37 protein-coding genes are annotated in these 40,391 nt (G+C 72.3%); 21 read left to right on the top strand and 16 right to left on the bottom strand.

The window, feature by feature from the left end; translation table 11 throughout:
• The first annotated feature begins 718 nt into the window (after nt 1-718).
• The 3 genes from AB0E02_RS12645 (at nt 719) to AB0E02_RS12635 (ending at nt 4,108) form a co-directional block, all read left to right on the top strand.
• Entirely contained in the window at nt 719-2,938 is a 2,220-nt protein-coding gene (locus AB0E02_RS12645) for an NADP-dependent isocitrate dehydrogenase (protein WP_362138114.1), read from the top strand.
• Between the two features lie 114 nt (nt 2,939-3,052).
• Entirely contained in the window at nt 3,053-3,595 is a 543-nt protein-coding gene (locus AB0E02_RS12640; protein WP_362138112.1) for an HAD domain-containing protein, read from the top strand.
• A 114-nt stretch (nt 3,596-3,709) separates the two neighbouring features.
• On the top strand, nt 3,710-4,108 hold the full coding sequence (locus AB0E02_RS12635) for a VOC family protein (RefSeq protein ID WP_362138110.1): 399 nt from the start codon (nt 3,710-3,712) through the stop codon (nt 4,106-4,108).
• A 22-nt stretch (nt 4,109-4,130) separates the two neighbouring features.
• Here the strand turns inward: AB0E02_RS12635 and AB0E02_RS12630 are convergent, their stop codons facing one another.
• The 4 genes from AB0E02_RS12630 to AB0E02_RS12615 form a co-directional block, all read right to left on the bottom strand.
• A complete protein-coding gene (locus AB0E02_RS12630; RefSeq protein ID WP_362138107.1) occupies nt 4,131-4,829 on the bottom strand; it encodes an HAD-IA family hydrolase in 699 nt (232 codons plus the stop codon).
• 110 nt (nt 4,830-4,939) lie between these two features.
• Nucleotides 4,940-5,875 (bottom strand): M56 family metallopeptidase, encoded by a 936-nt coding sequence (locus tag AB0E02_RS12625; protein ID WP_362138106.1) that lies wholly within the window; start codon nt 5,873-5,875, stop codon nt 4,940-4,942.
• 125 nt (nt 5,876-6,000) lie between these two features.
• Nucleotides 6,001-6,609 (bottom strand): DUF5134 domain-containing protein, encoded by a 609-nt coding sequence (locus AB0E02_RS12620; protein ID WP_362138104.1) that lies wholly within the window; start codon nt 6,607-6,609, stop codon nt 6,001-6,003.
• 120 nt (nt 6,610-6,729) lie between these two features.
• Nucleotides 6,730-7,116 (bottom strand): VOC family protein, encoded by a 387-nt coding sequence (locus AB0E02_RS12615; protein WP_362138101.1) that lies wholly within the window; start codon nt 7,114-7,116, stop codon nt 6,730-6,732.
• Between the two features lie 119 nt (nt 7,117-7,235).
• Here AB0E02_RS12615 and AB0E02_RS12610 point away from each other — a divergent pair, with 119 nt between their 5' ends.
• The gene (locus AB0E02_RS12610; RefSeq protein ID WP_362138098.1) at nt 7,236-7,769 is read left to right on the top strand and encodes a GNAT family N-acetyltransferase; all 534 of its coding nucleotides are present in this window, start codon (nt 7,236-7,238) and stop codon (nt 7,767-7,769) included.
• A gap of 18 nt (nt 7,770-7,787) precedes the next feature.
• Here AB0E02_RS12610 and AB0E02_RS12605 read toward each other — a convergent pair whose 3' ends face one another.
• The 4 genes from AB0E02_RS12605 to AB0E02_RS12590 all read right to left on the bottom strand — a co-directional run bounded on the left by AB0E02_RS12605 (nt 7,788) and on the right by AB0E02_RS12590 (nt 11,175).
• Complete coding sequence (locus AB0E02_RS12605) at nt 7,788-8,597, bottom strand: amino acid ABC transporter ATP-binding protein (protein WP_362138096.1); 810 nt, start codon at nt 8,595-8,597, stop codon at nt 7,788-7,790.
• Complete coding sequence (locus tag AB0E02_RS12600) at nt 8,594-9,478, bottom strand: amino acid ABC transporter permease (protein WP_362138147.1); 885 nt, start codon at nt 9,476-9,478, stop codon at nt 8,594-8,596. Before AB0E02_RS12600 ends, AB0E02_RS12605 begins: the two co-directional genes overlap by 4 nt.
• 17 nt (nt 9,479-9,495) lie before the next feature.
• Nucleotides 9,496-10,377: an ABC transporter substrate-binding protein gene (locus tag AB0E02_RS12595; protein ID WP_362138145.1), complete on the bottom strand. Its 882-nt coding sequence runs from the start codon at nt 10,375-10,377 to the stop codon at nt 9,496-9,498.
• A 114-nt stretch (nt 10,378-10,491) separates the two neighbouring features.
• Nucleotides 10,492-11,175, bottom strand: coding sequence for a glycerophosphodiester phosphodiesterase family protein (locus AB0E02_RS12590; RefSeq protein ID WP_030413225.1), 684 nt, complete (start codon nt 11,173-11,175; stop codon nt 10,492-10,494).
• Between the two features lie 488 nt (nt 11,176-11,663).
• On the opposite strand from AB0E02_RS12590, the gene AB0E02_RS12585 reads away from it, so the two are divergent.
• The 4 genes from AB0E02_RS12585 to AB0E02_RS12570 all read left to right on the top strand — a co-directional run bounded on the left by AB0E02_RS12585 (nt 11,664) and on the right by AB0E02_RS12570 (nt 15,871).
• The gene (locus tag AB0E02_RS12585) at nt 11,664-13,061 is read left to right on the top strand and encodes a DUF6421 family protein (protein WP_362138094.1); all 1,398 of its coding nucleotides are present in this window, start codon (nt 11,664-11,666) and stop codon (nt 13,059-13,061) included.
• A 59-nt stretch (nt 13,062-13,120) separates the two neighbouring features.
• Nucleotides 13,121-13,882 carry an SDR family NAD(P)-dependent oxidoreductase gene (locus AB0E02_RS12580; RefSeq protein WP_362138143.1) on the top strand — a complete coding sequence of 254 codons (762 nt, stop codon included), beginning with the start codon at nt 13,121-13,123 and terminating at the stop codon, nt 13,880-13,882.
• A complete protein-coding gene (locus AB0E02_RS12575; protein WP_362138092.1) occupies nt 13,861-14,949 on the top strand; it encodes a low specificity L-threonine aldolase in 1,089 nt (362 codons plus the stop codon). Before AB0E02_RS12580 ends, AB0E02_RS12575 begins: the two co-directional genes overlap by 22 nt.
• A gap of 223 nt (nt 14,950-15,172) precedes the next feature.
• Nucleotides 15,173-15,871 carry a phenylalanine--tRNA ligase beta subunit-related protein gene (locus tag AB0E02_RS12570; protein WP_362138090.1) on the top strand — a complete coding sequence of 233 codons (699 nt, stop codon included), beginning with the start codon at nt 15,173-15,175 and terminating at the stop codon, nt 15,869-15,871.
• Between the two features lie 39 nt (nt 15,872-15,910).
• Here AB0E02_RS12570 and AB0E02_RS12565 read toward each other — a convergent pair whose 3' ends face one another.
• Together AB0E02_RS12565 and AB0E02_RS12560 are read right to left on the bottom strand one after the other, a co-directional pair.
• Nucleotides 15,911-16,621 (bottom strand): lysophospholipid acyltransferase family protein, encoded by a 711-nt coding sequence (locus AB0E02_RS12565; protein WP_362138088.1) that lies wholly within the window; start codon nt 16,619-16,621, stop codon nt 15,911-15,913.
• A gap of 160 nt (nt 16,622-16,781) precedes the next feature.
• Nucleotides 16,782-17,210, bottom strand: coding sequence for a DUF4395 domain-containing protein (locus AB0E02_RS12560; RefSeq protein ID WP_362138084.1), 429 nt, complete (start codon nt 17,208-17,210; stop codon nt 16,782-16,784).
• Between the two features lie 75 nt (nt 17,211-17,285).
• Between AB0E02_RS12560 and AB0E02_RS12555 the strand changes: the two genes are divergently transcribed.
• From AB0E02_RS12555 to AB0E02_RS12540, 4 genes are all read left to right on the top strand, one after another.
• Nucleotides 17,286-17,705 (top strand): thioredoxin family protein, encoded by a 420-nt coding sequence (locus AB0E02_RS12555; RefSeq protein ID WP_362138082.1) that lies wholly within the window; start codon nt 17,286-17,288, stop codon nt 17,703-17,705.
• 225 nt (nt 17,706-17,930) lie between these two features.
• Complete coding sequence (locus AB0E02_RS12550) at nt 17,931-18,437, top strand: flavin reductase family protein (protein WP_362138080.1); 507 nt, start codon at nt 17,931-17,933, stop codon at nt 18,435-18,437.
• A gap of 225 nt (nt 18,438-18,662) precedes the next feature.
• On the top strand, nt 18,663-19,448 hold the full coding sequence (locus tag AB0E02_RS12545) for an electron transfer flavoprotein subunit beta/FixA family protein (protein ID WP_362138078.1): 786 nt from the start codon (nt 18,663-18,665) through the stop codon (nt 19,446-19,448).
• Between the two features lie 49 nt (nt 19,449-19,497).
• The gene (locus AB0E02_RS12540; protein ID WP_362138076.1) at nt 19,498-20,460 is read left to right on the top strand and encodes an electron transfer flavoprotein subunit alpha/FixB family protein; all 963 of its coding nucleotides are present in this window, start codon (nt 19,498-19,500) and stop codon (nt 20,458-20,460) included.
• A gap of 110 nt (nt 20,461-20,570) precedes the next feature.
• On the opposite strand, the gene AB0E02_RS12535 is transcribed toward AB0E02_RS12540, so the two are convergent.
• Nucleotides 20,571-20,885 carry a putative quinol monooxygenase gene (locus tag AB0E02_RS12535; protein ID WP_030413214.1) on the bottom strand — a complete coding sequence of 105 codons (315 nt, stop codon included), beginning with the start codon at nt 20,883-20,885 and terminating at the stop codon, nt 20,571-20,573.
• A 104-nt stretch (nt 20,886-20,989) separates the two neighbouring features.
• On the bottom strand, nt 20,990-21,508 hold the full coding sequence (locus AB0E02_RS12530; protein ID WP_362138074.1) for a DinB family protein: 519 nt from the start codon (nt 21,506-21,508) through the stop codon (nt 20,990-20,992).
• A gap of 201 nt (nt 21,509-21,709) precedes the next feature.
• Here AB0E02_RS12530 and AB0E02_RS12525 point away from each other — a divergent pair, with 201 nt between their 5' ends.
• A complete protein-coding gene (locus AB0E02_RS12525) occupies nt 21,710-22,993 on the top strand; it encodes an aldolase/citrate lyase family protein (RefSeq protein ID WP_362138072.1) in 1,284 nt (427 codons plus the stop codon).
• 448 nt (nt 22,994-23,441) lie between these two features.
• Here the strand turns inward: AB0E02_RS12525 and AB0E02_RS12520 are convergent, their stop codons facing one another.
• Nucleotides 23,442-24,482, bottom strand: coding sequence for a LacI family DNA-binding transcriptional regulator (locus tag AB0E02_RS12520; protein WP_362138071.1), 1,041 nt, complete (start codon nt 24,480-24,482; stop codon nt 23,442-23,444).
• Nucleotides 24,483-24,625: 143 nt separating this feature from the next.
• Here AB0E02_RS12520 and AB0E02_RS12515 point away from each other — a divergent pair, with 143 nt between their 5' ends.
• Together AB0E02_RS12515 and AB0E02_RS12510 are read left to right on the top strand one after the other, a co-directional pair.
• Nucleotides 24,626-25,582: an ROK family protein gene (locus tag AB0E02_RS12515; RefSeq protein WP_362138069.1), complete on the top strand. Its 957-nt coding sequence runs from the start codon at nt 24,626-24,628 to the stop codon at nt 25,580-25,582.
• Between the two features lie 370 nt (nt 25,583-25,952).
• Nucleotides 25,953-27,872 carry a serine/threonine-protein kinase gene (locus AB0E02_RS12510; RefSeq protein ID WP_362138141.1) on the top strand — a complete coding sequence of 640 codons (1,920 nt, stop codon included), beginning with the start codon at nt 25,953-25,955 and terminating at the stop codon, nt 27,870-27,872.
• A 123-nt stretch (nt 27,873-27,995) separates the two neighbouring features.
• Here the strand turns inward: AB0E02_RS12510 and AB0E02_RS12505 are convergent, their stop codons facing one another.
• Complete coding sequence (locus AB0E02_RS12505; protein ID WP_362138066.1) at nt 27,996-30,056, bottom strand: NPCBM/NEW2 domain-containing protein; 2,061 nt, start codon at nt 30,054-30,056, stop codon at nt 27,996-27,998.
• Between the two features lie 269 nt (nt 30,057-30,325).
• Here AB0E02_RS12505 and AB0E02_RS12500 point away from each other — a divergent pair, with 269 nt between their 5' ends.
• The 4 genes from AB0E02_RS12500 to AB0E02_RS12485 all read left to right on the top strand — a co-directional run bounded on the left by AB0E02_RS12500 (nt 30,326) and on the right by AB0E02_RS12485 (nt 34,743).
• Nucleotides 30,326-31,582 (top strand): ABC transporter substrate-binding protein, encoded by a 1,257-nt coding sequence (locus tag AB0E02_RS12500; protein WP_362138139.1) that lies wholly within the window; start codon nt 30,326-30,328, stop codon nt 31,580-31,582.
• A gap of 55 nt (nt 31,583-31,637) precedes the next feature.
• Nucleotides 31,638-32,549: a sugar ABC transporter permease gene (locus AB0E02_RS12495; RefSeq protein WP_362138064.1), complete on the top strand. Its 912-nt coding sequence runs from the start codon at nt 31,638-31,640 to the stop codon at nt 32,547-32,549.
• On the top strand, nt 32,546-33,445 hold the full coding sequence (locus tag AB0E02_RS12490) for a carbohydrate ABC transporter permease (protein WP_362138062.1): 900 nt from the start codon (nt 32,546-32,548) through the stop codon (nt 33,443-33,445). The genes AB0E02_RS12495 and AB0E02_RS12490 overlap by 4 nt, the downstream gene beginning before the upstream one ends.
• Before the next feature lie 266 nt (nt 33,446-33,711).
• Nucleotides 33,712-34,743 (top strand): NUDIX domain-containing protein, encoded by a 1,032-nt coding sequence (locus AB0E02_RS12485; protein WP_362138060.1) that lies wholly within the window; start codon nt 33,712-33,714, stop codon nt 34,741-34,743.
• A 621-nt stretch (nt 34,744-35,364) separates the two neighbouring features.
• Here AB0E02_RS12485 and AB0E02_RS12480 read toward each other — a convergent pair.
• Complete coding sequence (locus AB0E02_RS12480) at nt 35,365-36,723, bottom strand: dipeptidase (protein WP_362138058.1); 1,359 nt, start codon at nt 36,721-36,723, stop codon at nt 35,365-35,367.
• 202 nt (nt 36,724-36,925) lie between these two features.
• Here AB0E02_RS12480 and AB0E02_RS12475 point away from each other — a divergent pair, with 202 nt between their 5' ends.
• A complete protein-coding gene (locus tag AB0E02_RS12475; protein WP_201802398.1) occupies nt 36,926-38,131 on the top strand; it encodes a geranylgeranyl reductase family protein in 1,206 nt (401 codons plus the stop codon).
• A 621-nt stretch (nt 38,132-38,752) separates the two neighbouring features.
• On the opposite strand, the gene AB0E02_RS12470 is transcribed toward AB0E02_RS12475, so the two are convergent.
• Nucleotides 38,753-39,193, bottom strand: a complete 441-nt coding sequence (locus AB0E02_RS12470; RefSeq protein ID WP_362138056.1) for a nitroreductase family deazaflavin-dependent oxidoreductase — start codon at nt 39,191-39,193, stop codon at nt 38,753-38,755.
• A 191-nt stretch (nt 39,194-39,384) separates the two neighbouring features.
• Between AB0E02_RS12470 and AB0E02_RS12465 the strand changes: the two genes are divergently transcribed.
• Complete coding sequence (locus AB0E02_RS12465; RefSeq protein ID WP_362138054.1) at nt 39,385-40,092, top strand: TetR/AcrR family transcriptional regulator; 708 nt, start codon at nt 39,385-39,387, stop codon at nt 40,090-40,092.
• Nucleotides 40,093-40,391: the final 299 nt, after the last annotated feature.

The following is a 40,391-nucleotide window of genomic DNA, read 5'->3' as shown; positions in this document are numbered from 1 at the left end:
GGGTTGTGTGGACTGCTGTCGCTTTACGTCCACACAACCGGCCCCTCCGGCCCGTCCCCTCCCGTTGGGGAGGGGAAGAAGCTGGGTGGGGGTGGGCGTTGGGAATACAAGGGGTCCTGGGGACCCGTAGGGGACGGTCGAACAGATCCCTTAAGGGTTACGAGCGCCCCCTGCAGGGCCTCAACTCGACGGGCGGGGGAGGTATTCCCGCTGCCCACGACGTGAGGTACTTCTGAGACGACGCTCGCCCCCACCCAGCTCACCCCCCACCCACGGGAGGGGCGGGACCGGAGGACGAAGTCTGGAGGGCCGGCACCGCACCCGAAAACACCACGCCCGCCGCCAGGCGCAACGGCGAGCAAGCCCCGCGGCGGGAAAGACAGGTACCTGCGGGGCGCCGCAAAGCGCGCAACGGCGAACAAGCCCCGCGGCGGGACAGCCAGCTACCTGCGGGGCGCCGCAAGCGCAACGGAGCAACCCCGACGGCGGGACAGCTAGGTACGTGGGAGGAAAGCCAAGCGCAACGGCGAGCAACCCCGACGGCGGGGCAGCCAGGTACGTGGGAGGAGAGCCAGGCGCAACGGCGAGACGACCCGCGGCGCCGCAGCCAGCTACGTGGGAGGAAAGCCGAACGCAGTGGAAGGGTCCTGTCGAGGGGAAGGCCGTCACGAGATATCTTGATGTCGAGCAATGTTGCAGACGTGGAGCGGAGCACCCGGTGACTGACTCGACCATCATTTACACCCACACTGACGAGGCCCCCGCCCTCGCGACGTATTCCTTCCTGCCTGTGATCCAGGCCTACGCGTCGCAGGCCGGCGTCAACGTGGAGACCCGTGACATCTCCCTGGCCGGTCGCATCATCGCGAGCTTCCCCGAGCGTCTCCAGGAGGGCCAGCGCATCGAGGACGCCCTCGCCGAGCTCGGCCGGCTGGCGAAGACGCCCGAGGCCAACATCATCAAGCTGCCCAACATCTCGGCCTCGATCCCGCAGCTGAAGGCCGCGATCGCCGAGCTGCAGGAGCAGGGCTACGCGCTCCCGGACTACCCGGACGACCCGAAGACCGACGAGGAGCGCGACATCCGCGCCCGCTACGACAAGGTCAAGGGCAGCGCCGTCAACCCGGTCCTGCGCGAGGGCAACTCCGACCGCCGCGCCCCCGCCTCGGTGAAGAACTACGCCAAGGCCAACCCGCACCGCATGGGTGAGTGGACGGCGGGCTCGAAGACCAATGTCGCCCACATGACCAACGACGACTTCCGCTCCACCGAGAAGTCCGCGGTGGTCGGCGAGGCCGGTTCGCTGCGGATCGAGCTCTCCGGTGACGACGGCTCCACCACCGTCCTGCGTGAGTCGGTACCGGTCCTGGCCGGCGAGGTCGTCGACGCCTCCGTCATGCGGGTCGCCGCGCTGCGTGAGTTCCTCACCGCCCAGGTCGCCCGTGCCAAGGCCGACGGCGTGCTGTTCTCCGTGCACCTCAAGGCCACGATGATGAAGGTCTCCGACCCGATCGTCTTCGGCCACGTGGTCCGCGCCTTCTTCCCGAAGACCTTCGCCAAGTACGGTGAGGTCCTCGCCACCGCCGGCCTCACCCCGAACGACGGCCTCGGCGGCATCTACAAGGGCCTGGAGTCGCTGCCCGAGGGCCCCGAGATCAAGGCGTCCTTCGACGCGGAGCTCGCAGAGGGCCCGGAGCTCGCCATGGTCGACTCCGACCGCGGCATCACCAACCTGCACGTCCCCAGCGACGTCATCGTCGACGCCTCCATGCCGGCCATGATCCGCACCTCCGGCCACATGTGGGGCCCGGACGGCCAGGAGCACGACACCCTCGCGGTCCTCCCGGACAGCAGCTACGCCGGTATCTACCAGGTCGTCATCGACGACTGCCGCGCGCACGGCGCCTTCGACCCGTCGACCATGGGCTCGGTGCCCAACGTCGGCCTGATGGCGCAGAAGGCCGAGGAGTACGGCAGCCACGACAAGACCTTCGAGATCCCCACCACGGGCACCGTGCGGGTCCTCGACGCGGCCGGCAACGCCGTCCTGGAGCAGGTCGTCAGCGCCGGCGACATCTTCCGGATGTGCCAGACCAAGGACGACCCGATCCGTGACTGGGTCAAGCTCGCCGTCAGCCGCGCCCGCGCGACCGGCGACCCGGCCGTCTTCTGGCTCGACGCCGAGCGCGCCCACGACGCGCAGCTGATCCAGAAGGTCAAGCAGTACCTCACCGAGCACGACACCGAGGGCCTGCAGATCGAGATCATGGCGCCGGTCCACGCGATCAAGTTCTCGCTCGACCGCATCCGCCGCGGTGAGAACACCATCTCGGTCACCGGCAACGTCCTGCGTGACTACCTGACCGACCTGTTCCCGATCCTGGAGCTGGGCACCAGCGCCAAGATGCTCTCGGTCGTCCCGCTGATGAACGGCGGCGGCCTGTTCGAGACCGGCGCCGGCGGCTCCGCGCCCAAGCACGTCCAGCAGCTGGTCAAGGAGAACTACCTGCGCTGGGACAGCCTGGGCGAGTTCCTCGCGCTCGCGGTCAGCTTCGAGCACCTCGCCCAGAAGACGGGCAACGCGCGCGCCCAGGTGCTCGCCGACACCCTCGACCGGGCGACCGGCTCCTTCCTGGGCGAGAACAAGTCGCCCAGCCGCCGCCTCGGCGGTATCGACAACCGCGGCAGCCACTTCTACCTGGCGCTCTACTGGGCCCAGGAGCTGGCCAAGCAGACCGAGGACGCCCAGCTCGCCGAGGCGTTCAAGGGCCTGGCGGCGACCCTCGCCGAGCAGGAGAAGACCATCGTCGACGAGCTGATCGCGGTGCAGGGCTCGCCGGCCGACATCGGCGGCTACTACCAGCCCGACCCGGAGAAGGCCGCGGCGGTCATGCGCCCGTCGCAGACCTTCAACCAGGCCATCGCCTCGCTCGGCTGACCCGGCCGCTGCGGGCCCCACGGCCCCGTACCGCCCCGGCCGGCATCCCGCCCGGCCGGGGCGGCGCCGTACCGGAACGGATTGGTCCGGCGCCGTCCGCGGCATCATCACCCCGTGGACGCCACCCTGCCCCTCCTCTTCCTCGACGTCGACGGCCCGCTCAACCCCTGGCTGGCCCCACCGCACCGGCGGCTCCGGGGCTACACCACCCGGTGGATGCGGCCCACCGGCTGGGAGCCGCCGCGCCCCGCCCTGCGGGTGCGGCTCAATCCCGACCACGGCCCGCTGCTGATGGGACTGGGCTTCCGGCTCGTCTGGGCGACGACGTGGCGGACCGAGGCCAACACCTGGATCGCGCCCGTCCTGGGCCTGCCCGAACTCCCCGCGCTGGACTGGCCGGAGAGGCACCGGCGCGACCCGGACGGCGTCCACTGGAAGACCCGCCATCTCGTCGAGGCCGCCGCCGGCCGTCCGTTCGCCTGGGTGGACGACGAGATCGGCCCGCCCGACCTCACCTGGATCGCCCGCCACCACCCGGGGCCCGCCCTCCCGCACCGCGTCGATCCGGCCGGTGGACTCCTCCCGGCCGATTTCGCCACGCTCCGGAAATGGGCCGCCGAGCACGCCCCCCGAACCGGCGGTGGCCAGGGGCCGTAACCCGGCGGCACGGCGGCCCCCGGCGAGGTAGCGTCACCCCGTCGCCCTCGCCCTGCATGACCGCGCACACCGGTCACGGCGACCCGGTCAGCACTTCTCACGGGGAACGCACGGATGGAACTCGCCCAGATCCGCCTGCTCGTCACGGACTTCCGCGGCTGCTACCGCTTCTACCGGGACGTGCTGGGCCTGACCCCGCAGTTCGAGGCGGAGGACGGCCCGTACGCCAAGTTCACCTGCGACCAGGGCTCCGCGGGCATCGCCCTCCAGGACCGCGCCCAGCTCGCCCACGTCCTCGCCGACCTCGCGGCACCCCCGGCCGGACACCGCTCCGTCATCGCCCTGCGCGTCGACGACCTCGACGGATACTGCGCGCAGCTCACCGGGCGCGGCGCGGTCCTGGACCACGGCCCGGCCCCGATGACCGACCGGATGCGGGTGGCCCACCTCAGGGACCCCGAGGGCAACCTCCTCGAACTCCAGCAGTGGCTGGCCCCGCGCACCGCCGGCTGACCCGGCCCGGGCGGGGCGCCGCTCACCCCACCAGGTCCAGCACCGGCCGCAGGCCCTCCGGGCGGCGCTCCACCGGCAGATGGTCCACCGGCAGGTAGGCGCAGCCCAGAGCGGTCGCCCCGCCGTCCGCCGTACGGTCGTCGCCCACCATCAGCACGGTCGACGGGTCCAGCCCCAGCTCCCGGCAGGCGACCGCGAACAGCCGCGGATCCGGCTTCTGCAGACCGTGCTCGAACGAGAGCACACAGCTGTCCAGATAACGGGCCAGGCCGTGCGCGCGCAACACCGGCCGCAGGTCCCAGCCGATGTTGCTCAGCACGCCGGTCGGCACACCTCGCCGGCGCAGCTCCGCCAGCACCTCGGCGGCGTCCGGGTAGGGCCGCCAGGCCGCCGCCGTCATGTGGCGTTCGTAGAGCGCGTCGTACAACTCCTCGGCGGGGAGCGGGACTTGACGGGCCAACCCGGTGTACAGCGCACGGTGATGGGCGGCGTCCCGGTCCCGGATCTCCCACAGCCCGGCCAGCCCGTCGGGCAGCGCGACGGGGGAGGAGCCGCCGGGCAGCGCCCCCGCCCGCTCCAGCTCGGCCGCCCGGCGGGTCAGCTCCGCCTCGTCCATGGCGACCCCGGTGGCCCGCAGCGCGGCCCGCAGCCAGGTCTCGGCGGGCTCGATCCGCAGCAGCGTCCCGGAGAAGTCGAAGAGCACACCCTTGATCGTGGTCATGGCCCCATCCTGGCCCGGAACGCCGCGCGGGGCGACGGGCGGGCGCACAGCGCGCGGCTCGTCCCAGGGTCTTTCAGGCCATCGCGTCCCGGCCCCCGGGCTCCCGCCCCTCAGGTCAGCGCACTCAGCCCCGGGATGAACGTCACCAGCAGCGGTACCGCCGGGACCAGGACGGCGCAGGCCGTCATCCGCAGCCGGCGGCCCGGGGTGAAGCGCGGGGCGGGTGCGAGCAGCCGGTCCACCCGCTGCGGGACCTCGGCGAGCTGGGTCGGGCAGGGGCCGAACACCCCGCGGTCCTCGTTGAGTTCGACCAGGGCCAGGGCGATCGTCAGCCGGCCGAAGCGGCGCGAGGCCACGTCGTCGGCGGCCAGTTCGACCAGCCGGTGCACCTGGTCGCGGAACGCCGCGAACACCGGGATCTGCGGGAAGCCGGCCGCCAGTGCCGAGGCGCAGTGCAGCAGCAGATCGTGCCGGGCCCGCACATGGCCCTGCTCATGGGCGATCAGCGCATCGAGCTGACGGCCCTTCAGCCGCCGCAACGCCGAGGTGGTGAGGACCAGTTGGGGCGAAGAGTGATGCAGCCACCATGCCTCCGGACGGTCGCCCTCCAGGACGACCAGCCGCTCCCCGGCCGGCTCCTCGCCGGGCAGCAGCGGGGCGCGCAGCCGCAGCTCGTCCCGGCTCCGGCGCCGGCGGGCCCGGGCGTCGCGCACCTCCCGGGTCAGCGCGAGGCCCGTCCAGGCGCCGCCGCCCGCGAGCAGCAGGGCCAGCACTCCGGCCCAAGGCCCGTGGGCCTGCAGGGCGTAGGCCTCGACGACCACCCGGGGCGCCGGGCCGAACACCGGGCTGCGGACGGATTCCCAGGCGGCGGCCGCGCTCAGCGACATCGCGAGGATGCAGCACAGCAGAACACCGGCCACCACGCACTGCCACACCCACAGGGCGAGCACCGGTTCGCGGTCGGGCCAGTCCGAACGGGCCATCAGCCGCGGCGCCGTCGCCGCGGCCAGCGCGCCGAGAATCATCAGCGCGATAGGGACCATCATGGCGTCAGCCTATGAGCGCACGACTACTCGTTGGTACAGGCACGCATCGGAAGTGACGTACGCCACCCCGGTGCGAGGTGTGGCACGGGAGGCGGCCGTACCGGCCCGGGGGCGCGCCGCCCTGCTCACATCATGAGCAGCATCGCCAGCATGCCGATGCCCATCGCCACCCGGCAGGCACGCAGCACGTCCGCCGTCCCGGCCCCGCCCGCCACAACGGGCGCCCCGGCCACCGCCGGCCCGTCCGCCGCCGCACCCGCCGCAGGCACCAGCCGGACCCCCGCGCCGATCACATAGACCGTGTAGTAGCCGAGCAGCAGGGACGTGACCAAGGGGACCCCGCCCGGCGCGGAGTGCGTCATCGCGCCCAGGTGGTCCATCCCGGCCGTGCCGTGCCCGGCCCCCGGCCGGCCCGCCGGACCGCCCGGCCACACCATGGCCAGCGCCATGTACACCATCGCCAGCGCGCCCACCGCGTGGTGCAGATGCCGGCGTACCAGCGCCACCCCGGCCGCCGCCCCGAAGACCGCGGTGAACAGCCACGGCGACCACGGCGCCGGCGCCACCACGGACGCCGGCACGGCCATCACCGCCATCCCCAGCGCCATCACCCCTTCCCCGCGGGCCGCCGCCCGCTGCGCCGGCGGTACGCCACCGGCCCGGGCCAGGCAGTAGGCCCCGGCGCCCGCGCACAGCAGGACCAGCAGCCAGCCGACCAACGGTGGTGCGTGCACGAAGCGCCTCCCTGCGGCCGTCGCCACCCGTACGCGTCGGCTGCAGGATGCCCGCGGGGGAGGCCGCACACGGGAGCGCACGGGCGCAGACGGGGAGCGCGGAGCGAGCGGGAGGGGCCTTCAGGGCCGGTAGCGCAGCGGATGGTCCGCGGGGACCTCGGTGAGCACGATGCGGTGCCCGTCCGGGTCGGCGATCCACATCTCGATCAGTCCCCAGGGCTCCTGCACCGGCGGCTGCAGCACCTCCACCCCGCGCGCCACCAGCTTGCGGTGCGCGGCCTCGGCGTCCGCCACCTGCAGCCACAGCCGCAGGGTGTCCGTGGCCGGCTCCGTGGTGCGGCCGGAGACCTCCAGGAAGCCGCCGCCGAGGAAGTAGACCGTGCCGCGCTCGGCACCGGTGCCGAACTCCCGGTAGATCTCCAGCCCCAGCGCCTCGCCGTAGAACGCCCGCGACCGTTCCGGATCGGACGGCCGCAACAGCACCCTGCTGCTCAGTACATGCACCATGCCGGCGACCCTACGCCGCCCGGCCGGTGGCCCTGACGCGGCACGCGCACCTCTTGTTAGCCTCGGACCCGCCAGCCGCCCGGCTCCGCCCCGCCCGGCCCGAGAGGACTCCGCCCGCCATGCCCACCACCGAGCTGATCTTCCGTACCGCCGTCGACGCCGACGTCCCCGGCCTCGTCGACCTCATCGAGTCGGCCTACCGGGGCGACGCGAGCCGGGCCGGCTGGACCACGGAGGCCGATCTGCTGGAGGGTCAGCGCACCGACCCGGAGGGCGTCGCCGCCGTGGTGCGGCACGAGACCGGGCTGCTGCTGGTCGCCGAGCGGGAGGGTGCGCTGACCGCCTGCTGCCAGCTCGAACACCGCGGCGACCACGCGTACTTCGGGATGTTCGCGGTGCGCCCCGCGCTCCAGGGCGGCGGCCTCGGCCGGACCATGCTCGCCGAGGCCGAGCGGACCGCCCGGGAGACCTGGGCGGCGCGCGAGATGCGGATGACCGTCATCCGGCAGCGCACCGAACTCATCGCCTGGTACGAGCGCCGCGGCTACCGCCGCACCGGCGAGTTCAGCCCGTTCCCGTACGGCGACGAGCGGTTCGGCATCCCGCAGCGCGCCGACCTGGAGTTCGAGGTGCTGGTCAAGCCGCTGGGCTGACCGTCCCGGCGGGGCGCGCTACAGCCGTCCCGCCCGGATGATCCGCTGCAGGAACTGCCGGGTGCGCTCGTGCCGCGGCTCCCCGAAGACCTGCCCGGGCGCGCCGCGCTCCAGCACCACCCCGCCGTCCAGGAAGCACACCTGGTCGGCGACGTCCCGCGCGAAGCCCATCTCATGGGTGGCGATGACCATGGTCATGCCCTCCTCCTTGAGGTCGCGGACCACGCCGAGGACCTCGCCGACCAGCTCCGGGTCGAGGGCCGCGGTGATCTCGTCGAGCAGCAGCAGCCGGGGCCGGCCGGCCAGCGCCCGGACGATCGCGACCCGCTGCTGCTGGCCGCCGCTGAGCCGGTCGGGATACTCACCGGCCCGCCCGCCGAGCCCCAGCCGGTCCAGCAGCTCCCGGGCCCGTTCCTCCGCCTCGGCCCGCGGCACCCCGTGCACCCGCCGCGGCGCCAGCGTGATGTTGTCCAGCACGGTCATGTGCGGGAAGAGGTTGTACGCCTGGAAGACCACCCCGATCCGGCGCCGCACCGCGTCCGCGTCGGTCCGCGGATCGGTGATCTCCGCGCCGTCCAGGAAGATCGCCCCGTCGTCGATCTCCTCCAGCAGGTTCGCGCAGCGCAGCAGTGTCGACTTGCCCGACCCGGAGGCGCCGATCAGCGCGGTCACGGTGTGCGGGGGCACCTCCAGGTCCACGTCCCGCAGCACGACCGTGTCCCGCCCGTAGGTCTTGCGCACCGATTCCAGCCGCAGTACGGGGCCGTCCCCGGAGGCCGCCGCGGTCTCGCCGGCGGCGGGCCGCGGCGTGCGGTCCGTCGTGCTCATACCAGCCCTCCCTGGGCGCGCCGGCGGTCCGTCCGGGCCGTGACCCAGTCCGTGAAGCGGGTCATCGGGATCGTCAGCGCGACGAAGACCAGCCCGGCCACGACGTACGGCGTGAAGTTGAAGTCCTTGCCGGCGATGATCTGCGCGGCGTACACCGCGTCCACCGCGCCGGCGATGGACACCAGACCGGTGTCCTTCTGCAGCGAGACCAGGTCGTTCAGCAGCGGCGGCAGCACCCGCCGCACGGCCTGCGGCAGCACCACGAAGCGCAGCGCCTGCCCGCTGGAGAGCCCCAGCGACCGGGCCGCGGCCCGCTGCGAGGGGTGCACCGACTCGATCCCGGCCCGGAAGACCTCGGCCACGTACGCCGAGTACGTCAGCACCAGCGCGGTCCCGCCGAGCACCACCGGATCGGTGGTCACGCCCTGCAGCCGCAGCGCCGGCACCCCGAACACCACCATCAGCAGACAGATGATCAGCGGCAGCCCGCGGAAGAAGTCGGTGTACGCGGTGGCCAGCGCGCGCAGCGGGAAGAACACCGGGCCGCGCAGCGTACGGGCCACCGCCAGCAGCAGCCCGAGCACCAGCACGGCGGCCCCGCACACCACCAGCAGCCGCAGGTTCAGCAGCAGTCCGTCCAGCACCTGGGGCAGCGCCTTGCGGGCGTAGGCGGCGCTGAAGAAGGTGTCCCGGGTGCGCGGCCAGCCCGGGGACCCGGTGATCACGACGAACAGCACGGCGGCGGTGACCAGCGTGCTGAGCGCGGCGACCGCCGTCGCACGACGGGCCCTGGCCCGCTTGAACCGCTCCCGTTCGATCCGCCGCGCGGACGGCACATAGCCGTCCCCGGCCGGCTCCCCGCGGCCCGCCGGTACCTTCAACAACCCTTTGTCGTACGTCACTTGAGCACCGGAACGGCAACGGCGTCGGTCAGCCACTTCTTCTCCAGCGCGGCCAGCGTGCCGTTCTTCCGGAGCGTGTCGACCGCGGCCGACACACACCCGGTGATCCGGCTCTCCTTGTCCAGCACCAGCCCGAACTGCTCCTTCGTGCTGCCGGTGCCCGCGAACTGGCCCACCACCTTCGCGTCCCGGACCTCGGCCGAGGTGATGTAGAACGCCGTCGGAAGGTCGGTGACGATCGCGTCGACCTGGCCGTTCTTCAGGGCCGTCTTCGCGTAGTCGTTCTTCTGGAAGACCGCGGGCGTCCGGTCCGGGTGGATGGTGTCGTTGACGACGTCCAGGCTGGTGCTGCCGACCTGGGCGCCGAGCTTGACGTGCCGGAGGTCGGCGAGGCTCCTGGCGTGCGCGGCCCGGGAGCCCTTGAGCGCGATGACCGCCTGGCGCACGTCGTAGTAGCCGGAGGAGAACGCCACCGCGTGCTTGCGCTGTGCGCTGATGGAGATCTGGTTGATGTCGAAGTCGAACTTCTTCTCACCGGGCGCGAAGGCGTTGGCGAACGGCACGGTCTGCCAGTCCACCGCGCCCTTGCCGTAGCCCAGCTGCCGGGCTACGGCGTAGGCGACGGCCGATTCGAAGCCCTTGCCGCTGGCCGGGTCGTCGTCCCGGAACCACGGTGCGTAGGCCGGCTTGTCGGTGCCGACGGTGAGCTTCCCGGCCCGCACCGTGGCGAGTTTGCCGCGGTCGCAGCTCTGCTTGCCCTGCCCGGTGGCCCGCGGGCCACCGGCGGACTCGTCCTGCGGGGCGCAGCCGACGGCCGCGGTGAGCAGCACGACGGCGGCGCAAGTGGCCAGGCGAAGAGGGCGGTTGACGAGGCGCATGGCGGGAGAGTGGCAGTGCGCACCGCCGTCTGTCGAGATCATCGGGGAAAACGTCCGCATGCTGGAAGCCTGTTGCGCCGCCGTGAACTGCGGATTTCCCCGTCCGGCGGACCGTCAGGCGGTGAAGCGCACCGCCCGCCGGATCTCCGGGAGGTCGGTCACCACCCCGTCCAGACCGAGGCCGCGGGCCAGCCGGAGCTGGTCGTGGGTGTTGACCGTCCAGGCGACGACCTTCAGCTGCGCGGCGTGCGCCCGCTCGACCAGCTCCAGCGTGAGCCGGCGGATGTTCAGCGACAGCATGTACGCGCCGACGGCCTGGGCGCGGTCGACGACGTCGGCGCCGTACCGGCTGCCGACCAGCGCGGTGCGCACGCCGGGCAGCAGCGTGCGGATCGCGGCCAGCGCCTCGTCGTGGAACGAGATCACCTCGACCCGGCCGGTCAGATCGCGCGCCCGCATCACCTCGGCCAGCGCCTGCGCGGCCGCCACGTCCTTGATCTCGGCCTGCAGCGGCGCCTTGACCGCGTCCACGACCTCCTCGAACACCGGGATCCGCTCGCCCTGGCCGGCGTCCAGCTCCCGCAGCTCGGCGAGGGTGCGCTCGGCGATCGGCCCGGCCCCGTCGGTGGTCCGGTCCACGTCCGCGTCGTGCATGACGACCAGCGCGCCGTCCTTGCTCAGATGCAGGTCCAGCTCGATGACGTCGACGCCCTCGTGCTCGGCACGTACGAAGGAGCGCAGGGTGTTCTCCGGCTCGACGCCCATGATCCCGCGGTGCCCGATGGTGAGAAAGGACAAGGCTGCCTCGCTTCTGTCGGCTCGGTAGTGCTGTCGGCTCACTGCCGGTGTCGACCGTCGACCGTCGGCAACGGCGTGCGAAACGGCGCTCAGCCTAACGGCCCGGATGCCCCGAAACCGGTTGCCGAACGACCCCGCGGTGTGTCCAGTACCCGTACCCGCCATATCCGGCCCCAGCCCCCCTCACCCACACGTGGGCGCGCCTCCGTCCCGCTGACGCGGCCCCCACCGCGCCGGCCTCGGAACCCCTCACTCCGTTCACCGGCGGGGGTGGGGGAGTGTGGCATATGCCACACTGGCCGCAACCGGAGAAAGTGCCAAATCCCTTGCCGCTGCGGGCAGTAAGTGTCGCGAGAGCGGGCCACGACAGGAAAAATGAGGGTCGGGGCGGGGTGTCGGCCGGATAATTTTCGGCTCCCCCACTTGAGCGGACGATCCTTGGCTGGTTACCGTGTGCTGACAACACGATCTACCGCCGGAGGGCAGTCATGACGGAAATTCTTTCGCCTGTGGGTGTCCCGGGAGACACTCGGACCGCAGAGCGTGTGGTGGATCACCCGGCATGGCCCGTGCTCAAGGACGCCGTCGAGACCATCCGGCCCTGGCAGGCCAAGGACGGCTCGATCGACCTCGCGGCCGAGGGCGCGCCGACCGCGGACGCCGTGCGCGCCGAGGTCGAGCGGGCGATAGCGGCCGTCCGGGAGCTCGCCCCGCTGCTCCCGCACGACGCCGCCTACCACGAGGCGCTCGTCGCCGACCTGCGCCGCTGGGCCGACGACGGCTACGGCGTGCCGGACTTCCTGGACTCGCTGCTCGCCTTCCAGCCCGCACAGGCGCGCGCCCACGGCCTCCAGCACCTGGTGCTGTTCCCCATGTACACCCAGAACGGCAACCCGGACCGCAACTTCGAGGCCGTGGTGCTGCGCATGGTCTGGCCGGACTGGCTCGCCGAGCTGGAGCGCACCCGCTACGACAACCCCCTCTTCTGCGGCATCACCTTCGAGGACTTCACCGCCGGCTACGACACCAACTCCGCGGTCCTCTTCCCGGAGACCATCGCGGTGCGCGAGGCCCCCGCGCGGTTCACCTGGGGCGGCATCTTCTGCGACCGCGAGGCCGCCCGCTTCCGCCGGGTCACCGAGGCCGCCGTCGAGACGCTCGGCCTCGAAGTGCCCGAGGACATCTGCGAGATGCTCACCGACCAGGAGCGCTGCCAGGAGGCGTTCGTCCTGTGGGACATGGTCCACGACCGCACCCACAGCCACGGCGACCTGCCGTTCGACCCCTTCATGATCAAGCAGCGCCAGCCGTTCTGGATGTACGGCCTGGAGGAGCTGCGCTGTGACCTCACCGCCTTCAAGGAGGCCGTGAAGCTGGAGGCCGAGGGCTACTCCCAGGCCCGCGACGTGCAGTTCGCGGTGATCTTCGACCGGATGTTCCGCTTCCCGGTCACCGGCGACCGGGTCCGCAACTACGACGGCCTGGGCGGCCAGCTACTCTTCGCCTACCTGCACAAGCACGACGTCGTACGCTGGACGGACAACACACTGCACATCGACTGGGAGCGGGCACCCAAGGTCACCAACGAGCTGTGCGGCGAGATCGAAAAGCTCTACCGCGACGGCATCGACCGGCCCAAGCTGGTCCACTGGTTCGCCGCGTACGACCTCGTCTCGACCTATCTCGCCCCGCACCCGGGCTCGGTCTGGGCCAAGGGTCCGGACGCCCTCGACCTGGACCAGCCGCCGCGCAAGCTCGTGGACGACGTGCTCCCCGACGAATTCCCGCTGAGCATGTTCTACGAGGCGCTCGCCAAGAAGCTGCGTTCCGTGATCGCCTCGACCAAGGGCATCACCGCCCACAGCGACACGCTGGCGGCGGCATGAGCACCGACCGTGACAACCGGCCCACGGCCGTCCAGGAGCAGGACGAGGAGGCGACGGAGATGGTGACTTCGACGGGCGGTCACGGGCCGCTGGAGGGTGCGGTCATCGCGGTGGCGGGAGCGGCCGGTCCGGCCGGCCGGGCCACGCTGCTGCGGCTGGCCGAGGCGGGCGCCGTGGTGGTCGGCTCGGACGCCAACCCCGAACGGCTCGCCGAGGCCGTGGACGCGGCCCGTTACGCCCACGGCGGCGCCACGGTGATCGGGGACACGGTCGACCTCCTGGACCTCGACCAGACCCGCGAATGGGCGGACCGCACGGAGAAGGAATTCGGCCGCATCGACGGTCTGGTGCACCTCGTCGGCGGCTGGCGCGGCTCGTCCACGTTCGCCGAGACCGACCTGCAGGACTGGGACGCCCTGCACCGGCTCCTGATCCGCACCGTCCAGCACACCTCGCTCGCCTTCAACGACGCCCTGGAGCGCAGCGGGAACGGCCGCTTCCTCCTGATCAGCGCGGCCGGCGCCAGCAAGCCCACCGCGGGCAACGCCGCCTACGCCGCCTCCAAGGCCGCCGCCGAGGCCTGGACGCTCGCCATGGCGGACGGCTTCCGCAAGGCGGGGGGCGAGCAGGGACCGCGCGCCGCGGCTGCCATCCTGGTCGTCAAGGCGCTCGTCAACGACCAGATGCGCGCCGAGCGACCGAACGCCAAGTTCGCGGGCTTCACGGACGTCTCGGAGCTGGCCGAGGCCATCGCCGGGGTCTGGGACCGGCCCGCCCAGGAAGTGAATGGAAAGCGTCTGTGGCTGACCCCCGAGCCGTGACCGGAGCGAAGACCGACGCCCGGCAGCACCACGATCCGCAGGTCCGCGGCTTCGCCAGCGACAACTACGCCGGTGCCCATCCCGAGGTGCTGGCCGCGCTCGCCCTCGCCAACGGCGGCCACCAGGTCGCCTACGGCGAGGACGACTACACCGAGCACCTCCAGCGGGTGTTCCGCAGCCACTTCGGGCAGCGGGCACAGGCGTTCCCGGTGTTCAACGGCACCGGCGCCAACGTCGTCGCCCTCCAGGCCGTGACCGACCGCTGGGGCGCGGTGATCGCCGCCGAGTCGGCGCACATCAACGTCGACGAGTGCGGGGCGCCCGAGCGGGTCGGCGGGCTGAAGCTGCTCACCGTGCCCACCGAGGACGGCAAGCTCACCCCCGAGCTGATCGACCGCCAGGCCTGGGGCTGGGACGACGAGCACCGCGCCATGCCGCAGGTCGTCTCGATCACCCAGAGCACGGAGCTCGGCACGGTCTACACCCCCGACGAGATCCGGGCGATCTGCGAACACGCGCATGAGCGCGGCATGGTGGTCCACCTGGACGGTTCGCGGATAGCCAACGCCGCGGCGACGCTGGACGTCCCCATGCGGGCCTTCACCAACGCCGTGGGCGTCGACATCCTCTCCTACGGCGGCACGAAGAACGGCGCCGTCTTCGGTGAGGCCGTGGTCGTGCTCAACCCCGACCGGGTGCGCGCGATGAAGCATCTGCGCAAGCTCTCCATGCAGCTGGCCTCCAAGATGCGCTTCGTCTCCGTCCAGTTGGAGGCGCTGCTCGCCAAGGACCTGTGGCTGCGCAACGCCCGGCACACCAACACCATGGCGCAGCGGCTGGCGGCCGGCGTCCGGCAGATCGACGGGGTGGAGATCCTCTACCCGGTGCAGTCCAACGCGGTCTTCGCCCGGCTGCCGCACGACGTGAGCGAACGCCTCCAGAAGCGCTACCGCTTCTACTTCTGGGACGAGCAGGCCGGCGATGTGCGCTGGATGTGCGCGTTCGACACCACCGAGGAGGACGTCGACGGCTTCCTCGCCGCGCTCCGGGAGGAAATCGCCCGCTGAGCCGGACCCGACGGGCCCGCGCCCGGCCGGAGGTCACGACGTGACCTCCGGCCGGGCGCGGCCCTTTTCCGGCACCCGGTGGGCAGCACCACCTGGTACATCACAATGAACTCAACAGTACGGTTTGATTTACCGTGCCGCCTCGTGCTGCAATGCCGCCGGACGGCCGCCGACGCGGCCACGCCCCCGGCAGCCACCGCCACGACCTGCGAGGAACGGCCCGATGCCCACACCCCTGTACGTCTCCGACGAGGTACGCGCCCTGGCGCCGGGCTTCGCCCACCTCGCCGTCGAAGCCCACGGCCTGACGAACGGGCCCAGCGACGGGGCGAGCGCCGCACTGCTGGACGAGGCCGCCCGCCGGCTGGTCCGCCGCCTCGACGGGCGCGCCCCGCAGGACGACCCGCACCTCGCCGCCTGGCGCGCCGCGTACACCGCCTTCGGTGCCAAGCCCTCGCGCACCCGCAACTCCGCCGAGGCGCTGGCCCGGCGCGCCCTCGCGGACGGCGGGCTGCCGCGGATCAACCGCCTCGTCGACCTCTACAACGCCATCAGCGTCGCCCACCTGATACCCGTCGGCGGTGAGGACCTGGACCGCATCCAGGGCGGTATGCGACTGGTCCGGGCGGCCGGCGACGAGCCGTTCGCGACCGCGGCCGGCGGCGCCGAGGTGATCGAGCACCCCGACGCCGGCGAGGTCGTCTGGTGCGACGACGAGGGCGTCACCTGCCGCCGCTGGAACTGGCGCCAGGGAGTCCGCACCCGGCTGACCGAGGACTCCGTCAGCGCGCTGTTCCTGCTGGAACGGATGGCCCCGATGCCCCTCGACGACCTCGCGGCCGCGGGCGAGGAACTGGCCGAGGCGCTTCGGAAGACGTGCCCCGGCGCCCGGGTCGAGATCGGCGGGATCCGCACCGCATAGCGGCGGACCGGCGCCGGCCGGCCCGCCCCGTGCGCCGCGTTACGCGCCGGGCGCCGCCGGTGCCGTACCGCCGAGATGGGCCGGGATCCACCAGGTGTCGTCCGGGCCCTTGGGGCGTACGGGATAGGCGCGCTGGGCGGCCTCCAGCAGGTCCTGGACGCGGGCCCGCAGCCGGTCGGTGATCTTCTCCGCCTGCTCGGCCGGATCGGCCGCCACCGGCTCGCCGACCCGGATCGTGATCGGAATGTGGTTCCGCCCCAGGTCCCGCTTGTGGCCCTTGGTCCACAGCCGCTGGGTGCCCCACAGCGCCACCGGCAGCAGCGGCACCCCGGCCTCCTGCGCCAGCCGCGCCGCACCCGACTTGAAGGACTTCAGGGTGAACGACTCGGAGATGGTCGCCTCCGGGAAGACCCCGATGATCTCGCCCGAACGCAGCGCCGTCAGCGCGTGCTTGTAGGCGTGCATGCCCTGCGCGCGGTCCACCGGGATGTGCTTCATCGCCCGCATCAGCGGCCCGGACACCTTGTGCCGGAACACCGACTCCTTCGCCATGAACCGCACCAGCCGCTTGGCCGGGCGGGCGGCGAGCCCCGCGAAGACGAAGTCCAGGTACCCGATGTGATTGCTCACCAGCACCGCCCCGCCGCGGCGCGGAACGTTCTCCGTCCCGGCGATGTCGAATTTCAGGTCGAGCGCCTTGAACAGCGTGCGCGCGGCACCGATCACGGGCGGGTAGACGAGCTCTGCCATTGTCCGGAGGACCCCTTTTTCCATGCCTGGGGAGGGTTCTCCCGGCGGAAACCTACGCCGTCGTCACTGCGGCTTTCGGGAGATCGTGCCCGATTGCGGCCGCCGCGGCCAGCGCGCCGACCACCCCGGCCGGGAGATCCTCGTCACGTACCCGGCCGCCTCAGCCGGTCGCCCGCCGTAGCAGAAGGTACATTTCGCACCCCAGGCAGTACCCGAAAGCGGCATTGAGGAAGGCCGCCGCGAGGGCCGCAGCGGTGGCCGCGAGCCCCAGCCACTGCGCCCCCGAGGCGAAGCCGGCCAGCCCCACCAGCGCGAAGAACAGCCCGACACTCTGGGCGAAGCGCGGCGGGGCCGGGTCCTCGAACGCCGTCGGCGCGGGCAGCCGCGGCCGTACCGCCACCGTGAACAGCCAGGCGTAGGGCGACCGCCGGACCCCGGCCACCGCCCCCACGGCGAAGACCAGCGCCTGGCAGGCCAGCAGCCATCCGCTCCCGCTGATCAGCACCGCCGCCAGCACCACGGCCGTCAGCGCCGCCCCGAACCGGGGGCCACGTAGGTCGATCCGGTCGTCGATCCTGTCGCTCGTCATGCCCCTGGCTTCCCCCGGAACGGCCCGCGCCGAGCACCGGGAATCTTTGCGGTCCGGTGAACGCTGCACTCCTCGATGACCGGACTCATGGTGTGCCTCGCGGTGCTCGCGGCAGCGAGCCTCTTCGGCGTATGGCACCAACGCCGCAACGGGAGACTGTCGGTGCGCAAGCGGGACGAAACGGCGCGGCTCGGTGCCGCGGAGATCGGCGCGGCGCTGGGGGAGCGAGCCACCCTGCTGCAGTTCTCCAGCGCCTTCTGCCAGCCCTGCCGCGCCACCCGGCGCACCCTCGCCGAGGTCGCCGGCATGGTCGAGGGGGTGGCCCATGTGGAGATCGACGCCGAGGCCCACCTCGACCTCGTACGGGAGCTGAAGGTGCTGCGCACCCCGACGGTGCTGGTGCTCGACGCCGACGGCACGGTCGTCCGCCGCGCCTCCGGCCAACCCCGCAAGGCCGACGTCATCGCGGCGCTCGGGGCGGCGGTCCGTGATTGATCTCCCAGATACCGGGCCGCCCTTGACGCTGTGGGTCACCCATCGTCACTCTGACGTGATGCGGCCAGGAACCCTTCTCTACGGACGCGCCCACGTCGACCTTCTGCGGACCGCCAGCGCCCGCTGTCCGGGCGTGTGAGCAACGACGACGTAACCGCCGCAGGGCGCCGTACGGGCGCCGGCGGCCCCGCCCCGGCTCGTCCGCCCCAGCAGAAGGACAACTCCATGACGGTCTCGTCCGACCTCGGCACGCCCCGCACCGCCTCGCCCGACCTCCTGCGCTCCGTCTTCCGCCGGCACGCCGCCGGCGTCGCGGTGATCACCGCCCAGGGCTCGGGCCCGGTGGGCTTCACCGCCACCTCCCTCACCTCGGTCGCCGCCGAGCCGCCGCTGCTCTCGTTCGGCATCGGCACCGGCGCCTCCAGTTGGCCGGCCGTCTCGGTGGCCGACCACATAGGTGTCCACATCCTCGGTGAGCACCAGGTGGAACTGGCCGCCACCTTCGCGCGCAGCGGCGCGGACCGCTTCGGGCCCGGCACCTCCTGGCGCACCGGCCCCGAGGGCGTGCCCCTCCTGGACGGCGTGGTGGCCTGGACGGTCTGCAGGGTCGTCGCCCGGGTGCCGGCCGGCGACCACCGCATCGTGCTCGCCGAGCCCGTCGTCGGCGACCCCGCGGGGCCCGGTCGCCCCCTCCTCTACCACCAGGGCCGCTTCAACGCGCTGCGCGACTGACGCGCCCGCCGCGGGCCCGCTCCTCACCCGCGCTCTTCACCCGATCAGGGCCGTTGGGAAGGTCACATTTCGACGGCCTTGATTCGGGGCACGAGACTGGATGTACTGGCGAGTAATATGGCGGTCGGCGTGGGGAACCGCATCCGACCGGGAGCCGCCCCGAGAGGCGCCTATGCTGCCAGCACGAGGCAGTTCTGAAGAGACCAAGCAGGTAGGAGAGCCGGCGTGAGCTTGAGGATCGTTGTCTGTGTGAAGTACGTGCCCGACGCCACCGGCGACCGGCACTTCGCCGAGGACCTGACCGTCGACCGTGACGACGTGGACGGTCTGCTCTCGGAGCTCGACGAGTACGCCGTCGAGCAGGCCCTGCAGATCAAGGAAGCCGCCGACGACGCGGAGATCACGGTCCTGACCGTCGGTCCCGAGGACGCCAACGACGCGCTGCGCAAGGCCCTGTCCATGGGCGCCGACAAGGCCGTCCACGTCGAGGACGACGACCTGCACGGCACCGACGCGCTCGGCACCTCGCTCGTGCTCGCCAAGGCGATCGAGAAGACCGGCTACGACCTGGTCGTCTGCGGTATGGCCTCCACCGACGGCACGATGGGCGTGCTGCCCGCCCTGCTCGCCGAGCGGCTGAACGTGCCTCAGGTCACCCTGCTCTCCGAGGTCTCCGTCGCCGACGGCAAGGTCGCCGGCCGCCGGGACGGCGACACCGCCAGCGAGCAGCTGGAGGCCGCGCTGCCGGCCGTCGTGTCCGTCACCGACCAGTCCGGTGAGGCGCGTTACCCCTCCTTCAAGGGCATCATGGCCGCCAAGAAGAAGCCGGTGGAGTCCCTGGACCTGGAGGACCTCGACATCGACGCGGACGAGGTCGGCCTCGAAGGCGCCTGGACCAAGGTCGAGGACGCGACCGAGCGCCCGGCCCGTACGGCGGGCACGATCGTCAAGGACGAGGGCGAGGGCGGCAAGCAGCTCGCCGAGTTCCTCGCGGGCCAGAAGTTCATCTGAGCCGCAGTCCTTCCCACCGCCCTCATTCTTCCCGCAGGAGAGCATTCCCATGGCTGAAGTCCTTGTCTACGTCGACCACGTGGACGGCGCCGTCCGCAAGCCCACCCTCGAACTGCTCACCCTGGCCCGCCGCATCGGCGAGCCGGTTGCCGTCCACCTCGGCCCGAACGCCGAGGAGGCCGCGAAGGTCCTCGCCGAGCACGGCGCCGTGAAGGTGCTGGCCGCCGACGTACCCGAGTTCGCCGAATACCTCGTCGCCCCCAAGGTCGACGCGCTGCAGGCCGCCTACGACGCGGTCTCCCCGGCCGCCGTGCTGCTGCCGTCCTCCGCCGAGGCCAAGGAGATCGGCGCCCGCCTCGCGGTGCGCATCGGCTCCGGCATCATCACCGACGCCGTCGACCTGGAGGCCGGCGACGAGGGTCCGGTGGCCACGCAGTCCGTCTTCGCGGCCTCGTACACCACCAAGTCCCGTGTCTCCAAGGGCACCCCGGTCATCACCGTCAAGCCCAACTCCGCCGCCCCGGAGGCCGCGCCGGCCGCCGGTACGGTCGAGCCGCTCGCGGTGACCGTCGCCGACTCCTCCAAGGGCACCAAGATCGTCTCGCGCACGCCGCGTGAGTCGACCGGCCGCCCGGAGCTGACCGAGGCCGCGATCGTGGTCTCCGGTGGCCGCGGCGTCAACGGCGCCGAGAACTTCCCGGTCATCGAGGCGCTCGCCGACTCGCTCGGCGCGGCCGTCGGTGCCTCGCGCGCCGCGGTGGACGCCGGCTGGTACCCGCACACCAACCAGGTCGGCCAGACCGGTAAGTCCGTCTCGCCGCAGCTGTACATCGCGGCGGGCATCTCCGGCGCGATCCAGCACCGCGCCGGTATGCAGACCTCGAAGACCATCGTCGCCATCAACAAGGATGCCGAGGCGCCGATCTTCGACCTGGTCGACTACGGCGTGGTCGGCGACCTCTTCGACGTCGTCCCGGCCCTCACCGAAGAGGTCAAGACCCGCAAGGGCTGAGCCTCTCGCGCGCCTTCCGGGCGCCGCCGCCTTCGGCGGAACTGCACGAGGCCCCGTACGCGCGGTGCGTACGGGGCCTCGTGCTGCCCGCCCCAACGAGGGGCCGGGCCTCAGGTGTTCGGCAGCCGGTCCTTGCCGAGCTCCCCGGACGGCACCGGCTCGACGACGGCGACGTCCAGCGGTGCGGCCAGCGCCTCGGCGATCTCCGCGCCCAGGGCCGCCAGGGCCGGGCCGGCCGAGTGGGCGTCGAGGGACGCCTGGTCGGCCCAGTTCTCGATGACCGTGACCCGGTCCTCACCGGCGTGCACCGCGTAGAGCAGACAGCCCGGCTCGGCGTGCACGGCCGGGGTGTGCCGCCGGAACGCGGCGAGGACGTCCTCGCGGCGGCCGGGCTTGGTCCGGATGGTGGCGACAACGACGGGCACGGGGCCTCCTGGGGCACTACGGACGGATGTGATCACTGATGAGCGATCGTAAGTGATCTTGGAGAGCGGGATCCGCTCAGCCGCCGGTCGCTCCGTCCGTCCGCTCAGTCGCCCGTCACTCCGTCGATCCGTTCGCGCAGCAGATCCGCGTGGCCGTTGTGGCGCGCGTACTCCTCGATCAGGTGGACGTAGACCCAGCGCAGGTTGAGCCGGGCGCCGCGCGGGGACGTGAAGGTCTCGTCCAGGCCGCGGTCCGCCACCGCCTTGTCGCAGGCCTCGATCTCGGCGCGGAAGGCGGCGACGTCGGCCTGGGCGGCGGCCGGGTCGGCGTCGTCGAAATCGGCGTCCGGATTCTCCTCGGTGAGGTGCACGTCGGGGATCTGCTCGCCGAGGAAGCGCTGGCGGAACCAGGCGCGTTCGACTTCGGTCAGGTGGCGCACCAGGCCGAGCAGGGTGAGGGTGGACGGCGGGCTGGCCGCCTCGGCGAGCTGTTCGCCGGTGAGCCCGGTGCACTTGGTGAGGAGGGTGTCGCGATGGAAGTCGAGCCAGCCCTGCAGCATCTCCCGCTCGCCGGCCGCGGTCGGGAAGTCTCTGCGCTGGATGGAGGGTGCGGTCCACGTCATGCCGCGAGTCTGATGGCGATACGCGGCGGGCGCCATGGAGTTTCGCGGACCGGTGCCGGCGGCCGTGACCTGCACCGCCTCCGGCGGCGGGGTGTTGACCTCGGCAATCTCCCCCGTTAACTTCGCTCTACGGATTGTTGATTCCGTTAAGCGGAAAACGCCCGGCGACAGCATCGGGCGTAAGCGTCGGGAGGGTAACGAATGGGGCAGCAGGAGACCGTGGCGACGAGCCTCGCGGACACCGTACGCGAGGGGATCGGCGCCGCGCTCGCCCAGGTGGACGCGGATCTGGCCCGGCGCTACCCCGGTGACCCCGGCACCCGCCAGCCGGTGCACACGGTCTACGTGCCCGGCGACGTCTTCGCCGCCGACACCCTGCGCTCCTGGGGCGACCAGGCACTCGCCGCCCTGGACGAGCACGCCCCCGACGCCGCCGCCCTCGCCGCCGTACTGGACATCCCGGACGAGCTCGCCACCGACGTCCACGACCGCGTCCGCGCCAAGCTGACCCGCGAGCCCGTCGAGGACCTGCGGATCGACTTCGAGGACGGCTACGGCCCGCGCCCGGACGCCGAGGAGGACGAGGCCGCGGCCCGCGCCGCTGCCCTGGTCGCGGCCGCCTGCCGTGGGGGCACCGCCGCCCCGTACACGGGCATCCGGATGAAGTGCATGGAGGCCGCCGTCCGCGACCGCGGCATCCGCACCCTCGACATCTTCCTCACCGGCCTGATGGCGGCCGGCGGACTGCCCGACGGCCTGGTCCTCACGCTCCCCAAGGTGACCTACGCCGAGCAGGTCACCGCCATGGTGCGGCTGCTGGAGGCGTTCGAGAAGGCGCACGGCCTGGAGAGCGGCCGGATCGGTTTCGAGATCCAGATCGAGACCACCCAGGCCATCCTGGGCGCCGACGGCCGGGCCACCGTCGCCCGGATGATCGAGGCCGCCGAGGGCCGCGCCACCTCCCTCCACTACGGCACCTTCGACTACAGCGCCTCCTGTGGCGTCAGCGCCGCCCACCAGTCCCTCGACCACCCGGTGGCCGACCACGCCAAGGCCGTGATGCAGGTCGCCGCCGCGGGCACCGGGGTGCGGCTGTCCGACGGCTCGACGAACGTCCTGCCCGTCGGCCCGACGGCCCAGGTGCACGACGCCTGGCGGCTCCACCACGGCCTCGTACGCCGCTCGCTGGCCCGCGCGTACTACCAGGGCTGGGACATGCACCCGGCCCACCTCCCGACCCGTTACGCGGCCGTCTACGCCTTCTACCGCGAGGGCCTCGAACAGGCCGCGGCCCGGCTCGCGGCGTACGTGGCCAAGGCGGGCGGCGACGTCATGGACGAGCCCGCCACCGCCAAGGCCCTCAGCGGCTACCTCCTCCGCGGCCTCGACTGCGGCGCCGTCGACACGTCCGAGGTCGCCCGCCTCACGGGCCTGACGCGCACGGACCTGGACGCGCTGGCGGGGCGGGTGGGACGGGCGGGGTAGACGGGGGAGGCACCCACCCCCGCCCCGCCCCCTCCCCCGAAGGGGGGAGGGGGCGGGGGAGACCTGCGGAGCGCCGCTTGCCGGCCCTGAATCCGTCTGAGCCCCCGGCATTGTCAGTGGCTCGTGCGAGCATGACGGTGCGTGGGGAACGGCCGGGACGGCGCAGCGGTACGAGCCGTGCGCAGGGCACGAGTGCAGCGGGGAGGGGGAGTTGATGAGGCGAGAACGAGGGGTGGTCGGCCGCCGTACGGGGCGAGCCGGCGCCGACCCCGTGGAGCGGTCAAGCGCCGACCTCGGGGAGTTTGCCGGCATCGACCCCACGGGGCAGCCGTGCCTCGACCCCACCGTGCGGCCAGGCGCCGACCCCACAAGGCTGTCAGGGGCTGACCCCGGGAGGCAGTCAGGCCCCGGCCTCAAGGAGGTGGCACGTCTCGGCCGGGGCGGGCGATCAGCGTTCCGTCGGGGGGATTTCGCCGGAGCCGCGGGGGATCAGACGGGTCGGGATCTCCGTGTGGTGCGGTGGTTCGGTGATGCCGTCGAGGCGGCGGAAGAGCAGTCCGGCGGCCGTGCGGCCCATCAGGGCCGGGTCCTGGGCGACGACCGTGACCGCCGGCCGTACGAGATCGGCGAGTTCGAAGTCGTCGAAGCCGACGAGCGCGACCGGTCGCGGGGCTGCGCCGAGGACCCGTACGGCGGTGACGGTGACGCGGTTGTTGCCCGCGAAGAGCGCGGTGACCGGCTCCGGCGCGTCCAGCATGGCCGCGGCGGCGGAGCGTACGCGCTCGGGCGCGGTGGAGCCCAGCGACACCCAGGACTCGTCAACGGGCAGTCCGGCGGCGGCCATTGCGCTGCGATAGCCGCGCAGCCGCTCCCGCGCGGTGTGGATCCGCGGCTGGTCGCCGATGAAGCCGATGCGGCGGTGGCCGTGCGCGATGAGGTGGGCCACCGCGTCCCGCGCGCCGCCGAAGTTGTCGCAGAGCACCGCATCCGCGTCGATCCGGCCCGCCGGGCGGTCGACGAACACGGTCGCTATCCCGGCCGTGATCTCCGGCTCCAGATAGCGGTGGTCGTCACCGGCCGGGATGATGACCAGCCCGTCCACCCGCCGTGCGCACAGCGCCAGCACCAACTCCTGTTCGCGCGCCGGGTCCTCGGCGCTGGAGCCGTTGATCAGCAGCGCGCCATGGCTGCGGGCGACCTCTTCCACGGCGCGGCTGAGCGGGCCGTAGAAGGGGTCGGCGAGGTCCTCCAGGACGAGACCGATGCTGGCCGTGCGGCCCTTGCGCAGGATCCGCGCCGAGTCGTTGCGGCGGAATCCCAGGGCCGTGATGGCTTCCTGGACGCGGCGTTCGGTGTCCGGCGTGACCCCCGCCTCGCCGTTGACCACGCGGGAGACCGTCTTGAGGCCGACCCCGGCGCGCGCCGCGACATCCTTCATCGTGGGACGGGTGCCATAGCGGCGGGACGTGCCCCGTGCGGTGTCGGTCACGGTCTGCGGTCCTGTTTCTCTCGGCGCCTGGGTGTGGCGTCGAGCATAGCCTCTAGACAACGTTGTCAAACGAGGGAAGACTGGCGTTCTCAACGCCGGGCCGGCAGCCCCGGCCCCCGGGCCCACCAGGAGATTCCACACCGATGCAGACGGACCTCAGCGCAGCGCTGGACATTGGCGGCACGAAGATCGCCGGCGCTCTGGTGGACGCCCGCGGCAGCCTGCTCGTACGGGCTGCCCGGCCCACCCCGGCCGACCAGGACGGGGCGACGGTGATGCGTGCGGTGGCCGAGGTGGTCGGCGAGCTGTCCGCGGCCCCTGACTGGGGCCGGGTGGCGGCGGTCGGCATCGGCAGCGCCGGCCCGGTGAACGCCCGCGCCGGCACGGTCAGCCCGGTCAACATCCCCGGCTGGCGCGACTTCCCGCTCGTCGCCGGCGTACGGGCGCTCGTCGGCGGGCGCCCGGTCGTGCTGGTCGGCGACGGCGTCGCGATGACCGCGGCCGAACACTGGCAGGGCGCCGCGCGCGGCCACGCCAATGCGCTGTGCATGGTGGTCTCCACGGGAGTCGGCGGCGGCCTGGTCCTCAACGGCCAGCTGCACCCCGGCCCCACGGGCAACGCCGGCCACATCGGCCACATCAGCGTCGACCTCGACGGCGACCCCTGCCCCTGCGGCGGCCGGGGCTGTGTCGAGCGCATCGCCAGCGGCCCGAACATCGCCCGCCGCGCCCTGGCCAACGGCTGGCGCCCGGGCCCCGACGGGGACACCGGCGCCGCCGCCGTCGCCGCGTCCGCACGGGCGGGTGACGAGGTCGCCCTGCGCTCCTTCGAACGGGCCGCGCAGGCGCTGGCCGCCGGGATCGCCGCCACCGCCACGCTCGTCGAGATCGACATCGCGGTCATCGGCGGGGGAGTCGCGGGCGCCGGAGACATCCTGTTCGCCCCGCTGCGCTCGGCACTGCGGGAGTACGCGACGCTGTCGTTCGTCGCCGACCTGACCGTCGTACCTGCCCAAATGGGCACCGACGCCGGGGTGGTGGGCGCCGCCGCGGCCGCCGCGCAACAGTCCCGTCTCGATGCCTTCGCCGCCGCACCCTGACGCCACCACAGGCCCCCGCGCGCCCCTTAGTCTGGTGCCGACCGCGCCGGACGGCGACGTGCCGGCGGCCGTGCGCCGGCACGCGTGAGGTGCTGGGCGTACGGAACGGACCTGGGTACCGAGGGGATTGGCGACGGTGACATCGGGGGAGCGTGAGCAGCGCGGGCCGGACGAGGTACCGGGGGCGGGCGGGGCAGGCGGGACACGGGGCGCGGAGGGGGCGAACGTCCCCGGGGAGCCAGGCGGAGCCCCGCCGCAGGACACGGATGACGGACCGGCCGATGCGGTACCGAGCAGCCCTGCCGGCGGCGCGCCCGGTGCGCCCCGCGCCGCCGAGGCGAGCGGTCCCCGGCGCGGCACCGACGCCGATCTGACCGGACGGCTGCTCGGCGGCCGTTACCGCGTCACCGACCGGATCGGCCGCGGCGGTATGGGAGTGGTCTGCCGGGCGGTGGACGAGGTGCTGGGCCGCGAGGTCGCGGTCAAGGTGCTGCGCGCCTATACGGACGCCTCCGCGCCGGAGCTCGCCGATCTGCGCACCCGTATGCAGCGCGAGGCGCGCGCCGCGGCCCGGATCCGGCATTCCGGTGTGGTCACGGTCCATGACGTCATCGACGAGGACGGCCGGCCGGTCATCGTCATGGAGCTGGTGGACGGCCCGTCGCTGGACGACGCCCTGGAGGAGCGCGGCCCGCTCGACCCGCGGGAGATCGCCCGGATCGGCGCCCAGGTGATGGACGCGTTGGACGCCGCCCACCAGGTGGGCGTGCTGCACCGCGATGTGAAGCCGGGCAATGTGCTGCTCGACCGCACCGGCCGGGTGGTGCTCACCGACTTCGGCATCGCCAGCATCGAGGCCCCGGGCGACGGCGCGACCACGCACCTCACCCGCAGCGGCGAACTCGTCGGCTCGATCGACTACTTGCCCCCGGAGCGGGCGCAGGGCCAGGACCCCACCCCGGCCTCCGACATCTGGTCGCTGGGCATGACGCTGTACGCGGCGGTCGAGGGCGGCGGCGCGCCGTTCCGCCGTACGTCGGTGTGGTCCACGCTCACCGCGATCGTGACCGAGGCGCTGCCCGAGCCGCGCCGGGCCGGCCCGCTGACACCCGTGCTGCACGCCCTGATGGCCAAGAACCCGGCCGACCGGCCGTCCGCCGCGGAGGCCCGGAGCATGCTCCGGGCGGTGGCCGAGGGACGGGACCCCGCGCCCGCCCCGGCACCCGGCGCACCGCATCTGCCCACCGCGACCGATCTGCGGCCGCTCACCCCGCCGGCCCCGCCGCAGGAACTCCCGCCACCGCCGCATCCCCAGCCCCAGGGGCACAGCCACTCCCCGTCCCAGGCTTCGGGCCCCACCCAGGCGCACCCCCGGCCCCACCCCCCGGCCGCCACCCAGCGGCCCGGATTTTCCTATCCGACCCCCGGTGCGGCCGCCGACCCGCCCGGTGTGCCGGCCGGTCCGTCAGTGGGCACTACGGGCACTCACCCGTACCCGGCGAACCCCGGTGAGCGGGACACCGAGCGGCTGCCCGCGCGGCGCCGCCGTCGGGTGGCGCTGGCCGTGGCGGCGGTGCTGGCCGTGCTCGCCGCCGGTGGCGGGGTGACGTACGCACTGGTCGGCGGCGGCCCGAGCGATACGGTCGCGGACCGCGGCCGGCAGTCGCCGGAACCGGCGCCGACGCCCAGCGGGCCGGGCGCACCGGGCACGACCACCGGCAAGGACGACGCCCAGGGCAAGGACCGGGGGAAGGCGCGGGACGCGGGGGCGGACGGCGGGGCGGGTGCGTCATCGTCCGCGTCCGGCCGGCCCACGGACGGTGCGACGTCCAAGGGTGCGGACACCAAGCCCGGTGGAACGGGCGGGAGTTCGGGTGGTGACGGGAGCGGCGGAGCGGACGGCGGCCATGACGGGAGCGGTGGCGGCAGCGGCTCGGGCGGGACGCACGGCGGTGATTCCGGTGGCGGTGGCGCCGGAGGCAGCGGCGGCGACCCGACCCCGGCGCCGACGTCCTGTGTGTCCATCGGCAGCGGCAGGACCAACTGCGACGTCTGGCGCACCGCGAATTCCTACACCGCGTCGTTCCAGCAGGTCGGGGTGGTGAACATGGGCACCAACTACTTCTACTGCCAGGCGAAGCTGGGCCGCCGCGAGACCTACGGGAAATGGACGAACGTCTGGTGGGCCAAGACGGACGACGACAGCGGCAACGCGGGGGTCTACGTCAGCGTCGTCTACCTCAAGGGCGGGGCGAACGACCAGCCCGTCCCGGGGCTGCCGGTCTGCTGACGGCCGTTCGTGAACGCACGGCGGGCGGGCGGGGCCCGGTGCAGAGCCCGGGAACCCGCCCGCCTGTGAGCGCCGGGCTGACCGCCGACACCGCCGTGCCCGGTCCGGCGCTCAACTGCCGTATCAGCAGGTGAACTTGGCGTCCGCCCAGTCGGCGTGGTCGTAGTCGATGCCGTCCCCGCCGTCGGTGACGACGAGGCGGACGGTCTCGGCCCCGGCGACCGCGGCGGTCAGCGTCCGGGCGGCGTCGGTGCCGGTCACGATCCCGCTCGCGGTGACCCGTTTGCCGTCCGCCCAGACCTCGAAGCCGGCGGAACCCCGGTCACCGACCTCGTCGTCGATCCCGACCCGGGCGCTGAACGCGGAGCACTTCCGGCCGGTGTAGAAGGTGACGTCGCCGGCCGCATGGACGCCCAGGCCCTTGGTGTAGCCGGTGCCGCCGATCCGGAGCGGGCCGCCGTCCCCGGCCGCGTCCTCCCCGACACTGGTGTTCCTCTCGACCGGGCCCCAGCCGTTGGCGGCGGTCAGCCAGGGCAGTTCGGCGGCGTACGCGATCCCGGCGGGCGGCGGTACCACGATGTGGGCGGTGCCGGGCAGGGTGGCGGTGACCCGTTCGCCGCGCGGTGAGCGGTAGTCGGCGGTCAGCGGCAGGTCGTACGGGCCGGGGGCGGCGCCGGCCGGTGCGGCGATCCGCCAGGTGGTGGTGAGGGCCCGGCCGCCGGGCAGTGCTCGGGCGGTGGCGGGGGAGGTGGCCGTGGCGTGCCAGCCCCGCGGGGCCTTGAGCGTCACCGTGAGGTTCCGGGCGGGGGTGCCGCCCAGGTTGCGGACGGTGGAGCGGAGGTCCGTGGACGCTCCGGCCTCGACCAGGGGCGTGCGGTCGGTGCCGGTCTCGACGGCCGGCGGGTAGGTCGCCCAGTTCTTGTCGGCGGCGACCCGGTAGACGGTGGTGCCGTGCGCCGGGACGGTGGCGGCGATGGCGCCCGTGGTGTGGGTGTCGCGGTGCTGCCACAGGTCGCGCAGCCGGTAACCGGCGGCCTGCGGGAGGCCGGCGGCCCGGGCGGTGGTGGCGATCCGCTGCGGCCGGTCGGTCTCGTTGAAGAGCGCCACCGCCCGCTCGCCGCCCGCGAGTTGCTTGACCAGGGTCCAGCGGCCGGACTCGGACGCCAGCACGGTGGCCTGCTTGCCCAGGGCGTCCTGGTCGAGCGCGATGACGTCCTTGTTGGCCAGGATCTCGAACGTCTCCGGGCCGGCCTTGCGCAGGTCGGAGCCGATCAGCAGCGGCGCGGCCATCATCGACCAGAGGGAGAAGTGGCTGCGGTACTCGGTGTCCGTCATCCCGCCGTTGCCGACTTCCAGCATGTCCGGGTCGTTCCAGTGTCCCGGGCCGGCGTACGGCGCGAGCGGCAGGTTCTGCCGGGCGATCGCCAGCATGCTCGACCAGGAGTCACTGATGTCACCGGTCGTGCGCCACAGATGTCCTACGTCCGACGCCCACTCCCAGGGCTTGTTCTCGCCCCATTCGCAGATGCTGTAGACGATGGGCCGTCCGGTGGCCCGCAGCGCGTCCCGCATCGCGCGGTACCGCTGCTGGGCGTCCACGCCCTGGTTATTGCAGTTGTCGTACTTGAGGTAGTCCACGCCCCAGTCGGCGAACTGCTGGGCGTCGGACTTCTCGTGTCCGAGGCCGCCGGGGAATCCGGCGGAATTGCAGGTCTTGGTTCCGGCGCTGGTATAGATGCCGAACTTCAGGCCCTTGGAGTGGACATAGTCGGCGACCGCCTTGATGCCGTGCGGGAATCGGCGGGGGTCCGGTACGAGCTTGCCGTTCGCGTCGCGCGTGGGCAGCGCCCAGCAATCGTCGAGATTGACGTACTGATATCCCGCGTCCTTGAGTCCCTTGGCGAGGAAGAGGTCGGCGATGCCCTTGACCATGTCCTCGGTGAACTCGGCGCGGCAGTGCGTGGAGTTCCAGTTGTTGAAGCCCATCGGGGGCGTCTTGGCCAGCCCGTCGGGGAGCCGCGGCGCGGGGTGCGCGGAGGCGGCGGGTGCGGCGCCGGCGTTGCCCGGGGTACGGGCCGCGGCGGGCGGCGCGGTCGCGCCCGCCGCACAGAGCAGGGCGAGGGACAGCGCTCCGACGAATCGTCGGTGGCCCGTCCGGCGGATGGAGCGGATAGGAACGCGCATGGTTCGCGTCCTCCGTCTTCGCGAGAGGTGGGGTGAGGTCGGGTACCTGCCACTGGCGAGTGCTTACGGTAGAGCTTGTTGGAGTCTGTTGGAAGAGGAGCGGTAACGGTTGATGCTCTGCCCGCCAAAGCCCTTGACGCACCCGGCAGTTCGGAGTGAGATCCCACCACTCGCGTTCGTTTCTGTTTGGTTCCACCCTTGAGGAGGGGGCCATGGCCCAGTCACCGTTCAGCGGTTCGGATGCGTACGGGGAAGTGGCGGGACGTCGGATGTCCCGCCGGACGCTGCTGAGGGGCGCCGCGCTCGGCGCCGGGGCGGTGGCCCTGCCGGCCCTGCTCACCGCCTGCGACAGCGGTCCCAGCGGTATCACGATGGGCTCCAACGCCTCGGACGCCGTACCGAAGAAGGCCTTCGCCGCGGCCTTCACGGCGTACGAGAAGAAGTCCAAGAAGACGGTGAAGGTCAACACCGTCAATCACGAGAACTTCCAGGAGAACATCAACCGGTATCTCCAGGGGAGCCCGGACGACGTCTTCATGTGGTTCGCCGGGAACCGCATGCAGTACTTCGCGCAGAAGGGTCTGCTCTCCGACATCAGCGATCTGTGGCGGCACTTCGACGGATTCACCGACGCGCTGAAGAAGCAGTCGACGGGACGCGACGGCAAGCAGTATCTCGTGCCGTACTACTACTATCCCTGGGCCGTCTTCCACCGTAAGAGCGTGTTCCGGGAAAGGGGTTACGAGACACCCCGGACCTTCGACGAGTACCGGGCGCTCGCCAAGAAGATGCAGAAGGACGGGCTGGTGCCGTTCGCCTTCGGCGACAAGGACGGCTGGCCGGCGATGGGCACCTTCGACTACCTCAACATGCGCGCGAACGGCTACGACTTCCACCTCGCGCTGATGAGCGGCCAGAAATCCTGGAACAGCCCGCAGGTCAAGCAGGTCTTCGACCTGTGGCGCGGACTCATGCCCTACCACCAGAAAGGCGCCAACGGCCGCACCTGGCAGGAGGCCGCACAGACGCTCGCGCAGAAGAAGGCCGGCATGACCGTCCTCGGACTTCCCCACCCCGGGCAGCAGTTCAGCGCAGCCGACCGCCCGGACCTGGATTTCTTCCCCTTCCCGGAAATCGACCCGGCGCACGGCCAGGACGCGGTCGAGGCACCGATCGACGGATTCCTGATGTCGCGCAAGGCCAAGGACAAGGACGGCGCCAGAGACCTGCTGAAGTTCCTCGCCACCCCGGAGGCGGAGAACACCTACCTCACGTACGACCCCAACAACATCGCGGTCAACAGCGGCGCGGATACCGCCGCGTACACCGCGCTGCAGAAGAAGGCCGTGCACCTCGTCGCCGGCGCCAAGCAGATCTCGCAGTTCATGGACCGCGACACCCGGCCCGATTTCGCCTCGACCGTGATGATCCAGGCGATCCAGCAGTTCCTCAACAATCCGGATGACATCGACGGCCTGGTCAACGACATCGAACGCCAGAAGAAACAGATCTTCGCCACCGGATGAGCCCCGGGCACCGGCAGAACGACCTACCGCGAGAAATGACGGGGAGCGAACCGCCGTGCTGAAAACCCGTGCCCGGCGCGCCGGAAGACCGGGGCCGCGGCGGCACACCCGCCGCGACCTCGCCGTCCTCGGCGCCCTGCTGGGCCTGCCGATCCTGCTCGATCTCGCCCTGATCTGGGGCCCGACGCTGGCCTCCGTCGGACTGTCCTTCACCACCTGGGACGGTATCGGCGACCTCAAATGGGCCGGCCTGGAAAACTACCGGAACCTGTTCACCGACTATCCGCCGTTCTGGCCCGCGGTCCGCCACAATCTGCTGTGGCTGGCATTCCTCGGCCTGCTCGCCGCCCCCTTCGGGCTGCTGCTCGCCGTGCTCATCGACCGCGGCGTCCGCTTCAGCCGCTTCTACCAGTCCACCCTCTACATGCCGGTGGTGCTGTCGCTCGCCGTCGTCGGTTTCATCGCCCAGCTGATCCTCTCCCGGGACCAGGGCGCGCTCAATGCCGTACTCGGCGGGAAGAATCCCACCGACTGGCTGGGAGATCCCGACCGCAACATCTGGATGGTTCTTTTGGCGGCCTGCTGGCGGCACACCGGATACGTCATGATTCTCTATCTCGCCGGCCTGAAATCCGTCGACCCCGCCCTCAAAGAGGCCGCCGCCCTCGACGGTGCGAACCAACGGCAGGCATTCTTCCGCGTCGTACTGCCCACCCTGCGGCCGGTGAACGTCATCGTCGGCGTCATCACCGTCATCGAATCGCTGCGCGCCTTCGACATCGTCTACGCCGTCAACAAGGGCCGCAACGGCCTGGAACTGCTGTCCGTACTCGTCACCGACAACATCATCGGGGAGGCCGGCCGGATCGGCTTCGGCTCCGCCATCGCCGTCGTCCTGCTCCTCGTGTCGCTCGGATTCATCGTGACCTATCTCGTCCAGGAACTCCGAGGGGAGCAGCAGCAATGACGGTATCGCCCGCCCCGCTACGGCTACCGCCGCCTACCGGACCGGCCCGCCGCGGCCGGTTCGGCGTGCACCTCTTCCTCACCGCCGTTTCGCTGGCCTTCCTCGCCCCCCTCCTGCTGGCCGTCTACGCCTCCCTGCGGCCCTACGAAGAGACCGCGCGATACGGCTATTTCTCCCTCCCGCGCCACCTTTCCTTCGCCTACTACCGCCAGGCATTCGTCGACTCCGGAATGAGCAAGTACTTCCTGAACTCACTCCTCATCGCCGTCCCCGGAGTCCTGCTCACCCTCTTCCTCGCGTCGTTCGTGGCGTTCGCCATCTCCCGGCTCCGGATCCGCGGCGGGACGGCCCTGCTGATGGTTTTCACCGCCGGGAACCTGCTGCCCCAACAAGTGCTCGTCACCCCGCTCTACGTGCTCTTCAACAAGGTCCCGCTGCCGTACTGGATGTCCGACTCGATGACGCTCTACGACTCCCTCTGGGCGGTCATCGCCGTGCAGATCGCCTTCCAACTCGGATTCTGCGTCTTCGTCCTGGCGAACTTCATGCGCACCCTGCCACGGGAAATCCTCGAAGCCGCGATCGTCGACGGCGCCGGCGTCTGGGCGCAGTACCGGCAGATCACCCTCCCGCTGTGCCGGCCCGCACTCGCCGCACTCGGCACCCTGCAATTCACCTGGATGTACAACGATTTCCTGTGGGGCCTGGTCTTCCTCTCGGACGGCGACAAACTGCCGGTCACCTCCGCCCTCAATAACCTGCGCGGCCAGTTCTTCACCGACTACAACCTGCTCGCCGCGGGCTCCGTCCTCGTCGCGCTTCCCACCGTCGTTGTCTTCCTCCTCCTGCAACGGCATTTCATCGCCGGCCTGACCCTCGGGGCGAGCAAGGGCTGACCACCGTGCGCGCCGCCGGGGCCGGGCACGATGCGCCCCCGTCATATGCGGATTCCGGCGCTTCCGCGCAGGTACGCGCACCGGGTGTGCGGGTGAGGGTTTCGGTGCTGGAGGGGCTGGGGAGCGCTTGTTTGCCGGGGCCTCCCCGGCCGGACCGGCGGTCGAACAGGCAGCGTTCCCGGCCGTGCGCGCGGCCCGTGACCCCGAGCGTTTCCGTGGCAGGGTGTTGCGGGCAACTCACCTGGGTCTAGGGAAGAGGGGAAACCGTGATCGTCTGGCTGAACGGCACGTTCGGTGCGGGCAAGACCACTGCGGCTCATGAACTGCTCGACCTGCTTCCCGGAAGCACGCTCTACGACCCCGAACTCCTCGGCAACGGGCTGCGGCTGATGCTGCCGGCCAAGCGCTTCGAGGAGGTCGACGACTACCAGGACCTGCCGTCCTGGCGGCGCATGGTGGTCGACACCGCGGCGGCGCTGCTCACCGAGGTCCCCGGCCCGCTGGTCACCCCCATGACGCTGCTGCGGCAGGAATACCGCGATGAGATCTTCGGCGCCCTCGCCGCCCGCCGGATACCCGTCCGGCACGTTCTCCTCCATGCGGAGGAAACGATCCTGCGCACGCGGATAGCGCACCGGGAGGAAACGCCCGGAGACGACGCGGCCAATGCGTCCGTCCGCCGCTGGTGCCTGGCGCACCTCGGCCCGTACGCCGATGCGCTGCCCTGGCTGACGACCGACGCCCATGTCGTCGACACCACCCGGCTGACGCCCCGGCAGACCGCCGAACGCGTCGCCGAGGCGCTGCGCACCGGCGCCGGCGCCTGCGACATCGTGCAGACCCCCGAACCGACCGCCGAGACCCTCGCCGCCGGCGTCCTGCTCTTCGACGACCAGGACCGGGTGCTGCTGGTCGACCCCACCTACAAGGCGGGCTGGGAATTCCCCGGCGGCATCGTGGAACGCGGTGAGGCCCCCACCCACGCCGGCGTCCGCGAGGTGGCCGAGGAACTCGGCATCGAACTCCCCAGCACCCCACGCCTGTTGGTGCTCGACTGGGAGGCGCCCCGCCCACCCGGCTACGGCGGCCTGCGGCTGCTCTACGACGGCGGCGTGCTGAGCGACGACCGGATCAGCAAACTGCTGCTGCCCGGCGCGGAACTGCGCGCCTGGCGCTTCGTCACCGAGGCCGAGGCGGAAACCATGCTGCCCCCCGTCCGCTGGAACCGCCTCCGCTGGGCACTACGCGCCCGGGAACAGGGGTACCCGCTCCATTTGGAGGCGGGCGTTCCCGTTTAGTCCGGGGCTGCGGCGGCTCGACTGTTGCTGGCCTTGGGCGGGTCTCCCGTAGGGGAATGTCGAACAGATCCCGTAGGGGACGCGAGCCCCCCTTGCAGGGCCTCAACCCGACGGGACAGGGAGATATTCCCGATACCCAGCCCCACACCACGAGAGTGCACGGTGCACCCGAACCGACGACGTCCACCCCCACCGGCCTCACCCCCCCCACTCCCGGGAGGGGACAGACCGGAGGACGAAGTCTGGAGGGCTGTCACCGCACCCAACAAACAAACGCCCGCCGCCAGGCGCAACGGCGAGACGCCCCGTGGCGGGACGGCCGAGTACGTACGGGGATCCGCCAGGCGCAACGGCGAGACGCCCCGCGGCGGGACAGACGGGTACGTGCGGGGCGCCGCCAGGCGCAACGGTGAGACGCCCCGCGGCGGGACAGACGGGTACGTGCGGGGCGCCGCCAGGCGCAACGGTGAGACGCCCCGCGGCGGGAAAGACGGGTACGTGCGGGGCGCCGCCAGGCGCAACGGCGAGCAACAACCGCGGCGCGACGGCCAACTACGTGCGGGGCGCCGCCAAGCGCAACGGCCAGACGCCCCGCGGCGGGAAAGCCAAGTACGTACGGGCTCACCCAAGCGCCGCGTACCGCCGGAGGAACAGCGCCTCCGCCAAGGAGAGCCGCTGCAGTTCCTCCGGCGACACGCTCTCGTTCACCGCGTGGATCTGCGCCTCCGGCTCGCTCAGCCCGATGAGGAGGATCTCCGCGTCGGGGTAGAGACCGGCCAGGGTGTTGCACAGCGGGATGGAGCCACCCATACCCGATGTTTGCATCTCCGCGCCGTCGTAGGCCTCCCGCAGCGCCGCCGCCATCGAGGCGTACGCCGGGCTGCTGGTGTCCGCGCGGAACGGCTGGCCCTGGCCGACCTGCTCCACCGCCACCCGCGCGCCCCACGGCGCGGCCTTCGCCAGGTGTGCCGCCAGCAGCTTCGTGGCCGCCGCCGCGTCCGTGCCCGGCGGGACCCGCAGGCTCACCAGGGCCCGCGCCCCGGCCTGCACGGACGGGGTGGCGCCGACCACCGGCGGGCAGTCGATGCCCAGCACCGTGACGGCCGGGCGGGCCCAGATCCGGTCCGCGACCGACCCGTTGCCGATCAGTTCGACGCCGTCCAGGACCTTGGCGTCCCGGCGGAACTCCTCCTCCGGATACTGCAGGCCCTCCCAGGTCGCGTCGCCGGTCAGCCCGTTCACCGTCGTCGAACCGTCCTCGGCGCGCAGCGAGTCCAGGATCCGGATCAGCGCCGCCAGCGCGTCCGGGGCCGCACCGCCGAACTGCCCGGAGTGCAGATTGCCCTCCAGGGTGTCGACCTGGACGCGCACCAGGGTCATCCCGCGCAGCGTCGCGGTCACCGTCGGCAGCCCGACCCGGAAGTTCCCCGTGTCACCGATGACGACGGCGTCCGCGGCCAGCAGCTCCGGGTGCGCCTCGGCGTACCGCTCCAGCCCGCCGGTGCCCTGCTCCTCGGAACCCTCCACGATCACCTTGACGTTGACCGGGACCCCGCCGTGCTCCTTCAGCGCGCGCAGCGCCGTCAGATGCATGATCAGCCCGCCCTTGCAGTCCGCGGCGCCGCGGCCGTACCAGCGGCCGTTCCGTTCGGTCAGCTCGAACGGCGGTGAGACCCAGGCGGCCTCGTCCAGCGGCGGCTGCACGTCGTAGTGGGCGTAGAGCAGGACGGTCTTCGCACCCGAGGGGCCGGGCAGGTAGCCGTAGACGGACCGGGTGCCGTCCGGGGTGTCGAGCAGCGCCACGTCCTCGAAACCGTCCGCCCGCAGCGCCGCGGCGATCCACTCGGCGGCCGCCTCGCACTCGCTCGGGGGGAACTGGGCCGGATCGGCCACCGACTTGAAGGCCACGAGCTCCGCCAGTTCGGTCCTGGCACGGGGCTGCAGCGCGGCGACGGTCTGCGCGAGCGGGCTGTCGGACATGAACGCTCCTTGTGGGCGCGGCGTGTGGGGGACCGGCCGCCCGGCCTCGTGAGCCGGCCGGGCCGGACGCAGGGCACGGCTTCCCGTAGGGGCCCTGCGGGTGTGCATTCCACCGATCTTCCCACAGGCCCCGTGCGCAACAGCGGCCCGTAGGATGCGAGGGCGGTACGCAGCCAGGCATCGAACGGGAGCAGAAGCACAGGTGAGCAGCGAGCGGGCAGCCGAGGGCAACCAGCAGGTGTGGGACGTCGTGGTGGTGGGGGCGGGGCCGGCGGGCGCCTCGGCCGCACACGCCGCGGCCTGTACGGGGCGCCGGGTGCTCCTCCTGGAGAAGGCCGAGCTGCCGCGCTACAAAACCTGCGGCGGCGGCATCATCGGCCCTTCGCGCGACTCCCTCCCGCCCGGCTTCGACCTGCCGCTGCGTGACCGCGTGCACGCCGTGACCTTCTCGCTGAACGGCCGGCTGAGCCGCACCCGCCGCTCCAAGCACATGCTCTTCGGCCTGATCAACCGCCCCGAATTCGACGCCCGGCTGGTCGAGTCGGCCAAGGACGCCGGTGCCACGGTCCGTACGGGCGTCACGGTCTCCCGGGTCGAGCAGCACGGCGCCGAGGTCCCGGACCGCCGCACGGTCGCGGTGGTGCTGGGCGACGGGGAGGTGGTGCTGGCGCGCGCCGTAGTGGGCGCGGACGGCAGTGCCGGCCGGATAGGAGCACACGTCGGGGTCAAGCTCGACCAGGTCGACCTCGGGCTGGAGGCGGAGATTCCGGTGCCCGAGCCGGTCGCCGAGGACTGGGCGGGCCGGGTGCTCATCGACTGGGGCCCGCTCCCCGGCAGCTACGGCTGGGTCTTCCCCAAGGGCGACACGCTCACCGTCGGCGTCATCTCGGCGCGCGGCGAGGGCGCGGCGACCAAGCGGTACCTGGAGGACTTCATCGGCCGGCTGGGCCTGGCCGGCTTCGAACCGAGCATCTCCTCGGGCCATCTGACCCGCTGCCGCGCCGATGACTCACCGCTCTCCCGCGGCCGGGTGCTGGTGTGCGGCGACGCGGCCGGTCTGCTGGAGCCGTGGACCCGGGAGGGCATCTCGTTCGCCCTGCGGTCCGGACGGCTCGCGGGGGAGTGGGCGGTCCGGGTCGCGGAGGCCCACGACGCGGTCGACGCCCGTCGCCAGGCGCTCAATTACGCCTTCGCGATCAAGGCGGGCCTCGGCGTGGAGATGGGCGTGGGCCGGCGCATGCTCCAGGTCTTCTCCCGCCGCCCCGGCCTGATGCACGCCGCGGTCACCGGCTTCCGCCCGGCCTGGCACGCCTTCGCGAAGATCACCCGCGGGACGACCACCCTCGCCGAGATGATCCGCACGAACGGCATGGCCCGCCGCGCGCTGGAGGCACTGGACCGGGGGTGAGTGCGGGCGGCGTGGGGGCGTCGCGCGCTGGATCGAGGGGAGGGGGCGGGCGGGGGGAGCGCTCCCGGGGGAGTGTGCCGAGTTGGTGTCCCGGGGGCCTCGGGGGCCTCGGGGGGCGTCCCAAGTGGGTGCCCTGGAGGGCCGGGGTGCGGGTGGTGTCCCGGGGCGCTTGGGGAAGCCGTCCCAAGTGGGTGCCCTGGCGGGGCTGGGGCGCGTGCCGAGTTGGTGTCGCGGGGCGCTTGGGGGAGCCGTCCCGAGTGGGGTGCCCTGGCGGGTGGCGGAGCGCCCCGAGTTGGTATCCCGGGGGCGCCTGGGGAGCCGTCCCGAGCGGGTGTCCTGGAGGGCCGGGGACGCGTGCCGAGTTGGTGTCCCGGGGGCCTCGGGGCGCTGTCCCGAGTGGGTGTCCTTGAGGGTCGGGGGAGCGTGCCGAGTGGGCGTGCCGGGCCGGGTGGGGTGCCCCAAGAGGGTGCCGGGGCCCAGGTGGGGTGCCCCGAGCGGATGGCCTTGAGGGCCGGGGAGCGTGCCAAGTGGGCGTGCCAGGGCCCGGGTGGGGTGCACCAATGGGGCGTCCCCGGGCCGGGTGGGGTCCCCAGAGTGGGTACCGGGGGCCCGGGCTTCGCTTCAGGCTTCGGTGATGTGGAAGACGGGGTGCTGGGGGGCCGCGGCGCGGAGTTCCTCGTCGGTGGAGGCGGCGGTGACCTCGCCGAAGTACGCCTTCACCTCCCAGCCCCAGCGTGCGAGGTAGGCGCGCAGCAACTCCGGGGTCTCGGCGGGCGCCAACTCGACCGCGGTGAACGGCCGGATCCGCCGTCCGACGCGCAGTTCGCCGCCGCCCGCCGCGCGGAGATTGCGCACCCATTCGGAGTTACCGCGGGCCGAGACGAGATAGCGGCCGTTCCCGTACGTCATGGGGTTGACCGGGACGCGGCGCCATTCGCCGCTCTTACGGCCCCGGACCGCCAGGTCGGCCGCGCCGGCGAGGCTGATGCCGCGGCGCGCGAGCCAGCCGATGGCCCCGTTGAGACGGACGGCGAAGCGGCTGGGATTGAGGTGGCGGGCCATGGGGTGGGCTCCTCGGGCTCGGGGGACTCTGGTCGCGCGTAGGCGGATGGTGGGTGGCGTGGGCGCCGGGGCGCTGCTCTGATTCGAGAGCAGTGCTCTCGCTCGTGAACAGTGTGCGCACGATCGGTGCACCAAAGCAAGAGCGCTGCTCTCGTTTTTGTGCGGCGCTCTGAAGCTGGCACACTGCTCACATGACTGCGATCCGAGGAGCCAGGGAACGAGCCCGTAGCGAAATCACCGAGGCCATCAAGGCGGAGGCACGGGCTCAGCTCGCGGCCGAGGGCGCCGCGAAGCTCTCCCTACGGGCCGTCGCCCGCGAACTGGGCATGGCCTCCTCCGCGCTCTACCGCTACTTCCCCAGCCGCGACGACCTGCTCACCGCGCTGATCGTCGACGCCTACAACGCGATCGGTGCGGCCGCGGAGCGGGCCCGGGACCGCCGCGGTGCCGCGACCGCGAGCCCCGTGGACCGCTGGACCGCGATCTGTACGGGCGTCCGCGCGTGGGCGCTGGCCCATCCGCACGAGTACGCGCTGATCTACGGCTCACCCGTTCCCGGCTACCGCGCCCCGCGCACCACTACGGAGCCCGCCGCCCGCGTCGGTCTGGCGCTGATCGGCGTGGTCCGCGAGGCCCATGCCGCCGGTGCGCTGAAGGAACCCGCCGAACCGCTGCCCGACCCGGTGGTGGCCGATGCCCTGGCGCTCGGTGCCGAGCACGGCGTCGAACTGCCCCCCGCGGTACTGGCCCGGCTGGTCGGGGCGTGGGCCCAGCTCTTCGGGCTGCTGAGCTTCGAGCTGTTCGGCCAGTTCCAGAACGTCATCGAGGCCCGTACGGAGTTCTTCGAGCAGGCCGTCCTCCAACTGGCCCGCAGCGTCGGCCTGACCACCTCGCGCTGAGCCGAACGGCCCCGGCCGACCCCGGCCAACCGACGCCGGCTCACCGCAGAACCCGGCCAACCGACGCCCGCTCACGGCAGAACCCGGCCAACCGACGCCCGCTCACCGCACCGCGGCCCGTGGTAACGCTGCGGCCGCACCGCTGCTCGTCGTAACCGCGGCTCGTCTGACCGCGGCTCGTCGTACCGCTGCGTGCGCACGGTGGCTCGCCCGGCCGCTGCCTTCGCGCCGCGGCGTTGGTCATTCCGTCGCTGCGGTCGGGTAGCTGTGTCTGTCGTTCGGTCGCTGCGGTTGTGCAG

Source organism: Streptomyces sp. NPDC048196 (genome assembly GCF_040652715.1).
In the GTDB taxonomy this organism is placed as follows: domain Bacteria; phylum Actinomycetota; class Actinomycetes; order Streptomycetales; family Streptomycetaceae; genus Streptomyces; species Streptomyces siderophoricus.
This window is presented reverse-complemented; position numbering and strand designations above follow the sequence as displayed.

Coding starts and splice junctions, on each gene's coding strand:
- AB0E02_RS12635 (WP_362138110.1), top strand. CDS start 3,710: ATGGAACTCGCCCAGATCCGCCTGCTCGTCACGGACTTCCGCGGCTGC.
- AB0E02_RS12630 (WP_362138107.1), bottom strand. CDS start 4,829: ATGACCACGATCAAGGGTGTGCTCTTCGACTTCTCCGGGACGCTGCTG.
- AB0E02_RS12625 (WP_362138106.1), bottom strand. CDS start 5,875: ATGATGGTCCCTATCGCGCTGATGATTCTCGGCGCGCTGGCCGCGGCG.
- AB0E02_RS12615 (WP_362138101.1), bottom strand. CDS start 7,116: ATGGTGCATGTACTGAGCAGCAGGGTGCTGTTGCGGCCGTCCGATCCG.
- AB0E02_RS12610 (WP_362138098.1), top strand. CDS start 7,236: ATGCCCACCACCGAGCTGATCTTCCGTACCGCCGTCGACGCCGACGTC.
- AB0E02_RS12605 (WP_362138096.1), bottom strand. CDS start 8,597: ATGAGCACGACGGACCGCACGCCGCGGCCCGCCGCCGGCGAGACCGCG.
- AB0E02_RS12595 (WP_362138145.1), bottom strand. CDS start 10,377: ATGCGCCTCGTCAACCGCCCTCTTCGCCTGGCCACTTGCGCCGCCGTC.
- AB0E02_RS12585 (WP_362138094.1), top strand. CDS start 11,664: ATGACGGAAATTCTTTCGCCTGTGGGTGTCCCGGGAGACACTCGGACC.
- AB0E02_RS12580 (WP_362138143.1), top strand. CDS start 13,121: ATGGTGACTTCGACGGGCGGTCACGGGCCGCTGGAGGGTGCGGTCATC.
- AB0E02_RS12570 (WP_362138090.1), top strand. CDS start 15,173: ATGCCCACACCCCTGTACGTCTCCGACGAGGTACGCGCCCTGGCGCCG.
- AB0E02_RS12565 (WP_362138088.1), bottom strand. CDS start 16,621: ATGGCAGAGCTCGTCTACCCGCCCGTGATCGGTGCCGCGCGCACGCTG.
- AB0E02_RS12560 (WP_362138084.1), bottom strand. CDS start 17,210: ATGACGAGCGACAGGATCGACGACCGGATCGACCTACGTGGCCCCCGG.
- AB0E02_RS12555 (WP_362138082.1), top strand. CDS start 17,286: ATGACCGGACTCATGGTGTGCCTCGCGGTGCTCGCGGCAGCGAGCCTC.
- AB0E02_RS12550 (WP_362138080.1), top strand. CDS start 17,931: ATGACGGTCTCGTCCGACCTCGGCACGCCCCGCACCGCCTCGCCCGAC.
- AB0E02_RS12540 (WP_362138076.1), top strand. CDS start 19,498: ATGGCTGAAGTCCTTGTCTACGTCGACCACGTGGACGGCGCCGTCCGC.
- AB0E02_RS12530 (WP_362138074.1), bottom strand. CDS start 21,508: ATGACGTGGACCGCACCCTCCATCCAGCGCAGAGACTTCCCGACCGCG.
- AB0E02_RS12525 (WP_362138072.1), top strand. CDS start 21,710: ATGGGGCAGCAGGAGACCGTGGCGACGAGCCTCGCGGACACCGTACGC.
- AB0E02_RS12515 (WP_362138069.1), top strand. CDS start 24,626: ATGCAGACGGACCTCAGCGCAGCGCTGGACATTGGCGGCACGAAGATC.
- AB0E02_RS12505 (WP_362138066.1), bottom strand. CDS start 30,056: ATGCGCGTTCCTATCCGCTCCATCCGCCGGACGGGCCACCGACGATTC.
- AB0E02_RS12500 (WP_362138139.1), top strand. CDS start 30,326: ATGTCCCGCCGGACGCTGCTGAGGGGCGCCGCGCTCGGCGCCGGGGCG.
- AB0E02_RS12490 (WP_362138062.1), top strand. CDS start 32,546: ATGACGGTATCGCCCGCCCCGCTACGGCTACCGCCGCCTACCGGACCG.
- AB0E02_RS12480 (WP_362138058.1), bottom strand. CDS start 36,723: ATGTCCGACAGCCCGCTCGCGCAGACCGTCGCCGCGCTGCAGCCCCGT.
- AB0E02_RS12470 (WP_362138056.1), bottom strand. CDS start 39,193: ATGGCCCGCCACCTCAATCCCAGCCGCTTCGCCGTCCGTCTCAACGGG.
- AB0E02_RS12465 (WP_362138054.1), top strand. CDS start 39,385: ATGACTGCGATCCGAGGAGCCAGGGAACGAGCCCGTAGCGAAATCACC.